Source organism: Thermodesulforhabdus norvegica (genome assembly GCF_900114975.1).
Lineage (GTDB): Bacteria > Desulfobacterota > Syntrophobacteria > Syntrophobacterales > Thermodesulforhabdaceae > Thermodesulforhabdus > Thermodesulforhabdus norvegica.
The window spans coordinates 57,672-107,161 of sequence record NZ_FOUU01000008.1 but is presented as its reverse complement, the minus strand read 5'-3'; the positions used below and the strand labels follow the sequence as shown (position 1 = coordinate 107,161).

Annotated in this window: 39 protein-coding genes and 1 rRNA gene (1 of these 40 only partly in view); 28 read left to right on the top strand and 12 right to left on the bottom strand. The window is 49.7% G+C overall.

Annotated elements, in window-relative coordinates:
* Positions 1-443: ribosomal RNA gene (locus tag BM091_RS11010) — 16S ribosomal RNA — on the bottom strand; the annotation flags it as partial.
* A gap of 374 nt (positions 444-817) precedes the next feature.
* Here BM091_RS11010 and BM091_RS11005 point away from each other — a divergent pair.
* The 8 genes from BM091_RS11005 to BM091_RS14140 are packed head-to-tail and all read left to right on the top strand — an operon-like array spanning position 818 to position 13,185.
* Entirely contained in the window at positions 818-1,555 is a 738-nt protein-coding gene (locus BM091_RS11005) for a lysophospholipid acyltransferase family protein (RefSeq protein WP_093395794.1), read from the top strand.
* Between the two features lie 13 nt (positions 1,556-1,568).
* Positions 1,569-3,236: a ribonuclease J gene (locus tag BM091_RS11000; RefSeq protein ID WP_093395792.1), complete on the top strand. Its 1,668-nt coding sequence runs from the start codon at positions 1,569-1,571 to the stop codon at positions 3,234-3,236.
* A complete protein-coding gene (locus BM091_RS10995; protein ID WP_218148883.1) occupies positions 3,233-5,572 on the top strand; it encodes a DNA translocase FtsK in 2,340 nt (779 codons plus the stop codon). The genes BM091_RS11000 and BM091_RS10995 overlap by 4 nt, the downstream gene beginning before the upstream one ends.
* A 4-nt stretch (positions 5,573-5,576) precedes the next feature.
* Entirely contained in the window at positions 5,577-6,332 is a 756-nt protein-coding gene (locus BM091_RS10990) for a LolA family protein (RefSeq protein ID WP_177193623.1), read from the top strand.
* Complete coding sequence (nadA, locus tag BM091_RS10985; RefSeq protein WP_093395788.1) at positions 6,329-7,240, top strand: quinolinate synthase NadA; 912 nt, start codon at positions 6,329-6,331, stop codon at positions 7,238-7,240. Before BM091_RS10990 ends, nadA begins: the two co-directional genes overlap by 4 nt.
* The gene (gene pdxA / locus BM091_RS10980; RefSeq protein ID WP_218148882.1) at positions 7,240-8,280 is read left to right on the top strand and encodes a 4-hydroxythreonine-4-phosphate dehydrogenase PdxA; all 1,041 of its coding nucleotides are present in this window, start codon (positions 7,240-7,242) and stop codon (positions 8,278-8,280) included. Before nadA ends, pdxA begins: the two co-directional genes overlap by 1 nt.
* Position 8,281: 1 nt before the next feature.
* On the top strand, positions 8,282-10,618 hold the full coding sequence (locus BM091_RS10975; protein ID WP_093395786.1) for an excinuclease ABC subunit UvrA: 2,337 nt from the start codon (positions 8,282-8,284) through the stop codon (positions 10,616-10,618).
* Between the two features lie 17 nt (positions 10,619-10,635).
* Complete coding sequence (locus BM091_RS14140; RefSeq protein WP_218148881.1) at positions 10,636-13,185, top strand: mechanosensitive ion channel domain-containing protein; 2,550 nt, start codon at positions 10,636-10,638, stop codon at positions 13,183-13,185.
* A gap of 21 nt (positions 13,186-13,206) precedes the next feature.
* Here BM091_RS14140 and BM091_RS10965 read toward each other — a convergent pair whose 3' ends face one another.
* The 5 genes from BM091_RS10965 to BM091_RS10950 form a co-directional block, all read right to left on the bottom strand.
* The gene (locus BM091_RS10965) at positions 13,207-14,856 is read right to left on the bottom strand and encodes a class I adenylate-forming enzyme family protein (protein ID WP_093395785.1); all 1,650 of its coding nucleotides are present in this window, start codon (positions 14,854-14,856) and stop codon (positions 13,207-13,209) included.
* Between the two features lie 3 nt (positions 14,857-14,859).
* A complete protein-coding gene (locus BM091_RS10960) occupies positions 14,860-16,107 on the bottom strand; it encodes a beta-ketoacyl-[acyl-carrier-protein] synthase family protein (protein WP_093395783.1) in 1,248 nt (415 codons plus the stop codon).
* A gap of 197 nt (positions 16,108-16,304) precedes the next feature.
* Positions 16,305-16,562, bottom strand: coding sequence for an FKBP-type peptidyl-prolyl cis-trans isomerase (locus BM091_RS14135; RefSeq protein WP_218148880.1), 258 nt, complete (start codon positions 16,560-16,562; stop codon positions 16,305-16,307).
* Between the two features lie 22 nt (positions 16,563-16,584).
* Positions 16,585-16,785 (bottom strand): FKBP-type peptidyl-prolyl cis-trans isomerase, encoded by a 201-nt coding sequence (locus tag BM091_RS14440; protein WP_218148879.1) that lies wholly within the window; start codon positions 16,783-16,785, stop codon positions 16,585-16,587.
* 116 nt (positions 16,786-16,901) lie between these two features.
* Entirely contained in the window at positions 16,902-17,513 is a 612-nt protein-coding gene (locus BM091_RS10950; protein WP_093395782.1) for a LysE family translocator, read from the bottom strand.
* Between the two features lie 114 nt (positions 17,514-17,627).
* Between BM091_RS10950 and uvrB the strand changes: the two genes are divergently transcribed.
* Both uvrB and BM091_RS10940 read left to right on the top strand, forming a co-directional pair.
* The gene (gene uvrB, locus BM091_RS10945) at positions 17,628-19,640 is read left to right on the top strand and encodes an excinuclease ABC subunit UvrB (RefSeq protein ID WP_093395780.1); all 2,013 of its coding nucleotides are present in this window, start codon (positions 17,628-17,630) and stop codon (positions 19,638-19,640) included.
* Positions 19,637-20,485: a lysophospholipid acyltransferase family protein gene (locus tag BM091_RS10940; RefSeq protein WP_093395779.1), complete on the top strand. Its 849-nt coding sequence runs from the start codon at positions 19,637-19,639 to the stop codon at positions 20,483-20,485. Before uvrB ends, BM091_RS10940 begins: the two co-directional genes overlap by 4 nt.
* Here the strand turns inward: BM091_RS10940 and BM091_RS10935 are convergent.
* The 3 genes from BM091_RS10935 to BM091_RS10925 all read right to left on the bottom strand — a co-directional run bounded on the left by BM091_RS10935 (position 20,480) and on the right by BM091_RS10925 (position 25,295).
* Entirely contained in the window at positions 20,480-21,730 is a 1,251-nt protein-coding gene (locus tag BM091_RS10935; RefSeq protein ID WP_093395777.1) for a molybdenum cofactor synthesis domain-containing protein, read from the bottom strand. The genes BM091_RS10940 and BM091_RS10935 overlap by 6 nt on opposite strands.
* A 140-nt stretch (positions 21,731-21,870) precedes the next feature.
* Entirely contained in the window at positions 21,871-24,372 is a 2,502-nt protein-coding gene (gene leuS, locus BM091_RS10930) for a leucine--tRNA ligase (protein ID WP_093395775.1), read from the bottom strand.
* A 59-nt stretch (positions 24,373-24,431) separates the two neighbouring features.
* Positions 24,432-25,295, bottom strand: a complete 864-nt coding sequence (locus BM091_RS10925) for an inositol monophosphatase family protein (protein WP_093395774.1) — start codon at positions 25,293-25,295, stop codon at positions 24,432-24,434.
* Positions 25,296-25,531: 236 nt separating this feature from the next.
* Here BM091_RS10925 and BM091_RS10920 point away from each other — a divergent pair, with 236 nt between their 5' ends.
* From BM091_RS10920 to BM091_RS10900, 5 genes are all read left to right on the top strand, one after another.
* Positions 25,532-26,083 (top strand): 4Fe-4S dicluster domain-containing protein, encoded by a 552-nt coding sequence (locus BM091_RS10920; RefSeq protein ID WP_177193622.1) that lies wholly within the window; start codon positions 25,532-25,534, stop codon positions 26,081-26,083.
* Entirely contained in the window at positions 26,076-26,930 is an 855-nt protein-coding gene (locus BM091_RS10915) for a heterodisulfide reductase-related iron-sulfur binding cluster (RefSeq protein ID WP_093395770.1), read from the top strand. Before BM091_RS10920 ends, BM091_RS10915 begins: the two co-directional genes overlap by 8 nt.
* Before the next feature lie 65 nt (positions 26,931-26,995).
* Entirely contained in the window at positions 26,996-27,871 is an 876-nt protein-coding gene (locus tag BM091_RS10910; RefSeq protein WP_093395769.1) for a metal ABC transporter solute-binding protein, Zn/Mn family, read from the top strand.
* Complete coding sequence (locus tag BM091_RS10905; RefSeq protein WP_093395767.1) at positions 27,871-28,617, top strand: metal ABC transporter ATP-binding protein; 747 nt, start codon at positions 27,871-27,873, stop codon at positions 28,615-28,617. The genes BM091_RS10910 and BM091_RS10905 overlap by 1 nt, the downstream gene beginning before the upstream one ends.
* The gene (locus BM091_RS10900; RefSeq protein WP_093395766.1) at positions 28,583-29,458 is read left to right on the top strand and encodes a metal ABC transporter permease; all 876 of its coding nucleotides are present in this window, start codon (positions 28,583-28,585) and stop codon (positions 29,456-29,458) included. The genes BM091_RS10905 and BM091_RS10900 overlap by 35 nt, the downstream gene beginning before the upstream one ends.
* Before the next feature lie 11 nt (positions 29,459-29,469).
* Here the strand turns inward: BM091_RS10900 and BM091_RS10895 are convergent, their stop codons facing one another.
* Positions 29,470-30,717, bottom strand: a complete 1,248-nt coding sequence (locus BM091_RS10895) for an LptF/LptG family permease (protein WP_245735353.1) — start codon at positions 30,715-30,717, stop codon at positions 29,470-29,472.
* Here BM091_RS10895 and BM091_RS10890 point away from each other — a divergent pair.
* Both BM091_RS10890 and BM091_RS10885 read left to right on the top strand, forming a co-directional pair.
* Positions 30,670-31,710, top strand: a complete 1,041-nt coding sequence (locus tag BM091_RS10890) for a deoxyguanosinetriphosphate triphosphohydrolase (RefSeq protein ID WP_342745463.1) — start codon at positions 30,670-30,672, stop codon at positions 31,708-31,710. The two genes, BM091_RS10895 and BM091_RS10890, sit on opposite strands and share 48 nt — an antisense overlap.
* A gap of 219 nt (positions 31,711-31,929) precedes the next feature.
* Positions 31,930-32,751: a purine-nucleoside phosphorylase gene (locus BM091_RS10885; protein ID WP_093395761.1), complete on the top strand. Its 822-nt coding sequence runs from the start codon at positions 31,930-31,932 to the stop codon at positions 32,749-32,751.
* A 49-nt stretch (positions 32,752-32,800) separates the two neighbouring features.
* On the opposite strand, the gene BM091_RS10880 is transcribed toward BM091_RS10885, so the two are convergent.
* Both BM091_RS10880 and BM091_RS13970 read right to left on the bottom strand, forming a co-directional pair.
* Positions 32,801-33,622, bottom strand: a complete 822-nt coding sequence (locus BM091_RS10880; RefSeq protein ID WP_093395759.1) for a transporter substrate-binding domain-containing protein — start codon at positions 33,620-33,622, stop codon at positions 32,801-32,803.
* 28 nt (positions 33,623-33,650) lie between these two features.
* The gene (locus BM091_RS13970; RefSeq protein WP_177193620.1) at positions 33,651-33,809 is read right to left on the bottom strand and encodes a hypothetical protein; all 159 of its coding nucleotides are present in this window, start codon (positions 33,807-33,809) and stop codon (positions 33,651-33,653) included.
* A gap of 373 nt (positions 33,810-34,182) precedes the next feature.
* Between BM091_RS13970 and BM091_RS10875 the strand changes: the two genes are divergently transcribed.
* The 11 genes from BM091_RS10875 to minC all read left to right on the top strand — a co-directional run.
* Positions 34,183-35,799 (top strand): putative sulfate exporter family transporter, encoded by a 1,617-nt coding sequence (locus BM091_RS10875; RefSeq protein WP_093395757.1) that lies wholly within the window; start codon positions 34,183-34,185, stop codon positions 35,797-35,799.
* 72 nt (positions 35,800-35,871) lie between these two features.
* On the top strand, positions 35,872-36,036 hold the full coding sequence (locus BM091_RS13965; protein WP_093395796.1) for a hypothetical protein: 165 nt from the start codon (positions 35,872-35,874) through the stop codon (positions 36,034-36,036).
* Between the two features lie 169 nt (positions 36,037-36,205).
* Positions 36,206-37,378, top strand: coding sequence for a glutamine-hydrolyzing carbamoyl-phosphate synthase small subunit (gene carA / locus BM091_RS10865; RefSeq protein WP_093395756.1), 1,173 nt, complete (start codon positions 36,206-36,208; stop codon positions 37,376-37,378).
* A 10-nt stretch (positions 37,379-37,388) separates the two neighbouring features.
* Positions 37,389-40,646 (top strand): carbamoyl-phosphate synthase large subunit, encoded by a 3,258-nt coding sequence (gene carB / locus BM091_RS10860; RefSeq protein WP_093395754.1) that lies wholly within the window; start codon positions 37,389-37,391, stop codon positions 40,644-40,646.
* A 28-nt stretch (positions 40,647-40,674) separates the two neighbouring features.
* Positions 40,675-42,096, top strand: coding sequence for an amidophosphoribosyltransferase (gene purF / locus BM091_RS10855; protein WP_093395753.1), 1,422 nt, complete (start codon positions 40,675-40,677; stop codon positions 42,094-42,096).
* Positions 42,097-42,106: 10 nt separating this feature from the next.
* Positions 42,107-43,156, top strand: a complete 1,050-nt coding sequence (locus tag BM091_RS10850) for a KpsF/GutQ family sugar-phosphate isomerase (protein WP_093395751.1) — start codon at positions 42,107-42,109, stop codon at positions 43,154-43,156.
* 32 nt (positions 43,157-43,188) lie between these two features.
* Positions 43,189-45,012: a M48 family metallopeptidase gene (locus tag BM091_RS10845; RefSeq protein ID WP_093395750.1), complete on the top strand. Its 1,824-nt coding sequence runs from the start codon at positions 43,189-43,191 to the stop codon at positions 45,010-45,012.
* A gap of 129 nt (positions 45,013-45,141) precedes the next feature.
* Positions 45,142-46,443, top strand: a complete 1,302-nt coding sequence (locus BM091_RS10840) for an adenylosuccinate synthase (protein ID WP_093395748.1) — start codon at positions 45,142-45,144, stop codon at positions 46,441-46,443.
* Between the two features lie 91 nt (positions 46,444-46,534).
* On the top strand, positions 46,535-48,430 hold the full coding sequence (locus BM091_RS10835) for a bifunctional acetyl-CoA hydrolase/transferase family protein/GNAT family N-acetyltransferase (protein ID WP_093395747.1): 1,896 nt from the start codon (positions 46,535-46,537) through the stop codon (positions 48,428-48,430).
* Complete coding sequence (locus BM091_RS10830) at positions 48,378-49,034, top strand: 5' nucleotidase, NT5C type (RefSeq protein WP_177193619.1); 657 nt, start codon at positions 48,378-48,380, stop codon at positions 49,032-49,034. The genes BM091_RS10835 and BM091_RS10830 overlap by 53 nt, the downstream gene beginning before the upstream one ends.
* A gap of 13 nt (positions 49,035-49,047) precedes the next feature.
* Positions 49,048-49,490 carry the 5' portion of a septum site-determining protein MinC gene (gene minC / locus BM091_RS10825; RefSeq protein WP_093395744.1) on the top strand. It continues 226 nt past the right edge of the window, so 443 of the gene's 669 nt are visible here — the first part of the coding sequence; it begins with the start codon at positions 49,048-49,050; its stop codon lies off the right edge, out of view.

The window sequence follows — 49,490 nt, the reverse complement described above, 5'->3', positions numbered from 1 at the left end:
AACCCGAAGGCCTTCCTCACCCACGCGGCGTCGCTGCGTCAGCCTTGCGGCCATTGCGCAATATCCCTCACTGCTGCCTCCCGTAGGAGTCTGGCCCGTGTTCCAGTGCCAGTGTGGCCGACCACCCTCTCAGGCCGGCTACCCGTCGTAGCCTTGGTAGGCCATTACCCCACCAACTAGCTGATAGGACGCGAGCCCATCCCAGTGCAGGAGCTTCTCCGAGAGGCCCCCTTTCCCTACCCAGATCACCTCCAGGTAGGCTCATCCGGTATTAGCCCCACTTTCGCAGGGTTATCCCAGACACCAGGGTAGGTCACTCACGCGTTACTCACCCGTGCGCCACTTTACTCGGCCAAGCTTTCACCCAGCCTTTCTCGTGCGACTTGCATGTGTTAGGCACGCCGCCAGCGTTCACTCTGAGCCAGGATCAAACTCTCCAGTTAAACCACTACACTACCTCAATTCCTCTCACCCGCTCAGTGCCGCTATCCAGTTTTCAAAGATCGAACCCTTCCAAAACCCATCCTATCTATAACAAACCACAAACACCATGTCAACCAACTCAAACAACTCACATCACCAAAAAAGCGAACGCCTATCTACCAGACCAATGACGGCAAAGTCAAGAGATTTTTTCACACCTTTTTTCTCTTTTCCGGATCAGTCAAAATGATGCAACCCAAATCAGGAACTTCATCGGCCGCATCGGCCTATAAACCACTGGAGAAATTGACGCCTACGGGAAATAGGGTTAGAGTTTGCCTGGAAGTTCAACAGACAGAGTTCTCATACCTTCCGCAAGAATGGAGTCAGGTTCATGAAAATCTATATAAGAACGGCGATTTTTTATTTCGTTCTTGTTGTTTCTACAATCGTCTTAGGAGTTTCTGCTCTAATAGTCCTATTTACAACAAAGAATGCCAATCTGGGGCACTGGCACGCCCGCCTGTGGGGGTTTATACAGCTCAAGGCCGCAGGAGTCAGAACCATCGTAAGAGGTCGCGAGAAGATCGACACCAGCAGGCCTTACGTTTATATGCCCAACCATCAGAGCTGGTTTGATATATTCGTACTGCTGGCCCACATCCCGGGCCAGTTCAGGTGGCTTGCAAAAGAGGAACTCTATCGAATCCCCATACTTGGTCCTGCAATGAGACGCATTGGCTACATTCCTATTGATCGATCAAATCGGGCGAAGGCAATTCGAAGCCTGGAAAAGGCAGCAGAAAAGATAAAGGAAGGCACATCTGTGGTGATTTTTCCGGAAGGCACGAGAAGCCCTAACGGAATCTTGCTGCCCTTCAAAAAGGGTGGTTTTATGCTGGCAATCCAGAGCGGGCAACCCATTGTTCCCATAAGCATAAGTGGGTCTTACCACGTGTTACCCAAAGGGAAATGGCTAATCAGACCGGGTACCGTAACCGTAACGATTCACGATCCGATAGCGACAGAGGAATTTGATAAAAGTAACCGTGACAGTCTTATGGAGAAAGTGCGCAAGGCCATTCTCAGCGGATTAACCCCTGAAGAACAGGGTCTTAAAAAAGCCGCATAGGAGGAATCGATTGGTGTCCTCGGATAAGCACCTCACAGTGGTAGCTCTAGGCGGCTTTGGCGAAATCGGCCTCAACATGATGGCCCTCGAACTGGGCGATTCCATTATCGTCGTCGATGCCGGGCTTATGTTTCCCGAAGAAGATATGTTTGGTATTGATGCGGTTATCCCTGATTTCACATATTTGAGAGAACGTTATCAGCTGATACGGGCTCTTATTGTAACTCACGGCCATGAGGACCACATCGGTGCGGTTCCTTTTTTTGCCCAGGAGTTCAGGGTTCCGATATACGGCACAACTTTTACCCTTGCGCTCATCCGTGAGAAACTGCGAGAGCATAATTTGCTGAACCGCACCGATCTACGGACCATTAAGGCAGAGGACGTTATAGAAATAGGCCCTTTCAAGGTGGAACCTTTCAGGGTATGCCATAGCATACCGGACGGGGTTGGGCTGATCATACATACCCCTTATGGTCCCATAGTGCACTCCGGCGATTTTAAACTGGATCACACACCTGTGGACGGTAAAAGGCTTGACGTTGAAAAACTGAGCAGGGCAACGGAGGGTAGAACCTTACTCCTGTTATCGGACTCGACGAATGTGGAGCGAGAGGGCTATGCCCCGTCGGAAAATCATATTGCCCGAACTCTTGCACAGATTTTTTCGGAATCTTCCGGCAGACTTATATTCGCCGTCTTCGCAAGCAATATCCATAGAATTCAGCAAATAGTCGATATCGCTTCATTGCACGGCAGAAAGGTTCTTTTTCACGGTAAATCAATACAATCAAATGTTCGCATGGCCAGCGAGCTTGGTTATTTGAACCTCACCGAGGCCGAGCTTATTTCTCTAAAGGATCTGGCAACTGTTCCTGACCATCAGGTGGTTATGATTACAACGGGAAGTCAGGGTGAGCCCATGAGTGCCCTGACCCGCATAGCCTTTGGAGACCACAAGTGGATCAAAATTAAACCGGGTGACACGGTTGTTCTGTCCTCCAAGTTCATACCGGGAAACGAGCGTACCATACATAATCTTATAAACCATCTCTATCGCAGGGGTGCCGAGGTCATCTACGAAAAAATAAGGGATATCCACGCATCGGGTCATGCTTATCGGGAGGAGCTTAAATGGCTCATAAGTATGGTTAAACCCCGGTACTTTGTACCGATACACGGTGAGTATCGACATCTCGTCATGCATCGGCGCATTGCCATCAGCATGGGGATTCCGGAGGATCGTTGTTTCATCATGGAGGACGGAGATACCCTTATAATCGGTAACGGTTGTGCCCGCCTGGGCTCTAAGGTCCCCTTTGGCCGCATCTTTCTGGACGGGAAAGGTGTGGGAGATATTGCCGGGCCTGTTTTGCGCGATCGTAAGCATCTGGCGGAGGACGGTCTTGTAATTGTGTCGCTGGTGATAGATCAGGAGTATGGGGGAATCCTGAGCGGACCTGATGTATTCAGTCGAGGGTTTATATCCGAAGAGATGAACCCTGAAATATTGCAAGCTGCCCAGTGCCTGATTCTCGAACTGTTTGACCAGTACATGGAAGAGGGTGTAAAGCCTGAGGTCGGTGAGTTGCAAAGAGAAATAAGAAAGCAACTCAAAAAGTTTTTTCATAAAATACTGGGACGGCGACCCGTAATTTATCCGGTAATAGCAGAGGTATGATGAAGCGGGGGGAATTAGAAGCAAAAAAACCTCGAGAGATCCTGGGGCTTTCGGTATGTTTTCTCGGAATATTGCTTTCGGCGAGTTTCTTATCCTATCATCCACACGACCCGACCGTGTTCAATGCTTCTTCAGGAAATGCGGGTGTTCATAACGTTCTTGGTTTATTTGGAGCGCACGTTGCCTACCTTTTTATGCACTCCTTTGGTATCGCATCCTTTCTCGTCCCCTTCTGCCTGATCTGGAGCGGCTTCAGGATTATTGTCCCACGGCGTACGGCGTCGCACATAAGCGGTAAAACGGGCCTGGCCGTAGCCCTGCTTGCGTTTTTCGTGCTACTGCTGCTTCCGCCTTTAATTCACCCAACCGTGAATATTCACGCAGCCAGTGTTCCCATCTCAGGTGTATTAGGCGCTCTGATGGTGAATTTCCTGGAACGGTTCTTTTCACGGCTGGGAGCCATAATTCTCATATCCGGTTTATCGGTTATTACTTTTTTTGCTCTTGTGCCGGCGACCTTTGAGGAATGTTTGAAAGCCTGCGGAAACTCCTGCCGTTTTCTGGGCTGCCGAATCAAAAAACTTTTTTCCGGATTCTCCGATTCTTTTAGAACCGTTATTAAAAAGGTACGGTTAACAAAAAAGCAGTCCGGAAATCGTAGCGATAAACATTCACCTCAAGTCGTGCCTCTGAACGAGGAAAACCCCGACGATCTTTTGATACTAACAGATGACGATGTGCACAACGGCAACGCCAAAAACGGTGATGAAGAAATAAGGGCGAAGGGTGAGGCAATATTTTCGTCCGCCCCTCCCATCATACCCAGAAGCAGTGAGAAAAAAAGCTCTTCCAGCTTCAAGTCCTCACCGCCACGGCAAAATATTAAATTCTCCGGCTCAACCGCTTTTTCCTATCCCCCCGTTGATCTTCTCAACGAGTACCCACAAACCGGGGGAAGAGATGACGACAGTGTACTGAAAGAAAAGGCTTCGGTTTTAAAGCAGAAGCTGGCCGATTTCGGTATTCAGGGAGAAGTTGTGGCAGTTCATCCCGGACCGGTCATTACAATGTTCGAGTATGTTCCTGCGCCCGGCATAAAGATCAGCAGAATTGTAAACCTACAAAACGACCTCACCATGGCTCTTAAGGCTCTGAGCGTGCGCATTGTGGCCCCTATTCCCGGGAAGGCTGCAGTGGGGATCGAGATACCCAACAAAAAGAGGCAACTTGTGGCCATAAGAGACATTATAGACTCCGAGGCCTTTAAGAATGCCAGAGCCCCCCTTACAATAGCACTGGGGAAAAATATTGTAGGCGAGACCGTTATAACCAATCTTGCCAAGATGCCCCACCTGCTTATAGCAGGAGCCACCGGAACCGGTAAAAGCGTATGCCTGAATGCAATTCTTACAAGCCTTCTGTACCGAAACGGTCCGGACACTCTGAGGCTGATGTTGATCGACCCGAAGCGCATTGAATTGAGCTTCTACGAGGACATACCTCATCTAATACACCCTGTGGTCAAGGACGCCAAAAAGGCAAATCAGGCTCTGAAATGGGCGGTTTCCGAGATGGAGCGCAGGTATGAACTTATGGCCGAAGTGAATGCGAGAAACATCGAGAGCTACAACCAGGCCATCAGAAAAAAGGAAGACAGTTCCGGCTATGAGCAGATGCCTTATATTGTTATCGTAATCGACGAACTCGCAGATCTCATGATGGTGGCCTCCAGAGAAGTCGAGGAGTCTGTTACCCGTCTTGCGCAGATGGCCCGTGCGGCGGGAATGCATCTTATTCTGGCAACTCAGCGTCCTTCGGTGGACGTAATAACGGGTTTGATCAAGGCAAACATCCCTTCCAGAATATCTTTTCAGGTATCTTCGAAAGTGGATTCCCGGACAATACTGGATGCGCCGGGGGCGGAAACACTGCTGGGTGCAGGAGACATGCTCTTTCTGCCTCCCGGAACGGCCAAGTTGCAGAGGATACACGGGGCTTTCGTGTCCGAGGAGGAAGTGAAGAAGGTGGTGGATTTCTGGAAGGCTCAGGCCGAAGCGGTGGGATGGTCACAGGAGTACGTATGCATAGAGGAGCCTCGGAGTACATCAGGCTTTGACGAAGACGAAATTGACGAAAAGTACGAAGAAGCCGTCAGGCTGGTATTACAGACAAGGCAGGCATCGATATCCATGCTCCAAAGAAGGCTCAGGGTGGGTTATAACAGGGCGGCGAGAATGATAGAGATGATGGAGCAACAGGGGATCGTAGGACCTTCCGATGGGATCAAGCCGCGTGAGGTTCTGCTTCCTCCGCCTGAAAATTCCGAAAACGGGTAAAAGCATGAAGAAACCTCGCTGGCTGGCAGCATTTTGCTTACTCTGCGCTTTTTTGTCCGGTTTTGCCGGACTCGGTTGTGCAGGAACTTCGCAGGATCCACAATCTCCCAGGGCCGTTATAAGCCAGATACAAAACCGTTATCGGTCTATCGGAAGTTTTGACGCCCGGTTTATCCAGGAAAGTTTTTCTCCGGGAAGGCTTTCCCCCGATGTTGTGGGCAGGGGAATTTTCGTATACCGGGGCACTTGCAGAATGGCCTGGAAGTACGATTCTCCGGAAGAGCAGGTTTTTGTTATACTTCCTCAGGTTGCATGGCTTTTTTCGGCAAAGGAGAGGCAGATACAGCTTTTCGGCTCGGAATCCCTCAAGAACTCTGTGCTGGATAAGTTACTGAGCGACAACATAGAAGAAGCCTTTTCTGTAGAACCGCACAGCATTCCCCGAAAGGATTCTGAAAACCTCTTGCCCATAGTACTTATCCCCAAAAGCGAAGCGTCGAACATAAAGCAGGTCACGGTGACCGTTAACATCACCACCGGACAAATCCATCGCGTCGATGTCCTTGACTTGGTCGGTCGGAGGAATATCATCATTTTTTTTGACGAAAAAATACCGGGGGGGACTGAGCTGGATGAACTATTCGAAATCCCGGAGGATCCGGAAATTACCGTTATAGACGAAAGGGGTGTTTTGATGTCGCCGGACCAACTCCGTCTTCGAGTTGAAAAAAATACGGGTAAGGAGCAGTGTGGACGATGAGGAATCAAGAGATCGTAGAAAAAATTCAGAAACTGAAGGAAGAAAGAAGGGCCATAATCCTTGCACATAACTATCAAAACCCTGAGATTCAGGACATCGCAGATTTTACCGGTGATTCTCTGGAATTGAGCCGAACAGCCGCGGAAACCGATGCATCCGTTATAGTCTTTTGCGGCGTTCACTTTATGGCCGAAACGGCGGCCATACTCAATCCCGAGCGCATTGTGTTGCTCCCCCGGTTGGATGCCGGGTGCCCTATGGCCGACATGATAACTGCCGATGATTTGAGAAAAATACGGGAAAAATATCCGGATGCTCCGATTGTTACCTACGTTAATTCCACGGCAGAGGTGAAGGCACTGAGTACCGTCTGCTGCACATCGGCAAACGTCATCAAGGTTGTGTCATCACTCTCCAATCATCCTCTGGTTTACATGACCCCTGATAGAAACCTTGCTTTATATGCGTCGCGGCACGTCAAGGCAAATATCGCATACTGGGACGGCTATTGTCCCATTCACGATGGGCTTAGAGCGGAGGATGTGCTCCGTGCCAGAAAAAACCATCCCAATGCCGTATTTATTGCCCACCCCGAGTGTCGACCTGAAGTCATCGAACTTGCCGATCACGTCTTTAGCACCTCCGGAATGCTTCGTTTTGTTGAAGAAAGTGACCACGATGAGTTCATTATCGGGACGGAAGTGGGAATTCTCTATCCGATGAAGAAAAGAGCACCTGATAAGAAATTCCATCCTGCCTCGGAACGAATGGTCTGTGCTAACATGAAAAAGACCACGATTCTGGACGTACTCAGGGCACTGGAAACTCTCGAGCCAAGGGTCACCGTACCGGAAGATGTTCGTAAGAACGCACTTTCGGCCATATTAAAGATGCTGGAGATGGTATAGTGCCCGAATCCGGTCGTGTACCCAGAATTGCCATAACCATGGGAGACCCCTGTGGTGTGGGCCCTGAGGTCGTTGCGGCTGCCCTTTCAGACCCGGAAGTTCGCAGGCAGTGTCTTCCCGTTGTGATAGGAGAGCCACTCGCATTCCGGAGAGCCTGTAAGGTACTGGGAGTCGAGGCAGAAGTCCGGGAAATTCGGTCACCGGAAAGTGTTGCGGAAAGCAGCATAAAAGAAGTTCCTGTATACTGCCCAATGCGGCTGGAAGAACGGGACGTAGAACCGGGAAAACCCACAAACAGGACTGCCAGAGCCACAATTTCGTACATAGAAACGGCCGTTCGTATGACCATGGAGGGGATAACGGATGCCGTCTGCACCGCGCCTATAAACAAAGCCGTGCTTGCAAGTTCCGGTTTTCCTTTTCCAGGACACACGGAGTTTCTGCAGTATCTTACGGGATCGGACAAAGCGGTCATGATGCTGGTAGGACCATCCCTCCGCGTATCTCTCGTGACGATACATGTGCCGCTGAGGGAGGTGTGTTCTCTCCTCAGTATAGAGGGAATAACCGACACCATATCGATAACGGGGAAAGCCCTTTGGGAATTTTTCGGGATAGAAAGCCCCAGGATAGCGGTCTGTGGCGTTAACCCTCATGCCGGAGAAGGAGGAAAATTCGGCAGAGAAGAGACAGAGATCATCGGCAGGGCCGTTAAGCGGGCATCCGACATGCTCCCCTTCCAAATATCAGGGCCTCACCCCGCCGACACGGTATTTTTTCACGCCTGCCGGGGCGCCTATGATGCCGTCGTTGCCATGTATCACGATCAGGGTCTCCTGCCCATTAAACTGCTTCACTTTCACGAAGCGGTTAATGTGACACTTGGGCTACCTCTGATTAGGACATCCGTTGACCACGGAACGGCCTACGATATTGCAGGTAAAGGCCTAGCTCATCCGGGTAGCATGAAGGCAGCAGTTTCTCTGGCGGCGAAAATGGTCGGACAGGGCCGGCATCGAAGGGAGGCGGGTCGGACATGAAATGAGTCGGCCGTCAGAGCTTTTTATGCACGTTTCAGGTGCAAAAACCCTGAATCTAAAAAACATAACCGTAAGAATACCGCTACACAGGGTAACGGTCATCACCGGGCCTGGTGGCTCCGGAAAAACAGCACTGGCCGTCCATACCATCTACAGGGTTTGTCAGGATGCCTACAGGGGCGTAAATCCCGATCTTGATTTTGCCGCCGGAATATCACGACATAACGATTACCCCGTAAAGACCGAGGTTGACGATATTACACCGCTGATACCCTGCGCAGTTTTGCAACAGCCTGTTACTAACCTTATCGGATCGGGCACGATCGGCGATTACACGGGCCTGAACGAACTTATCGCGTCGATTTTTCTTACTTATGGAAAACTGATGTGCCCCGATTGCGGCGTTGAAGTAGATCCCTTCCCCACTCCGGAAAAGATGGCAGGAAAAATTTTATCCCTGCCCCCAAAAACCCGTTTTTATCTGCTGGCCTATGTGGGCAGGGTTGCTCACAGGAACCTGAAAAAAATCTGCGAAAATCTTCTCCGAAAGGGCTTTTTACGTGCAAGAATTGACGACAAAATTTTCGATCTTGAAGAAGTTTCCACAATTTCATACAGACCTTTTCACACCGTCCATGTGGTGGTTGACCGACTTGTTGCTACTCCCGAGCTTGTCGGTCGCATCGAAGAATCGTTGCGCACGGCCCTTCAGGTTGCACGAAAGAGCCGGGTTAAGGTACTGACAACGGATGGAACGGAGCTCTTCTTTTCGGATGAGCCCATCTGCGAAAGCTGCGGCAAAACCCTTGAAAAGCCCACCAGAGAGGAGGTTCTGAAAGGCCGGGCTTTGAAATGTTACGGAGTGGAATACAGAGAGTTAATGGAAAATCCGGTGGAAGAAACACACTCATGGTGCTGCTCGTTGCCTCATGAAGTAGCGCAAACTCCCGCCGTAATACGCGTAGGCCAGATTGTCGGTGGTATGAAATCCCTCGGAATTGATTACCTATCCCCGGCTACAAAACTGAGTAACCTGTCGTCCGGCGAACTGGGGAAACTCCGGCTTCTGCGATTCGCCGTAAACGAATTCACGGGATTACTTTATATAATGGATTCTCCTTCGGCGGGTCTTGACTCCAGAGGTAAGCACTTCCTTGTTGATTTCGTGAAAAGGGTGAGTGGGCGAGGAGCCACGGTAATTCTGGCGGACAACGACCCCGAAATACGAGAGGCTGCCGATTACGTAATAGAATTGGGTCCGGGAAGGGGACCGGAAGGCGGTTATCTCCTTTTTGAAGGACCTGCGGAACAGGAGAAGCATACAACCTCCTGTCATTCGGTAACGGCGAAGGCAGGTGATGGAAATCCTGCAAAAGCGGGGGCATCGGGATGGATCAAACTGTCGGGTCTGTCTCAAGGTAACGTGAAAGAAGCAGACCTTTCCATTCCCGTCAGCGAAATCACCCTTATCACCGGTCCCATCGGTTCGGGTAAAACTTCCATTGCCCGGGCGGTCGTGAAATCTTTCTCTACCAGAACACCGCGATGGGCCTTAAATGCTCTGGAAAAGCCGTCCTTTCCTGTGAAGGCCTTATTTTTTGACTGCATGGCCTTCCCGCCGGGAAAGCGGGTGACGCTGGCGAATTTTCTAAACATCTTCGGCAACATCAGGCGGTTTTTCGCAACCCTTCCCGCTTCAAGAAGATACGGTTTTTCGCCCCGTCATTTTTCCTACATTCTCGATGGCAGATGTCCCCGGTGCCGTGGATCCGGTACGGTTTCCTATTCGGGGCAGTATTCCGGTGTCCAATCCTTCACGTGTCCACTTTGCCGTGGCACAAGGTATAGTGGTGAGGTGCTGAAAATAAAATACAAAGGCTTCTCCATATCGGACATACTTGGTCTTGATGCAGAAGTGGTCTCCAATCTTTTATCTTTTCTTCCTGCCGTGGCGCGACCTTTATCAATTCTGACCCTTCTGGGCATGGGTCACTTGAAGCTGGGACAAAGCCTTGCTGAAATTTCAGGAAGTGAAAAGCTGCTTTTGAACGTTGCGCGACATGTGGCCATTTTTACGGCTCCAGGTCGCAAAGTTCAGTCGTATCTCTGTGTTTTCGACATGAGTACGTCCTTTCTGCACCGGGAGGATATCACAAAAGCCGCTATGCTTTTTAATATGCTTCGGGATTCGGGTCATACGGTGGTACTCTGTGACTCCTCGGAGGCTCTGGCGGGAATATGCAGTTGGTTTGTAATTATGGGTCCGGGAAGCGGGCCTTCAGGAGGGCGGATATGCTATGAAGGACCGCCTACCGGTGGCACCAGGGTCAATCCATAAGGCGTACAGGAGTGGGCATGTCACAACTCAGGACATTATTCTTTGCAGTATTTTGCATAACCTGCGCTCTCGTACCTGAAGGAATCTGTGGGCCCACCGCTTCGGATGCGCCCGGTCTGACAAGGCTGGATGAGTTACTCGCGTCAGTCTCGAAAACGATTGAGATCGAAAAGGCCGACCTTGAGGAGTTAAAACGCCGACAGAGGGACATCCTAAATGATTTGAAAACCCAGGAAAAGGAGCTTCGCGTTCACAAGCTGGAGCTTTCTGCGGCGGAAAACCTGGCTCTTATAGAAACCGTTCCCTTAAAAGATCTTGAGAAAACACGCGCTATGGTATCGCAAACCCTTAATTACTCGTCGGAGCGTACCGGAGAGCTCAAGAAGCTACTCGAGGAGCTTTCCGCCAGAATATCAGAGCTCGAAGAGCGACTGAACACGAACAAAAATCGCATAAGCCAACTTCGCAAGCAGGAAGACGGAAGTTTACCGTCCGGCCTTTTGAACAGCCTGAGGGATCTTGATAAGATATTCGAAAGCAAGCATGCCATTTTGCTGGAGACTAAAAAAGCGATCTCTGAAAGCCTTTCCGAATGGCAGGAAGTCTATGTAAGATCGTCGCGACTCATTTCACAGTTGAATCAATTAATAGCTAAGAAAAAAGAAAAACAACTTTTTGAACGACAGGACAAGTTGATAACCCACCTAAAGCCCGGCCTGTTTATCGAAGACATCAGGGTTTTTGTGAACACTCTGAGAAAGGGACTATCGAAGGATTTCTGGCGCAACCAGGTTCTCCCTCTACTCACCACAGGTGGATCCCTTGTCATAGCATTTCTTATAGCATATGTTCTGGTGATTATCGTTCTTATGCACTGTCGTGATGCTCTTCTGAACTATGCGAATAATGAATATAGACAGCGGAACTATCCCTGGCTTTGCAGAAGCATTTTAATATTTTTCGATTCCTTACCATTGCTGGGGACGCTGCTCTTTTCTTACTTCTACATTTCTTCAAGAAAACTGCTGGAAACCTATGCCGTTTCGAGGTTTGCAATCTCCTGTCTGGTCACATGGCTGTTAACATCATGGGTCATAAAATTCCTGAGGCTACTCAAGGGGCAACTAAAGGGCGAGACGGCGGAATTTCTCAGAAAACATGCCCGCCTGTCCGCATCGGGAGTAAGATGGTTCACCCTGGTGTATCTGTTTATCCAGTACCTTTTGCCGCCCGAAAACACATTACTTTTTGCCTATCGTCTTTTGCTGGAAATCTTTGCTCTGGCCTGGTTTGTTTACCTGCTAAATCGCATGGGAAGAATCGTAAGCCGTGACGCAAATTCGGTGTTTCAAAGAAAGCCCTGGCTATACAGGATTATTGTTTTTTGGGGATATGTGGTGACCCTAACGGGGCTTGTTTCCGAGCTTTTGGGCTATCAATACCTTGCGGTGTTCTGGTACGCCGGATGGGGGCGCACGCTGGTCGTCTCCATGTGGGTTTTTCTTGGGTTTGCGGTGCTGATGCAGTGGGAGAAAGTCGCCGAAACATCGGCCGCCTTTGCACCCACGGATCAGACCGAAGCAAGGAAATCCATCAAGTGGTTGACCATAAAGATTCTGTGGGTCGGATGGTTACTCATGGCTCTTGTTTCGTACCTTGTCGCCTGGAAGGCCGAAAAAGCGGTTATCTGGAATTTTTTCGGCATTCTAAATAGGCCGATAAGGATTCTGGGCTTCACATTTCGCTTAAGCAGTATAGTATACGCGATATTGATCATTACGGTGACACAGGTCGCAAATCGGTGGATACGGCGGGCCATAAGGGACCACGCTCTCGGCCGAAGCGGTCTGGATGAAGGTCTTCAGGAATCCATAGTAACAATTACCGGCTATCTGGTCTGGTTTTTTGCAATTATCATGATACTGAACACACTGGGAGTCAGCGGAACCTCTTTAACCGTGGCCTTTGGTGCCCTGGGAGTAGGACTTGGATTTGGCCTTCAAAACATTTTCAACAACTTCGTAAGCGGGCTTATTTTGCTTTTCGAGAGACCCATACAGGTGGGGGATATAGTAGAAGTTGAGGGAACCTGGGGAGAAGTGAAGAAGATTAACGTCCGCTCGACGGTCGTGCAAACCTGGGATAACGCATCGGTTATAATACCCAACTCGGCACTGGTTAGCGAACGTGTTACGAACTGGAGTTTTCGCGATGCCCGGGTAAGGCGAAACATAGATGTCGGGGTGGCTTATGGCTCTGATGTCATTCTCGTGCGCGATACCCTGATGGAAATCGCAAACAATCACCCGGCTGTGTTCAGGGAACCTGAGCCGAGCGTTCTTTTTGTGGACTTCGGCGACAACGCATTGATATTCCGCCTTAGAGTCTGGACGACGGTGAGAAAAAGCCTGGAGGTCGAAACGGAGATACGCTACGAGATTACACGGCTATTTTCAGAGAGAGGAATTGAGATAGCCTTTCCTCAGAGAGACATTCACATACGCTCCATAGGTCCACTGGAAAAATTGTTTAAAGTTTTTGCATCAAAAGCCCAATTTGAGAAGTGAAGTGTTTTTTCCTTTGAGTTTTCAGAATCTGACAAGTCTGCCTTCCTCAAGGTCTTTCAGCGCCTGTTCCCTGAGCTTGTAATGCTGCTTCTTTCCCGTTGCCGTCATTGGCAGTTGCTCGACGAAGCAATAGTAGCGCGGCCTTTTGTAAGGCGGAATCATAGGATGACCTTTTATGAATTCTCTTAACTCTTCAATCGTGAGGCTCTCGTCTTTTTTAACAACATAAGCCGCAAGGGCCTGACCGCGTTGGCGGTCGGGAATGCCAATAACGGCACAACTCATGACCTTGGGGTGCTCCTGAATGGCTTCCTCGATCTGAATCGGGTATATGTTTTCACCACCCACGATAATCATGTCGTCTTTCCGTGACACGATGGTGATGTATTGATTTCTGTCCCAGACGGCCAGGTCGCCAGTGTAAAACCAGTCTTTAAACACTTTCATCTTAAGTTCTTCCGGCTTCTTGTAATAATCGTAAAGACTTTTGAAGGTTTTTACGATAACTTCGCCGACCTCCTCTTCATCCTGTGCAACCGTATCATCGGGATCGGCAAGTTTATCTTCATAAACCCTTACAACTCGAATCTCATCATCCACACAGGCCCTTCCCGCCTTACCGGCCCTGTCGGGAAGGTCTCCGGGCAGGAGCAGAGTATTCCAGAAAGTCTCCGAGGTTCCGTAACCGTTGAAGATGTTCGGTGTGAAAACCTCCTGCATTTCGATACAGAGGCTCCTGTCAAGGGGTGCTCCCATACTTACCACACCCCGGAGTTTCGACAAATCAAGCCCCCGCTTCTTCTGCTCTTCCAGCATTAATTTATACATAGTGGGCACACCCACCACATAGGTAACCCCGTATTTACTGATGGCTTCAAGGGTGGTTCTTGGGTGGAAAAACTTCAGGGCAACGATGGATGCCCCCAGATAGAAAGCCGGTCCCGGGCCACCGATGTGGATCCCTCCCCGGTGGAACCACGGTGATATGTTCAGAAGAACATCATCCACAGTGAGGTGCAAATGCATTATTACGTCGTGAGCGGTAAGAATTTCGTTAATATTGTTCAGAGGAACGCCTTTCGGTTTCCCGGTAGTTCCCGAAGTGTACAGACGGGTGGTCTCCGAAAAGGCACCCCTGCCAAACCGAAAAGGATCCTCCGGGTTCTCATCTGACGCCCCGGATATGAATTCCCTGTAAGGGATTACACCCGAGCCCGCTTCTCCTTCTCCCACCACAACCACCACATCTGGTTTATGCTTCGATAGCTTCAGAGCCTCCTCTGCGGTCTCACGGATTGAAACATCAAAAATGTAAACTCTGCTCAAAGAATCTTCCAGTATGTATGCGGTTTCACCTGAGGACAGCCGGTAGTTTATGGGGTTGTTGATAACCCCTATTTTCTGACAGCCCAGGTAGATAAAGGCGAACTCGGGACAATTCATAAGCTGATATGTGACGACATCTCCGGGTTTAAGATTACTGGCAAGTAACGTTCGGGCAAACCTGTTGGCCTCTGCGTTAAGCTCCCGGTAATTCCAGCTCCTGTCCGATTCTACATCAACAAGGGCGGGTCGGTCCCCATAGCGTCTGACATTTCTCATGAACCCCTCAATGTACAGAAAATTCCTCTCAAAAAACTCCCTGAAATATCTTTCGTTGTAAGTACTCATGACCTACTCCTCCACTTTTTTAATCACCAGCGAGGCATTAATGCCCCCAAAGCCGAAGGAATTGGTCAGAGCGATACGAATGTCCGCGGGTCTGGAAAGATTTGGTACATAGTCGAGGTCGCATTCAGGGTCCGGAAAGTCCAGATTAATCGTGGGCGGAATAATTCCATCAAGTATACTTTTCACCGTAAAGATGGATTCCACGATACCGGCCGCTCCCCACAGGTGACCGATCATGGATTTGTTGGAAGATATGGGTATCTGATAGGCCTTTGGGCCGAAAACCTTTTTTATGGCTCTCGTTTCCACCAGGTCGTTAAGAGGAGTGGATGTTCCGTGAGCGTTTATATAATTGACTTCTTCCGGCCTTATCCCGGCATCCTTTATAGCCTGTTTCATGCATTGAATAATACTCTCTCCGGAAGGCTCCGCAGCCGTGGGGTGGTGGGCGTCACAGGTGGCCCCGATACCTGCAACTTCGGCCAGAGGTTCCGCTCCCCTTTTCTCAGCATGTTCAAGGGCTTCCAGGATTACACAGCCCGCACCTTCAGAAGGCACAAATCCTTTCCTTTCCCTGTCGAAAGGTCTGGAAGCCTTCGATGGAGTCTCATTCCATTGACCTGTCGTTATGGCACCGAGATTCTCCAGGCTTGCCATTATGGTGGGCGTTATACCCGCGTCGGCCCCGACAACCACAGCCGCATCAATAACATTCTGCCTGATCAAGGCAGTGGCAGTAGCCATCGCCTTAGTACCGGCGGCGCAGGCCTCCTGAAGAAAATATTGAGGCCCCTTTGCCCCAATCCGTCTTGCAACTTCACAGGCCGCCGTGTTAGCGGCAATGGCTACAACACAAAAGGGCGAAACCTTACGAGGACCTCTGCGAAGTAACTCGGCATGATTCTGTTCAAAGGTGGAAGGACAGCCAATAGCACTTGCCCCGATTACGGAAAACCTGAAGGGATCGCCTCTGTATTGAAAACGCCAGTTTTCAATGGTGAGCAAAGCGGCCGCAACGAAGAGATGGACCATTCGGTCAAAACGAGTTATCGTCTTCCTGTCCAGAAAGTCTTCGGGATTAAAGTCCCTGCACTCTCCGGCAATCTGACATTTGTGCCCCGAGGGATCGAAAAGAGAAATGCGATCTATGCCGGATTCCCCGCGAACCAACCTTTTCCAGGATCTGTCAAGCCCAACCCCCAGAGGCGTTATGAGCTCCATGGCCGTAACGACAGCGCTCCGAGCTCTCATGGCTACGCCTCTTACAAAAAGGTGACGACATCCCGCTCTGTCGCCCTTTAAAAAATCAAAGGGCTACACAAATACCAGCCTAACGGATCAATAACTTCTGAAAAGAGAATACCGGCAACAAAATTTCCCTTCAAGATCAAGCATCATAAAAAGGAAGGCGGGCATAAGCCCGCCCCACCTCACGCCTTTAAAAGCCATCATCCACAGGATGAACAGCCACCTCCACAAAAGCCCGAGAAGGAAGGACCGTCGTTAATTTCAAGGACTTCCACATCAAAGGTTATATGATGTCCCGCAAGGGGATGATTAAGATCAATGGTAATGGACTCAGAGGTTACATCCACAACGGTGGCGTGAACCCGGGATCCATCGGGGGTCTGCAGGGCGAGAACCTGCCCAACTGACGGTTCAAATCCGGGAGGGAGCTCAGACCTGGCAAAAGTCTGCTCAAGCATTTCATCTCTTTCCCCGTAGGCCTCATCCGGCGTAAGGGTAAAGGTTTTTTTTCTCGTTTACTTCCATACCGATGAGGTGGTTTTCAAATCCCGGAATTACCTGACCTGCACCTACCTGGAACTCAAAGGGGCCACGTCCCTCACTGGAGTCAAAAATTTCTCCATTCTCCAGCCTTCCAGTGTAGTGCACCTTGACATAGTGGCCCTTTTCTACCTTCTTCATCTCTCTGCTCCTTAAATGTTTCGTTATGGTTCTTAAAAAACAAACACCGGGTACTGAACCCGGTGTTGTCACTATAACCACTCTTTCGCCTATGTTCCACCTTTTTTCGTAAAAAATTACACCCTCTGAAACAGATTGATCCCCTCCCAGAAGAGAAGTCCGGCAAAAACACAGAGGCTCAGCCCCAGGAGCCTAACGAAGGCTTCGTAAAACCGTCCCTTCAAAAAGAGACCTTTCGTGCCATGAACGCACAGGGCAAGAAGAACTTTTGAGCCCACAAGGCACACGTAAAAAGCGAGAACAAATCCGACGGCGGCTCCTCTTGATGATCTCAAAGCCGTCATGAGAAGAGGGCCGCCTACGGTAAACCAGAAAAGATATGGATGGGGGTTGAGAAAATTGACCACCGCACCTTTTAAGAGTGATAAGTCGGAATTGTTGTTTTTACCTTCAGCAGGAAGTGGTTTTAAAAAGGTTTGAATGCCCATTGACATGACAACCACTGCTCCCAACATGGACAAAATGCCCAAAACCTTTCCTGATGAGGCAACCCTGGTAAGTATCAGGAAGCTGAGGGCGACAATAGGCAGGTCGGTGATCAGAGGAGCCAGGGCCGTTTTCATGCCTGAGCGTGGCCCGTAACGAAGGGTTTCGGAAACCACAAGCGCCAGCAGAGGCCCCGGGGAAAGCCCCGCTCCGAGGCCCAGCAAAATACCCGTTGCAATCATAAGACCCTACTCCGGTTCTTTAAAGCAAAAAGAAACATTGCTCACAAGCTAACAGGTGTGCATACTTATACGATGCTCTGGTAACAATGTCCATCGGGAGGATGAAAACAGAAGATGCAGAAATTCCGGCTTGAATGCTCATGGAAACCCACAGGAGACCAGCCCAAGGCAATAAGGCAACTCGTAGAAGGGTTGAAAAAAGGCTTCAGGTATCAAACCCTTCTGGGTGTTACGGGTTCCGGAAAGACCTTTACGATGGCTCATGTGATTGCTTCCGTCCAGCGCCCTACCCTGGTCATCGCACCGAACAAAACGCTTGCCGCTCAACTTTACGGCGAATTTAAAAGCTTTTTTCCCCATAACGCCGTCGAATATTTCGTCTCTTATTACGACTACTACCAGCCCGAAGCCTACGTGCCGCAGACGGACACTTACATAGCAAAGGATGCTTCCATCAACGAGACCATCGATAAGATGAGGCACAGCGCTACCAGAGCTCTTCTGGAAAGGCGTGATGTCATCGTCGTCAGCAGTGTATCCTGCATTTACGGCCTCGGGTCTCCCGAAGAGTACCGTGATATGATGCTCTGGCTGAAAGAGGGCGACGCCGTATCCAGAGATGAAATCCTTAAGAAGCTCGTACAGATACAGTACAGCAGGAACGATATTGATTTTCGAAGGGGAACCTTTCGAGTTCGTGGAGACGTGGTGGATGTCTTTCCGGCTCACGAAGAGGACCTGGCAATTCGAATCGAGCTTTTCGGCGATTGGGTCGAGAGCATTCGACAGTTCGACCCCTTGACCGGCAGAACCGTCGGTCGGCTTCCGGAAGTTGCCATTTATCCTGCAAACCATTACGTCACGAGAAGAGACAGGCTTGAAAGGGCGGTGCAGGCCATTGCGGAAGAACTCAGAGAACGCGTGGAATTTTTAATAGGCCAGGGCAAGCTGGTGGAAGCCCAGAGACTTGAAGAAAGAACCCGTCTGGACATGGAGATGTTACTGGAATTGGGTTATTGCCCCGGAATTGAAAACTATTCGCGTCATCTGTCAGGTCGTAATCCGGGGGAGCCGCCCGCGACCCTTCTGGACTACTTCCCGGAAGACTGGCTTCTTATTATCGACGAAAGCCACATCACCATACCTCAGCTTCAGGGAATGTATCGTGGAGATCGTTCCCGAAAGCTAACGCTCGTTGAATACGGCTTTCGCCTTCCCTCAGCCCTGGACAACCGACCGCTTTCCTTTGAGGAATTCGAACAAAGAATTAACCAGGTGATCTTTGTGTCGGCAACACCGGGTCCCTACGAGCTTGAAAAGTCCGGTCCGCATGTCGTGGAGCAGTTGATCCGGCCCACGGGCCTCGTCGATCCGCACATAGAAATCCGCCCTGCCGATCATCAGGTGGACGACCTCATTGGTGAAATCCGTAAGAGGGTCTCCAGAGGGCAGAGGGTTCTGGTGACAACCCTTACAAAGCGAATGGCCGAAGACCTTACGGAGTATCTCGAAAACATGAACATAAGGGTTCGCTACATGCATTCCGACGTAGATACCATTGAACGAATAGAATTAATAAGAGAGCTCAGGCTGGGAAGTTACGACGTGCTCGTTGGAATTAATTTGCTGAGAGAAGGCCTTGACATACCGGAAGTTTCTCTTGTAGCCGTCCTTGATGCCGACAACGAAGGTTTCCTGAGGTCCGAACGAGCCCTGATACAGATGGCCGGCAGGGCCGCACGAAATGTTGACGGCACGGTGATTCTCTATGCAAACAACATAACAAAATCCATAGAAAATGCGGTAAAAGAAACGGAAAGGCGCCGCAGGATTCAGATGGAGTACAACAGGGCTCACGGAATAACTCCTCAAACGATCCAGAAGGAAATTGCCGATGTGCTGGCTCCCTACCGGCTCGTTGAAGTTGCAAAGGCTTCAGTGGACCGTGAAGAGCTGGAACTCCGGGAAGAACTCCCGTACCTTGAAGGCGGTGGAACTCTGGAGAACACCATTCAGAGACTGGAAAAGGAAATGAAGGAGGCGGCAGAAAAGCTCGAGTTTGAAAAGGCGGCGGTTCTTAGAGATCGAATAAAAAAGCTTAAAGAACTCCAGCTAATGACGGCATGAAAGATCGAAATCTTTTTTTCTTATGGCATCGGATTATACCCGGGTGGGCCGATCTGCTGGGAAAGACATGGTTCAGGCTGCATACATCCCGTCGCACCGTTGCGGTGGATAACATAGTGACCGCACTGAAGTGTTCCGAAGCAGAGGCGGCCGGGATCGCCTTACGAAACTTTGTACATCTCGCCCGGGTCTTCCTTGAGTTCCCACTGCTCCCCTTACTGAACGAAGGTAACGTAAGATACTTTGTCAGCTACACCGGAGAGGAAAACTTCCACAGGGCGAAAAACCTTGGCCCCGGTATTCTGATTCTCACAGGTCACTTTGGAAACTGGGAACTCATGGCCTACGCCACCCCTCTTGTGATGAAAGTGAGTCTGGACATCATAGCAAGACCGCTGGATAACGCCTTACTCAACCGCCTTACAACCCGAATTCGTACCCGAACGGGCAACAGGCTCATTGATAAAAATTTTTCCTTCTGGAAGATGACGGAATCCTTAAAAAACGGTCGGCCTGTCGGAATCCTTCTTGATCAGAAAGCAAGTCAACGTGAGGGAATCTACGCTCCCTTCTTCGGGCGTCTGGTCCTGACCCACAGGGCCCTGGCAATTCTTGCCTGCAAGACCTCCTGCCCTGTGCTTCCGGTGTACAACTACCGGAAAAGCGACGGCACCTATACCGTCAGGGCGCTTCCACCTCTCATGTTTGAAAAACCCACCGGAAAAGCAATCTACGAAGCAACCGCCAGATTCAACGAAATATTTGAAAAGATTATTCAAGAGCATCCCGATCAGTGGTACTGGATCCACAGACGCTTTCGATACAGTAAACCAATAAACTCATAGAAGATAGACCTTTACTTCTTCATCCTCATACAGCCCTTCGACATGTTCCGGTATAACGATGTAGCCGTCTGCCTCCGAAAGAGTGCTAATCATTCCGGATCTGCCAAAAAGAGGCTCAACTCTTACAAAACCTTCATCGGTCTTTTCGGGCAGTATAACGACAGGAATATAGTCTTCCCTACCATGCACGGAAGGCACATTTTTCGTCAAAAAACCCTTGAGAACACTCCGACAAAAGGGAAACTCCGGTGACCTTCCCTGTATCTGCAGGAGAAAGGGACAAACCAGCGCTACCATAACCATTGCCGCCGATGCGGGTTGCCCGGGCAGCCCCCAAAGATACTTTCCCCGACCTGATCCAAAAATGGTGGGTTTACCCGGTCTGATGGCAACGCCGTGCACGAGTACTTGCCCATCGGTAATCGCTTCGAAAACCTCAAGGGTGTAATCTCTAACCCCTACCGAGCTTCCCCCTGAAACCAACACAACATCGTGGTCTTCAATAAAGGACCTGCAGGTGTCAATGAGTTCACGGGGATCGTCCACAACGTGAGCCATCACCCCGGGAACGGCACCGGCCATTTCGGCAAATCCCGAAAGGACGTATGCGTTAATGTCCCGGATTACCGCGGGAGGGAGAGGAGAGGGCGTGTCAGGTGGCACGATTTCGTCACCGGTGGAAACCACCGCAACCCTGGGGCGCCTGTATACCTTGATTTCGGTAACACCTACTGCCGCAAGCATACCGATGTCCTGAGGTCGTAGCCTGGCACCCGGCCCCATGACGGTTTTCCCGGCCGGTATATCTTCTCCAACACCAAGAACGTTCTGACCCGGGGCCACAGGCCTGTAAACCTCAATCACATCCTCATCAACCCTTTCGGTATGCTCAACCATGACAACGGCGTCAGCCCCATCCGGAAGCATTCCTCCAGTGGCAATCTCTGCCGCCTCGTAAGGCCCGATGGAAAAATCGGGAGCCCGGCCCATCTCCACAGACCCGATAATCCTTAACAGAGCCGGAAGGGATTCCGAAGCGCCGAAGACATCACGAGCTCTTACAGCGTAGCCGTCCATAGTTGCCCTGGCAAAATGGGGAACGGCCTCTACAGCGCAGATCTCTTCGGCAACAATTCTACCTATCGCCTCGACAACCTTAACCGTTTCGGTTCCAAGCGCAGGAAGCGAGCGAATCAGTTTTTCAACCTCTTCTCTCGACTTAACCGTAAGAAACTCCTTACCCATTCCCAGGAACTCTCCTCTGCCCTTTCCCGAACGCCCAACCTGAGGATCCGGGATTATAAAATTTTCGCTCTCAATCCGCGCCGCACCCCTGTATCCCTTCCTGAAGAGATACAGGGGAAAGGAGTTTTAAATCTGCTCTTTCAGGCCACAACCACATTCACGAGTTTTCCCGGAACGACCACAATTTTCCTGATTTCCTTCCCATCGACATATTGCCTGATTTTCTCCCTTTCCAGGGCCATTTTTTTGAGCTCTTCTTCGGAAGTTCCCGCAGAGACGGTCATCCTATCGCGAACTTTACCGTTTACCTGTATAACTATTAACAGTTCGTCCTCCTGCACGGCTTTTTCATCGTAAGAGGGCCACGGCTGGTTCAGAAGGAAAGAATCGTACCCAAGCTCATGCCATATCTCTTCAGTAATGTGAGGAACCATGGGTGACAACAATATGACCGTTGTTTCCACAGCATGACGCAAAACCGGCCAGAAAGCAGGATCCTTCTCATCACCCCTATCCCTGACCTGATACATCAGGTTAACCAGTTCCATGATAGCGGCAATAGCGGTATTGAAATGGTAACGATCTCGTATGTCTTCCGTTACTTTCTTTATGGTCTGATGAGACTTTCTATAAAGGCCTGCAAGGGGCCCCTGCAAACCTGAAATGTCACCTGAAAAGGGCTTTACTTCTCTGAGCTTTTCAATGTTCTCGGCAACAAACCTCCAGACTCTTCCCAGAAACCTGTAAGCCCCGTCAATTCCCTGATCGCTCCATTCAAGGTCTTTTTCGGGAGGCGATGCAAAAAGGCAAAAAAGTCTTACGGTATCGGCTCCGTAGGCGGCAATCATGTCATCGGGATCCACAACATTTCCTTTGGACTTGCTCATCTTGGCGCCGTCTTTTATGACCATTCCCTGAGTAAGGAGCCGCTTAAAAGGCTCATCAAAATCAACGTAGCCCATATCCCTGAGAGCTTTGACAAAGAAGCGGGAATAGAGCAGATGCAAAACGGCGTGCTCAATACCCCCTATGTACTGATCCACGGGCAACCAGTGGCGGACTCTTTCGGGATCGAAGGGTTGTGAGTTCTCGTCTGCACAGGCAAACCGTATGAAATACCAGCTAGACTCAACAAAGGTATCCATCGTATCGGTCTCTCTTCGAGCCGGTCCACCACACTTTGGACATGAGGTCCTGTAAAAACTTTCCGAGACTGGAAGCGGCGAGCCACCGTTTGGTAGGAGCTCCAGGTCCAGAGGAAGCACGACAGGGAGCTGGTCTTCCGGAACAGGAACAATACCACAGCTGTCACAGTAAACCACAGGTATAGGCGCACCCCAGTATCTCTGACGCGAAATCCCCCAGTCCCTAAGGCGATACTGTACCTGAAAGCGGGCCATACCCTGCGCTGCAAGATGTTCGGTTATGGCTCGTCGTGCATCTTCTGAAGAAAGACCGGAAAACTGACCCGAATTTACAAGAACCCCATCATCTTCAAAGGCATGATCAAGCTCTTCAGCCGATGGTATCAAATCGGAATCTTCAGGTCTTATTACTACCTTTATAGGGAGGTTATACTTCTTTGCAAACTCAAAATCCCTCTGGTCGTGAGCCGGAACGGCCATCACCGCCCCGGTACCGTATTCCATAACCACGAAGTTAGCTACGAATATCGGCATGCGCTCGCCGGTAACCGGGTTTATGCAATAAGATCCCGTAAAAACGCCTTCCTTCTCAAGCAGATCTTCAGTGCGATCGCTACGCTTGGCCTTCTTGGCTTCCTCAACAAAAGCCAGCACTCTTTGCTCCTGTTCTTTTCCCTTGCAAAGCTCCGGCACAAGGGGATGCTCCGGGGCAAGGCTCATAAAGGTCGCACCGAAGAGTGTGTCCGCCCGTGTCGTAAAAACGGTGATTTTCAGATCATCACGCCCTTCTACGGGGAAATCGATTTCGCTACCGTGGCTTTTGCCGATCCAGTTCCTCTGCATAACCAGCACACGTTCGGGCCAGCCTTCAAGCCTATAGGTGTAATCCAGGAGTTCATCTACATAGTCTGTGATTTTGAGAAACCATTGCTCCATTTCTTTTTGGATTACGGGATTTTCACAACGCCAGCATGCTCCCTGCTCGACCTGTTCGTTGGCCAGCACAGTCTGACAGTGTTCGCACCAGTTCACGTAAGCCTTCTTGCGATAGGCAAGCCCCCGTTCGTACATCTTCAGGAAAAACAACTGCTCCCATTTATAATAAGAAGGATCGCAGGTGGCGAACTCTCGAGACCAGTCGTAGGAAAATCCAAGCCGTTTGAGCTGTCGTCTCATGTAATCAATATTGTCATAGGTCCACTTCGCGGGATGTATTCCGGCCTTTATGGCAGCGTTTTCCGCAGGCATTCCGAAGGCGTCCCAGCCCATCGGATGTAACACATTATAACCGTTCATCCTGAGAAACCGGGCAACGACATCTCCGATGCTGTAGTTTCTGACATGGCCCATGTGAATGCGACCCGAAGGATAGGGAAACATTTCAAGAACGTAAAACTTTTCTTTAGACGGATCTTCTTTCACCTCAAAGAGTTTTTCACTTTCCCACAGGCGCTGCCACTTCTCTTCGATAGCGTGGGGATGATACTTCATATCCATAGACGCACCCTCTCCTCTCTGTTTTTTTCGTTAAGAAACAAGAGCTTTCTAGCACATAATTACCTGCGCAGGCAATGTGTTGTCTTGAGAGTGGTTTCCTCGCCAAGAGCAGGTGCCAGGCTTTTCTTAACGGCTCTGAGGATCAAAGAATGAAGCTCGGGGGTTCTGGCGGCAACCACATGACCGCTCTGCAAGACCTCGGGAGTACCCCAGAAATCGGTTACAATCCCGCCCATTTCTCTAATCATCAACACGCCTGCTGCAATGTCCCACGGTTTGAGCCCCACTTCCCAAAAACCGTCCAGGCGGCCTACGGCCACATAGGCAAGGTCTAAAGCGGCAGATCCGGCCCTACGGATATCGCTTACATGATGGAAAATTTCCTGAAACGAGGCCAGATATTGTCTGGCTATGTCTTTTCTCTTAAAGGGAAAACCCGTGGCAACCAGGCTATGAAGCACATCATTTTTCGGAGGCAAGACCACCGGAGAACCGTTTAGATACACACCGTTGCCTTTTACGGCCGTGAACAACTCATTCCTCAGCACATCGTAAATACAGCCTGCCACGAGATCCTTACCATCCCATCTGGCAATAGTAACGGAAATATGGGGGAATCTGTGTATAAAGTTTGTGGTGCCGTCAAGGGGATCAACAATCCAGCAGGGTTCAGGTGGAAGCCCTTGTCCTGAGAAGGTTTCTTCCCCGATTACCATGTCATCGGGATAACGGCTGTTGAGCATTTTTCTGATCAGGGATTCGCTGTTTCTATCAGTCTCGGTGACATAATCAAATTTATCCTTGTGATGGAAGGAACTGGTCTGAGATAGATAGGCTTTTTTGATGAGTTCACCTGCTTTAATAAGAGTTTCTTCCATCAAGGTCCTTAATTCATCGTATTCCGATCTTTCTCCCGATGCCATAGTAACCCTCCTTCAGGACAGAGATAGCTTTAACCAGAAACTCAGAACAACAACGGTCTCATATAAAAATATTTAGTATTCTCCCGGTGGCTTACAAGAAATTTTCATGGAGCTTCAGGCAGGTCGGTACTGTGGCCCACGGGGTTGACTATTTTATCATCAATTTTTATACTTTCTTTCACAAATTAAGATTACATGTTTAGTTGTCATCAAACTTGTTTTATAAGGAGTTAAATGTGCCGGCTTTACCTTCCACACAGGACGGTCAAAACGATCTTGTCCTCAAGAGTATATCAAGGCAGTTACGCCGCTGTTATCAGTGCGGTGCCTGCTCCAACGGTTGTCCCCTTTACTCTTTTATGGATCTGGGCCCCACTAAAATTGTGCGACTTTTAAATCTCGGCTTCTTTGAAGAAGCTCTAAAGAGTACAACTCTATGGCTTTGTGTGGAATGCCAGAACTGTAGCATGGTTTGTCCAAATGCAATTCCTATCCCGTCAGTACTCAGAAAGCTCAAAGAATGGGCAGTTCTTAACAACGTCCCCGTAGCACTACCTGAAGTGGCGGGATTTCAAAAGCAGATGCGGGAATCCATTGCCCGATACGGAAGGATTCACGAACTCAACGTTGTCCTGAAACATCGACTATCGTCCGGACAGATTGTTTCGGATGCAATACTGGGAATAAAAATGCTCATAAAGCACAAGCTGGATTTTCTGCCTTCAAAGGTGAGGAATTACAGAGAAATCCGTCAAATCTTTGAGCTGCCTGCGGTGAGACATGCCTGATCCGAGCAAAGATCTCGTCTTCTTTCCGGGGTGTTCACTGGCCAGTTCGGCAAGGGAAAACTATGCATCACTCCAGCAGGCTTTCTGGAAGCTGGGATTCCGTTTCAGAGAACTGGACGATTGGAATTGCTGTGGAAGCGCTGCCACGGGTGTAGCCGGTGAGGAAATCGATTTTCTCCTTTCCGCAAGAAACCTCACAAAGGTTCCCCCGGGAAAAACTCTTCTGGTTGCCTGCCCTAAATGCTGGACGAAACTACATATAGTTCAGAGGAGATTGAAAGAGGATCCTGAGTTCGCTTCGAGGGTAAGCAGACTTTTCGGAACTATTCCTGAAGAGGGCGTGAGGATCGTGCATTATCTGGAAGTTCTGACCGAGATCGGGGTTGACAATCTTGCCCGGATTGTCTCGGCTGACAGGGAAAACCTGCGTTGCGCTCTCTACTTCGGATGCACCCGGGCTCAGCAAAGCAAGGTAAACGGCGCCATAATGTTTGACGAGCAATCCATACAGAGCATCCTGGAAAACCTCGGTGTTACCGGAGTAAAATGGCCTCATGTGCACAGGTGCTGTGGTACCTATCTCACAGGAGCAATACCGGAAATTGTTGAGGAGCTCGCATGCCGGATCGTAAACGGCGCAGCGGAAGCCGGTGCAGAGGCCATAATCACGGTATGTGCTATGTGTCACTTTAATCTGGAAACTCGAGGACAGAAATTCACCGTCCTGCCGATATTGCATTTCACGGAAATCCTATCTATTGCTCTGGGAATCAGACCTCCGGGCTGGTGGTTTCGGAGACATCTCGTATCCCCTGTAAACCTGCTCAAAAAGAAAGGCTGGCTGTAACGAGTTGTCGTCTGCTACCTCCGGTGCTAGAGTATATCGGATATTCAAAAACCGGAGGTTATTTTATGCAGGTTCTGGTCTCTCTGGCCTGTGCCGTGGCAATAGTGCTGGTAACAGCTCAAGGGGTCTCTGCAGAACCTATTTTAAAGATCGCCGTATCCATTCCCCCTCAAAAATACATGGTGGAACGCATAGGTGGTTCCCTTGTGGAGGTGGTCAGTCTTGTCCCACCGGGTATGGATCCTCACACATACGAGCCAAAGCCATCAGATCTTTCAAGGATAGGGTCTTCTTCGCTCTTCTTTGCAATCGGCCTTCTTGAGTTCGAAAAGATCTGGCTTCCCAGAATTTCCAGGATGTTTCCTCAACTTCCGATCATAAATCTGGCAGATGATGTGGGGCTTATGGGAATTCGTCAGAAAGACGGTTCCGATCCTCACCTGTGGCTTGATCCCCTGATAATGCTCCAGATGTCCAGAACCGTTTACAGAGAATTGAGATCGTCGATCCTTTCAAGAACAGACGAAACTCTGTCCAATCCGGTTGATGTTCTCGATGAACAGTATCGAAGGTGGGTCACCGAAGTCATTTTTCTGGACGGAAAAATTTCGGCAATCCTAGCGCCTTTTCGTGGAAAGGCCTTTGTTGTTTATCATCCTGCCTGGGGCTATTTCGCCAGAGCTTACGGGATCAGGCAGATTGCCGTAGAACAGGAAGGGAAAGGCCCCGGACCGTCAACCCTAAAAGAAGTGGCCGAAGCGGTAAAGGCAAATAATTTGAAGGTAATTTTTGTGTTTGGAAGTCCACCGCCGGCCGAAGCTGAAAGGCTTTCTCGACTATGGAACATGAGGATAGAGGTCCTTAACCCTCTCGCCTATAACTGGTGCGAAAATCTTCGCAGGGCGGCACAGCTCATAGCCCGTAGCTTAGGGGGTGGCTAATGGCCGACAACGGAGCCGTCGTATTCAAGGATGTTTCCTTTGCCTACGGAAATAACCTGGTTCTGGACAACGTGGAGTTTTCGATACCCGAGGGCGACTTTGTAGCTCTCATGGGGCCTAACGGAGGAGGCAAAACGACCCTCCTCAAGCTCTGCGTCGGTCTTCTGAGACCCCAGCGTGGCACGGTGCAGGTCTTCGGCAAAGACCCCGCAGAGGTAAGGTCGATGATCGGCTATGTGCCTCAGGAAACCAATCCCAACGCTCACTTTCCGGTTCGGGTTATCGACGTTGTCATGATGGGGTTATTGCCGGATCGGATACGGCACGGGAAAGCACAAAAGAAAAAGGTTCAAAAAATTCTCGACCGCATGGGCCTGCTGGATCTGGAGAACCGAAAAATTTCGGAGCTTTCCGGCGGTCAGCGTCAGAAAGTGATGATTGCCAGGGCTCTCGTCTCCGATCCGAAGATTCTATTTCTTGATGAGCCCACGGCCAGCGTTGACAGAGCCTTTCATACGGAGCTTTATGAAATGTTACGGGAGCTTAACTCTCGCATCACGATAGTCGTGGTAAGCCACGACATGAGTGTGCTTTCTTCCTATGTTAAGTCAGTGGCCTGTGTTAACAGAAGGGTTGTGTACCATTCCAGGGCGGAAATTACACCGGGAATGATTGACGCCCTCTATCACTGCCCCGTGGAACTTGTCGCTCATGGCATACCTCATCGAGTATTGCGTGAACATTGACGGTGAAAGGACAGAAGAAATGCCCGACTGGATGGCCTGGGAAGTTATGAAATACGCCTTTCTGGCGACTTTCCTTGCAGCTCTCGCCGCCGGAATAGTCGGAAGTCTTGTCGTTGTGAATCGCATGGTCTTTCTTGCAGGCGGAATTGCTCATGCCGCTTATGGAGGGGTTGGAATCGGCATTTTCTTCGGCATTCCTCTGCTACCGTCAACAATAGGCTTTTCCGTGTTATGCTCTATTATACTGGGATATCTGAGCGATCGAAACCGTCACAGATCGGATGCCCTTATAGGCACCATATGGGCCGCGGGAATGTCCATAGGGGCATTGCTGATTAATCTTTCTCCGGGTTATAGACCGGACATAATGGGCTATTTATTCGGGAGTATTCTGACGGTAACCCCCACAGAACTTCGTAGCCTTATGCTTCTCGACGTTGTTCTTATTGCCTGTTGCTATTTCTGGTATCACGAACTGCTGGCAGTTTCTTACGATCATGAGTTTGCAACGGCAAGAGGTCTGTCGGTTAGATTTTTTTATAATCTGCTCCTGATATTTTCTGCCGTGACCGTCGTTTTTCTCATGAGGCTTGTCGGGCTTATTCTGGTAATTGCTTTGCTGTCGATACCAGCTTATATGGTAGAGCCCAGGGTGCCTTCTCTTGCTCACATGTTCGTAGGGTGTACTCTGGTAAGCCTGTTATTTCTTATTGTGGGGCTTCTGGTAGCCCTCTGTTTCAACCTTCAACCGGGGCCGGCAATAATCCTGACGGCTTCAACCATCTTTGCCGTCACCGAGGCATTTTCTCTCCTTCGTTTTAAAATAAGACGGCTGGTTTAAAAGGCCATGCCTTAATGAACCTTCCGCCACAACCACATAGCCAGAGCCGAAGTGATAAGCCAGGGCGTCCATAGAGCAATCCCGGGTGACATTATCCCGTTTTCGGCAAGACCCTTATTAAAGGAGACGGCAAAGTAATAAAGGAGATAGGTGGCCATGGTGATGAGAACCGACCAGATTATGCTACTTTCTCTCAGGCGAAGTACTTTATCCGGAACATACAGACACAGGGCAACCGTAAGAAAAGCAAGTGAAAGGCAACTCAGGGGAAGCACAATTCTCAGGTGGAATTCCAGTCCGTATCGCCTCGCTTCATGCCGATCCTTCGACTCTCTCGCGGCTTTTCTCAGTTCCTGCATGGTCATTTCATTCTTGCCTCCGCCCCTGAGACCTCTCCCAATTCCCAGCTCACCGGGATCAATAGCAATCCGATAAGATTCAAAGCGTACGATCTGACTCCTTGGAGCTTCTCCTCCACGATTCTCTGAATCCCGCATGATGAAGCCGTCCTCCATGGCGAAAAAAATCCGCTCCGTTGACCTGTCATAAAAAATCGTTGCACTTCTCGCTATTATCGTTATGAGATGTTTCGGATCCCGGTGGTCTTCTATATAAACCCCGTATGCCGTAAATTCACCGGGATTAACGTCCTGAAAATAAAACACCAGGCCGGGTATTATATCTACAAATATACCCTCCTGAAGGATGGCCGTAATACCGGCTCTTCCCATATTGTTCAGCTTCTTTCTGAAGGCGGCATTGGAGTGAGGAAGAAGCACAACAGACAAAAAGGTTACGAGGAGGGTGTTGATCATGGCAAAGACAAGGATGGGACGCCAGAGGCGCCTGATGCTCACCCCAACTGCCCTTATTGCAGTGAGCTCTTTGTCTCCGTTCATGCGATGAAAAGCCAGGGCTACGGCGACCATCGTCACAAAAGGCATTGCGTAAAGGCTCAATTTAGGAGTGGCGAGAACCATCAAAATGATGATATCGTAGATCGAAACGGATGAGCGAAGAAGGTAGCTGGTGAGTTGAACCATGCGGCCGGTAAGCAGCAAAAAGAAGGTGCCGATTAGAGCGAAAGCATAAGGCAGAGCAATTTCTTTTAAAATGTACTTTTCCAGTATTTTCATGGTCGGACGGTATAGTAGCAACGAGCAGGCATGAGAAGCAACGGGAAAGTTCTGAAAGACGGGGTCGGAGCGGAGATTTTTTTGAGAGATTTTCTGGAAGAACGGGAAGAGCTCTTCCTGCATCCCAGGGCACAGAAAGCTCGTTACACTCTTGGTCGCCTCCATGCCGAGGAAGAATGCCCTCTTCGCACCTGCTATCAGCGAGATCGAGACAGGATTGTCCACAGCAAAGCCTTCAGGCGTCTCAAGCACAAAACCCAGGTTTTCATATCGCCCACCGGAGATCATTACCGCACCCGACTTACCCACACACTGGAAGTTTCTCAAATAGCAAGAACAATAGGTCGAGCCCTTAGGCTTAACGAGGATCTCATAGAGGCAATATCTCTGGGGCATGACCTGGGCCATACCCCTTTCGGTCACGGAGGCGAACGGGTGCTTAACGAGCTTATGCCGGGTGGGTTCAAACACTGGGAGCAGAGCTTAAGGGTGGTCGATGTCCTTGAAAAAGGCGGAAGGGGGTTGAATCTGACCCATGAGGTCAGAGACGGAATCCTTCATCATTCCAAGGGAAGATGGGGTACGATTGTCTCAGGACGCTCCAGAAGTCCTAAGACTCTTGAAGGGCAGGTCGTCCGGGTTGCCGATATAATCGCTTATCTGAGTCACGATCTGGACGACGCGATGAGAGCCGGAATGATCAACGAAAATGACGTTCCAGAGCAGATAAGAAAAAAACTGGGTAACAGACACAGCGAACGCATTCACAGCCTCGTAGCCGACGTAATCAGGGCAAGTATGGAATGCGGACTGGAATCAATAATGCTTGGTGATGAAATGCTCCACTGCGTTAACGAGCTCAGGGAATTTCTTTTTGAGCGGGTCTATGAGTCCCCCTTTCTACGTTCAGAAATCGACAAGGCGAGAAAGGTCATTGAAGACCTTCTTAACCTGTTGATGAAAGACGACGATCTTTTCGTCATGGAAATAGGCCCCATCAAACCTGAGGTACCCCGGGAGCGACAGGTCTGTGACTATATCGCGGGCATGACGGATCGCTATGCCCTGGAACTTTATAAAAAACTCTTCCTTCCCAAGCCCTGGATGAAATTGTGAGAGAAAAACCCGCTGTTAAACGGGGCGCTCCGGAGATAGGCACCGGTGTATGATTAGCTCCTCCAATTTGAAACATTTTTTCTGTAAGGGCAGGCATCAAGTTGAGTTGTTTTTGCGGCTTATAGGAGCGGTTGACTGAAATGGGGAACGACAATAGAAGACTGGCGAAGTAAGCGGTCTTACTGTGGAAAAAATTCAGCAGACGGGGAGTGGTCACCAATGCAGGATGTCGAAAAAAAAGTCGGTGAAGCCGTTGAATTCGTAAAATCAAAAGCCCCTTTTCTCCCGGATCGGGCAATAATACTGGGAACGGGGCTGGGATCCGTGGCATCGGATCTGAAAAACGCTTTTTCCATACCCTATGAAGAAATTTCTCACTTTCCCAGATCCACCGTTGAAAGTCATGAGGGAAAGCTGATCTTCGGTCTCTGGAACGATGTACCCGTGGTTGCCATGAAAGGGCGGTTTCACCTCTATGAGGGGTATTCTCCCCATGAAATAGCCTTTCCCGTAAGGGTTCTGAGGCTTATTGGAGTGAATATACTGCTGATCTCCAATGCCGCAGGCGGGCTGAATCCCCTCTTCGAGCCCGCCGATCTCATGCTTATCGTCGATCACATCAACTTCACGGGAAGAAATCCTCTGATGGGACCAAACGTGGATCGGTGGGGACCCAGATTTCCCGACATGACGGAGCCTTACAGTCGAAGGCTCCAAAAGATCGCCCTGGACATCGCAAGGGAGCGCAGGATAACTCTTCACAGAGGTGTCTATGCTGGGGTTTTGGGGCCCAGCATGGAAACGGCTGCAGAAACCAGGATGTTGCGTGCTTTTGGCGCCGATGCGGTGGGAATGTCAACCGTTATGGAAGTCATAACGGCGGTTCACATGGGTATGGAAGTGCTTGCCCTTTCGGTGATAACCAATGTTAACAGGCCCGACTGCTACGAACCGGCACCACTTGAACAGGTCATAGCCACTGCGGAAAAAGCGGCTCCCAGGTTAATGGAGCTTTTTTCAGAGCTGGTCAAAAAAGCCTGACGAAAAAGAAGGACCGGAAGAGTTTTTTCACTCTTCCGAGTCCTTATTTCTATTGAACATCTTTGAGCCAGTCGGTGCTCTTAAACCATTTATTGTAATAATATTCATACCGGCCGTCGTTCTTGATCTGGCGCAGGAAGTTGTTAAGCCAGTTCAGAAAGTCCGGATCACCCTTATTGATTGCCCAGGCTATGGGTTCGTAAGTAAAGGGTTGATCGAGGAAAACCAGCTTGTCCTTTCCGTGCTGGGCGTAGAAAACGGCACAGTAAGGAAGATCGTAAACAAAAGCATCCGCTTTTCCGTTCAAAACTTCCATAGCCGCTTCCGTTTCGGTCTCGAAAGACTTGTATGTAGCTTTCGGTATCAGCCTTTTAACAGCCTGTTCCCCTGTGGTTCCAAGTTTGGATGTTACGATAAAGGATGGATCGTTGAGATCCTTATAGGACTTTACCTTTCCTTCATGTTTTTTGTGCAGTAGTATCGTCTGTCCGACGATGATGTACGGATCGGCAAAGTTAACCTTGAGATTTCTTTCCTGGGTTATGGTCATACCGCTCATGATTATGTCAAACTTTCCGGTTATAAGGCTTGGAATAATTCCGTCCCATGCGGTGTTTACCGGGACGAACTTAACCCCCATGGCCTTTGCCATTTCCTTGGCAATATCTATGTCAAATCCTATGAAATTGCCCTGCTTGTCGGTCATCTCAAAGGGCATATACCCGGCTTCAAAGCCGACCCTCAGCTCACCTCTTTTCAGTATCTCTTCAAGAGTTGATTTTTTGGCGAGCTCAAAATCGGCGGCCTTAGCCGGTAGAGTTAAAAATAAGGCGAAGGCAAAACAAAGTAATCCCACAAAACATTTCTTCATGCTTAAACCTCCCCATGGACCTTTGTTGTTAATAGGACTTACCTTCGTCCAGTAATTCCTTTATAACCATTGTCACGTTACAGGATTCACACTTAGGGATTGCTTCCTTGGGAATATAAATAATCTTAGTGTTCTTGCACTTAGGACACTGAACCTCTACGGCCTCAAGCCGGTCTCTCACTTTCATTCTCCGTCCTCTAGCCGATGAAAAACAGAAAGCTCATGTTCCCCTATGCTATGAGTGTCTGAGTTTGTCAATTTTAAATCTCACAGCGGGCTGACTTTTTTCACAGGCTATCAGAGTTAAAATCATTTCTGCGGATGTTTTCATCGGCATCCTCTTCCTGGTCAGGACGTTACTATTTTCAGGAGCTTAAATGTTGAAGGTTTCACAATTTCTTCTTGAAGGTTACGGAATCCGGAGTTAATTTTTTTGAGGCTGTCTTTCACAAACTCACGGGGAGGGGGTGATAGGAAAAGGGTTGAAGGAGGTTTCCGCGGTGATGACGGCATTTACGTAACTTTCCGCAATTATAACTCCAAACGGGAGGATTGGAGTCATGGAAGCGGAAAAAAAGGGTATCCTTAACGAGGACTGGCTGGCTTTCTGGATCGGTATGTTTTTATTTGCTCTGGGTATGTTAAACTTCCTGGGGGTTGATGCATTAGGATGGGTTGTCAAAACCAGTGTATGGACCAGCCTTTCCAAAGCTCTTTCTCCTGTTTCAAAAGAGGTCAACATCTCAGGATTCTGGTCGCTTGTCTTCACATATCTCTTTATGCTCGGAATAACCACCATCGGAGTTAGCCTGCTCGGTGGAAATACCGGGCGTTTCATGGTGGGATTTACTCTGGTTTTCTGGATAAGCTTCGCATGCTGGTTGCTCGGGCACTGGGCTTACATTGCCGCAACAGATGCCAAGAAGGCCGGAATTCCCTGGTCGTTAAAGCTCACGGGTGAAGCCGGATACATAGTAGCCCTGATTGTGGGTCTCATTTTCGGCAACTTCTTCCCCCAGTTTGGGGAAAAATTTAAAGACGCAATCCGTCCGGAGTTCTACATTAAAACGGCAATCGTTATGCTCGGTGTATCTCTGGGGCTTAAAGCCGCAACTTCATTCGGGCTGGCAACGGCAATAATGTTCCGGGGTCTTTGTGCAATTGTTGAGGCTTATCTCATCTATTGGGCGCTTGTTTACTGGATTTCCCGTAAGTACTTCAAATTCAGTCCAGAGTGGGCTGCACCTCTTGCCTCCGGAATTTCCATATGCGGTGTGTCGGCCGCAATTGCTACCGGTGGTGCTATAAGGGCTCGCCCCGTGGTCCCCATAATGGTGTCTTCGCTGGTTGTTATCTTCGCCGTTGTTGAGCTCCTGATACTTCCTTTCTTTTCTCAGGCCTTTCTGTGGAAGGAACCCCTCGTTGCCGGTGCATGGATGGGTCTAGCCGTAAAAACCGACGGTGCTGCCGTAGCCTCCGGTGCGGTGGTGGATGCCCTGATAAGGGCAAAGGCCGAGACGGCAATGGGAATCAAGTATGCCGAGGGGTGGATGCTCCTCACGGCGACGACCATTAAGGTTTTCATTGATATTTTCATTCCCATCTGGGCTTTTATTCTGGCTTACATCTGGTGCGCCAAGATAGAGTGCAAACCGGGCGAAAGAGTCCAGGCACGAGAAATATGGGATCGATTCCCCAAATTCGTTATGGGCTATGCCCTGACCTTCCTGATTCTCTTGTTCCTGACTTATCCGTCAGCACGAGCCCTTGGACCGGTTAACGAAAAGGTTCAAATCCTGAAATCGGAGATTTCTCATCTTGAGGCGACCCTTGCCAGGACAACCGATACCGCAAAGCAGGCAGAGATCAGCGCTCAAATCACCGCAAAGAAAGAAGAGATCGAACGCCTCAAAGAGTCGGTGAAAAAGGAGCAGTCGATAGTCAACAAAGCCAAAAAGGCCGGGGCTGTTACAACTGGCTCGCTTCGTAAGTATTTCTTCCTCCTGACCTTCTTCTCCATAGGCGTCGTTTCCAATTTCCGCAAGCTCTGGGAGGAAGGAATAGGCAGATTGGCAGCCGTTTATCTGATCTGCCTCTTCGGTTTTATCCTGTGGATTGGTCTATTTATCTCCTGGGTGTTCTTCCACGGCGTTAAGCCGCCCGTAATTGCGGGCTGATGTGGCCCGGTTATGAAATAGTCCGGGGAAGCCCTCATGCTTCCCCTTACGGCAAATAAGGAGGGAGTGGACATGGCGGAAGAACCAAAACTGGCCGAAGAACTTAAGAAAATGGAATATGTCGAATTGATGCCCGTTGAGAAAAAGCTTATCGGTTACAGTCTGGGGCTGGGTATAATATTGTTGGGTATTTTAATCTGGGTCAGCTACACCTTCTTCCCGGCAAGCCACGGATAGAAGGTATATCCGGAAAAGCAACTTAAAGCCGGAGCCCGAATGCACCGTGCATTCGGGCTTTTTTGTGCCCTTCCCTTTTGAACTTGCCAACTCTGAGGTGATGATTAGAATTAGTCGGCTTTTAATGATGGAGCTAATCTCAACACCTGCCCGATCGAGGAGCTAAATCATGGCATTTAGGTGGGAGCGTACACCGGCGGTTCTTATCCTGGAGGACGGAACCGTTTTTTCCGGCAGAGCCTTTACACAAACGGAAAACAACAAGGCTCTTGGTGAGGTCGTTTTCAATACCGGAATGACCGGCTACCAGGAGGTCCTCACAGATCCTTCTTACAAGGGTCAGATAGTAACAATGACTTACCCGCACATGGGAAATTACGGGATCAATTACGCCGATATGGAATCCAGAAACGTACAGGTGGAAGCCTTTATAGTCCGTGAATATCACGAAGTTCCCAGCAATTGGCGAAGTGAGAAGAGCCTTGCTGAATTCCTGGAGGAGTCCGGGAAAATAGGCATAGAAGGTGTTGATACCCGAGCCCTCACAAGGCATATTCGACTTGCCGGAGCAATGAAGGGGATCATAGCCGTGGGGGTTGACGCCTCAGATAAAAGGACCATGGCGGAATTGCTTGAAGAAGTGAGAAATTTTCCCGGGCTTGTTGGAATAGACATGGTGCGTCATGTAACCTGCAGAGAACCGTATCTCTGGCTGCACGGGAAACCTCAACCCAAAAAGGAGTGGGACCCTCAATTTTCCGGGTATCGCATAGCTGCGCTTGACTTTGGGGTCAAATATAACATTCTCAGAAACCTTGAGCGCAGAGGGTGCCAGATTCTTGTATTTCCGGCCAATACTCCGGCTGAAGTTATACTTTCTTATAATCCCGATGGAATCTTTCTTTCCAACGGTCCAGGGGACCCTGCGGCAGTAACCTATGCCGTTGAAACTGTGAAGAAACTCCTCGGCACCAGGCCCATGTTTGGAATATGTCTGGGGCATCAGTTGATAGGGCTTGCCCTAGGAGGTCGGACCTTCAAGCTGAAATTCGGTCACCGTGGGATTAATCAGCCTGTCAAAGACCTTTCCACGGGTAAGATCGAAATAACCAGCCAGAACCATGGCTTCTGTGTTGATCTCGACTCACTGGATACTTCCTCCGTACGATTGACTCACATTAACCTGAACGATGAGACCCTTGAAGGTCTCGAACACAGGGATATTCCGCTTTTCTGTGTCCAGTATCATCCCGAGGCAGCCCCGGGTCCTCACGATGCAACGTACCTTTTCGACCGGTTTATTGAAATGATAAGAAAACACAAAAACTTGTCGGGAATGTGAGGGGCGTAGCATGCCGAAGCGTACGGACATAAAGAAAATCCTTATTATCGGGTCAGGCCCGATTATAATCGGTCAGGCCTGCGAGTTCGACTACTCAGGTACCCAGGCCTGCAAGGCACTGAAAGAGGAAGGTTACGAAATAGTTCTCGTGAACAGCAACCCCGCCACAATAATGACGGACCCGGGCATGGCCGACAGAACTTACATTGAGCCCATAACCGTGGAGGCCGTTGCCAAGATAATAGAGCGTGAGCGCCCTGACGCTCTGCTGCCGACCCTGGGGGGGCAGACGGGCCTGAACACGGCCATTGCTCTGGCCCGAGAGGGTGTTCTCGACAGGTTCGGCGTAGAAATGATCGGAGCCAGGCCGGAAGTCATAGAGAAAGCCGAAGACCGTGATAAGTTCCGTGAAGCAATGAAGAGGATAGGTCTTCGGGTTCCCAAAAGTGGTATAGCCAGGTCCAAGGAAGAAGCAGAAAAGATAGCCGAAGAAATAGGTTTTCCCATTATAATCCGCCCTTCCTTTACGCTAGGAGGAACCGGAGGTGGGGTGGCCTACAACCGGGAAGAACTCGCTGAAATAGTCCAGCGGGGGCTGGATGCCAGCATGATCCATACCGTCATGCTGGAGGAATCGGTGCTGGGCTGGAAGGAATTTGAGCTGGAAGTAATGCGGGATAACAAAGACAACGTCGTTATTATATGCTCCATCGAAAATTTTGATCCCATGGGAGTCCACACCGGCGATTCCATAACGGTAGCCCCTGCTCAGACCCTGACCAATTGCGAATATCAGAAAATGAGAGATGCGGCTATTGCCATAATGAGGGAAATCGGCGTGGAAACGGGCGGATCAAACGTTCAGTTTGCCGTTAACCCTGAAAACGGCGAGATGGTGGTTATTGAGATGAACCCGAGGGTTTCCAGGTCGTCCGCCCTGGCGTCAAAGGCGACGGGCTTCCCCATCGCAAAAATGGCCGCTAAGCTGGCCGTAGGGTATTCTCTGGACGAGCTTCCTAACGACATTACCCGGGAAACCAAGGCGTCTTTCGAGCCCACGATCGATTATGTGGTTGTTAAGATCCCGAGATTTACTTTCGAAAAGTTTCCCAGAACCCCCGACCTTCTTACCACTTCGATGAAATCCGTGGGCGAGACGATGGCTATAGGGAGAACCTTCAAAGAAGCTCTCCAGAAAGCAATACGTTCCCTTGAAATAGGACGTTACGGATTTACCGATCCACCCGCCGATAGCGGCCCCGAATATCTCGAAACACTTCTCGACAGGATAAGCTACCCCAACTCCAAACGGCTCTTTCAGATTGCCGAGGCTCTTAAACTCGGCGCCTCGATTGATGAGATTTACGAGCGGACCAAGATAGACCCCTGGTTTTTACAGCAGATCAAGGAGATTGTGGAATGTGAAGAGTTTATAAAGGCCAGATGCAGGGGCATTTCAGGATTTCTCGATTCAAAAGAGGGCATGAAGTCCGTTAAAGCCATGGGCTTTTCCGACGTTCGACTCGGTGAACTGACGGGAACCGATGAGCTGAAGGTTTTTGAAAAGCGGATGAAACTCGGCGTAAGACCCGTTTACAAGCTGGTCGATACGTGTGCAGCCGAGTTTGAGGCCTATACACCTTATTATTACTCGACCTACGAGGACGAAGACGAGTCCAGGCCGTCATCAAGAAAGAAGGTGGTCATACTGGGAGGAGGGCCAAATCGAATTGGTCAGGGAATTGAATTCGACTACTGTTGCGTCCATGCGTCCTTTGCACTGAGAGAACTGGGCATAGAGTCTATAATGGTTAATTCAAATCCCGAAACGGTGTCCACGGACTACGACACATCGGACAAGCTATACTTTGAACCTCTTACGAGGGAAGATGTTCTGGAAATCATCGAAACGGAAAAGCCCATCGGGGTAATCGTCCAGTTCGGCGGTCAAACACCGCTTAATCTGGCCGTACCGCTTGAAAAAGCCGGAGTCCGAATACTCGGAACGTCACCTGATGCGATCGACAGAGCCGAGGATCGTAAAAGGTTTCAGGCACTCCTGAAAAAACTGGGGTTAAGGCAACCGGAAAACGCTACTGCCACAAGCGTTGACGAAGCCATTTTCCATGCACGCCGTATAGGTTACCCTGTCGTCGTTCGGCCCTCATACGTTCTGGGTGGCCGTGCCATGGAGATCGTTTACGACGAAGAAACTCTCCGTGAGTTCATGAAGACCGCCGTGGAGGTCAGCCCCGGGCATCCAATCCTGATAGACCGATTTCTGGAGGACGCCATAGAGGTTGACGTTGACGCGATAAGCGATGGAAAGCTTTGCGTTGTTGGTGGAATAATGGAACATATCGAAGCCGCCGGTGTCCATTCGGGAGACAGTGCTTGTGTGCTTCCGCCTATAAGCATTCCGCAGGAGCTTCAGAATGAATTGATAAGACAGACGAAGTTGATAGCCCGTGAACTGGGAGTTGTCGGCCTCATGAATATTCAATTTGCCATTCAGAGGGGAACGGTTTACATTCTGGAGGTCAATCCCAGGGCTTCTCGAACTGTTCCCTTTGTGAGCAAGGCTACCGGAGTACCTCTTGCAAAGCTGGCAACGAAGGTAATGATGGGTAAAACCCTCGAAGAGCTTGGGTTCACAAAGGAAGTCGTACCGGCCCACATTTCGGTGAAGGAATCGGTCTTCCCCTTTAACCGCTTTCCGGGTGTTGACATTCTTCTGGGACCCGAGATGAAATCTACAGGGGAAGTTATGGGAATTGACATGGAGTTCGGTATTGCCTTTGCCAAGGCTCAGGCCGCAACGGGTTATCGACTGCCCACATCGGGCACGGTCTTCGTGAGCGTTCATGATCGAGACAAACCGAAGGTCGTCCCGGTGGCAAAACGCTTCGAAGAAATGGGATTCCGGATCATAGCAACCACGGGGACCTGTCGTTATCTGAAAGATCACGGCGTAAAGGCCGAGAGGGTTTTTAAGATCAGCGAGGGTCGCCCTCACGTTATCGACTACATCAAAAACGGTGAAGTCCATCTTGTTATAAACACAAGCCTCGGGCGCAAAACTCAATCAGACGCCTTCCACATCCGAAGAGCTACGCTGCTTTACAACATCGCTTATACCACGACCATAGCAGGGGCTGCAGCACTGGCCGAGGCGGTTTCAGCCCTGAGGAAAGGAGACTGGACGGTAAGGTCGCTTCAGGAATATCATAGTGAGGTTCTGTCCATGAAGATGGCGGCCGAAGCCTGAGTCAAAAATAAGAGGTGAGCAGTTGCCCATGAGGTGTCCGCCCCTTGAGGTTTTTACTCCATCAAGACGGGAAGAATGTGGAATATTCGGAATATACGGCCATGAAGATGCATCGAAATTGATCTACTTCGGATTGTATGCCTTGCAACATCGAGGCCAGGAAAGTGCAGGTATTGCCGTATCTGACGGAAATCGCCTGAGAGACTACAAGAACATGGGCCTCGTCTCAGAAGTCTTCCGTGAAGAGATCCTTCAATCTCTTCGGGGCTATCTGGGCATCGGTCATGTTAGATATTCGACCACAGGCTCTTCACTTCTTTCAAACGCCCAGCCTTTTGTGGTGTTTCATGGTCGTGAATATTATGCCATAGCCCACAATGGAAATCTGGTGAACGCTGTTGAACTCAGGCGAGACCTTGAATCTCAGGGGGCAATCTTCCGGACCACCATGGACACAGAAGTGATAATGCATCTCGTGGCCAGGAACTTGAAGTATGGACTCGAAGAGGCCCTGATCAGGGCGTTGCAGGAGGTCAGGGGGGCCTATTCGCTGGTCATCTGTACCAGGGACAAATTGATTGCCGTAAGAGATCCCATGGGATTTCGGCCTTTGTGTCTTGGAAAACTCCATGACGCTTATGTGGTGGCTTCGGAAACCTGTGCCTTCGACCTGATAGAAGCTCACTACCTGAGGGACATCGAACCGGGCGAGATTTTAATAATCGACCACAACGGAATGAAGTCTGTTTTCCCTTTTCCGACAACCGATTCGCGCTACTGCATATTTGAATTCATCTATTTTGCCCGTCCCGACAGTCGTATATTCGGCCAAAATGTGTATCTGGTTCGAAAGCGTCTCGGCCAGCTCCTTGCAAAAGAATACGACATCGACGCAGACATGGTTATGCCCTTTCCCGACTCGGGCAACTATGCCGCCCTCGGTTATGCGGAAGCTTCAAATCTACCTTTCGAAATGGGTATCATAAGAAACCACTATGTAGGCAGAACCTTCATTCAACCCAGTCAGAATATGAGAACCTTCGCCGTAAGGGTTAAGCTCAATCCCGTAAAGGAGCTAATCCGCGGTAAACGTATAGTTCTCATAGAGGATTCAATAATTAGGGGAACAACCACGAGAACGAGGATCCACACCCTGCGGCAGGCCGGTGCCAAGGAACTCCACATGCTTGTGAGCTGTCCTCCTCACAGACATCCCTGTCCTTACGGGATTGATTTTTCCACGAGAGGAGAACTTATAGCGGCGTCCCACTCGGTTGAGGAAATAAGAGACTTCATAGGGCTGGATTCTCTGGGTTATCTGAGTCTGGAAGGGCTTCTGGAAGCAACGGGAGCGCGTTGCCGTAATCATCCTTACTGCGTCGCCTGTTTTACCGGGGACTACCCTATTCCGTGTGAGGCAGAACTCCAAAAAGACTGCTTCGAAAAATAAGAGGTTTTTTATGGGTAATTGCCTGCTATGGACAAAGCCGGTGACGACGAAAGAATCCGGCGAAGATCTTAAAAGCTCGGATTTGCTGGAACTTGCCAGAGAAGTGTTGAGCATTGAAGCCGAAGGGATTCTGACCGTCAGGAAGCGTCTCGGCAAGAGCTTCGAAGAAGCAATTGCTCTTCTTCTTAATTGCAAAGGTCGGGTAATAACCTGTGGTATAGGTAAGTCGGGAATTATAGCTCGGAAGATCGCCGCCACACTAAGCAGTATGGGAACCCCTTCATTTTTCCTGCATCCGGCGGAAGCCCTGCACGGAGATCTGGGAATGGTAAGACCTGAAGATGTCATTATCGCCCTTTCCAACAGCGGTGAGACCGGTGAGTTAAACCAGATGATTCGTGCAGTTAAACCGCTGGATGTAAAGATCATTGCCATAACAGGTGACCCCTTATCGACTCTTGCGAAGTTGAGTGACATCGTAATCGATGTAGCGGTTCCGAGAGAAGCCTGTTCTTTCGGACTCGCCCCAACAACGAGCACCACGGCGGCACTGGCCATGGGGGATGCCCTTGCCGTTGTTCTGGCCCGGGAGAAAAATTTCGGGCCTGAAGAATTTCGAACCATTCATCCCGGAGGGCATCTGGGCCAGAGGCTTAAAATTCCCGTTCGTGACCTAATGAAAACAGGAGGTGATATACCCCTTGTCCTGCCCGGCACTTCTATGGATAAAGCCATAGAGGAAATGAACGTGAAGGGTCTGGGAGCAACGCTGGTGGTGAACTGTGAGAATAAACTTCTGGGGATTTTTACCGACGGTGATTTGAGACGGGCAATCACCAAGTGGGGTTACAAGCTCTACGAACTGGTAATCGACGAAGTCATGACGAAAGAGCCGAAAACCATCTCTCCGGATTCTGCCGTAGCCGATGCGCTACAGATTATGGAGCGCCATTTGATAACGGTTCTTCCCGTTGTTATTCCGGGAGATCAGGTGGTGGGAATACTGCATCTTCACGATCTGCTGGGAAAAGGTAAGGTACAGTTTCGCCTGACCGACTGAGCGGTATCCCCGTTTTCCGATAAAAGGACACCATGTACACTCAGATTATTTACTTCCTCATCGTAATTTTCATTTTCACCACAACACCCACCGATCTTCCCACCTTTTTCGGGAAGTACAGGCTTTTTGCCGCCCTTTTGCTTCAGTATTTGATATTTCACATTATATGTCGCTTCGGTTACAAAAGAGCACTGCGTAAACTCGGCACGAACAAATTACCTCCCGCCGTAATTATCCATCTGACGGAAGGATTTTTGAACATAGTGGCCCTCGTTTTTCTGGTGGTGTTGACTTACGGTCTTCACATCCAGTGTCTGTTTCCTGAAAACACACCCTTTTATTCTTCCGTTACACTTAGAGCGCTGACGGGACTAGCGCTCTACTTTGTTTATCTCATCATCATCTGGCTGGACGGTCATGCCTTGAGGGTAAAGTGCGGCAACGCCGATCTCGCGTCCTGGGGCTATGTTCGTGAGCAGATAATCCTGTACGCCGGTCTTCTAACACCCTGGCTGATTCTGTCTTTAGCCTCCGAGCTGTTAGAAGAAACGCTGTTTTCCGGTTTTTCCGATTACTCCTGGTATGAAATCATCCCCATAGCTCTTACTCTATCCGTCTTTGCCTTATTCGGGCCTCCTCTTGTGGTGAGAGTATGGAGGTGCAAGGCCATTCCATTCGACGAAAAACGGTTGATTCTGGAGCGCTTCTGCCGGGACAAAGGTTTTGTAGTAAAGGATTTCCTGTTCTGGCCGTTAATGGGCGGCAGGGCTCTTACGGCTGCCGTTGTGGGTTTTTTGCCACGATGGCGCTATATTCTGATTACCCCTGCTCTCTATCGGTTGCTTGGAAATGAAGAATTAAAAGCGGTAATAGCTCACGAGATGGGCCACATAAAGCTCCGACATATGCCTTTCTTTCTTCTCTTCTTCCTCAGCTTCGGGGTAATAATGTACGGGCTTGGTGACCTGGTATTTACATTTTTGAGCCGTTCGGTTTTCTTCGTAAAGCTCGCCTTTTCCCAACGCCCGATAAAACAGCTTCTTTTCGTCCTGCTTTGCTCTATGCCCGCGTTGATGATCCTCATAGCGTACTTCCGATATATTTTCGGATATTTTCTCAGAAATAGCGAGCGTCAGGCGGATGCTTATGCACTTGTGGCGACTGGTGATCCATGGCCACTGATAAGGTCCTTTCAAAAGATCGCCGTTGCGAGCGGTAACACAGAAGACCTCCCGAGCTGGCATCACTACAGTATAAGGGAACGGATTGAATTTCTTACTGCGGCCGCATCTAATCCCGAGGTTATTGAAGGTCACGACAGAAGGATGAACCGATCGATAAAGACTTTTTTCGTCATCCTGGGTTTATTCATGCTCACAACCTGGGTTTTGCAACATACCGACTGGTATCGAAGTCGCGACATAGACATGATAATAACGGTTCTGGAGGGTGAAGTGGAAAGCCCCGTAGAGCGGGCGGACATATATGCCGCCTACGGAGCATACCTTCTGGAGAAGAAGAGATACAGCGAGGCCGAACGAACACTCAAAAGAGGCGTTGAGATCTATCCCAACCATCCCGACCTCTGTAATAACCTTGCATGGCTGTATGCCACTGCACCTCCTCCGTATCGAGACACCGGAAAGGCCGTGGAATATGCAATAAGGGCGATTGAACTGGATTCTTCAAAGCCCCATATCTGGGACACACTTGCCGAAGCCTACTTTGCTTCCGGCGATTATAGAAAGGCTTTAGAAGCTATTGAACAGGCCATAAAGCTTGACCCTTCCAGCCGTTACTACCAATCCCAGCGCCTCAAGATTTTAAACAGACTGAAACATCAGGAAAGTCAATAAAACTCAAAGGCCAAATTGTGACTATTTTCCCTTGCGAAATTCCTGGTATTGTAGATAAGCTATGTCGTCTCCGGCACAGCAGATTGCGATCATCCATTTCAATACGTGAAAGGAGAGGAAAGAAGAACAATGCCTGCTCTTGTAATCGTGGGAACCCAGTGGGGTGATGAAGGAAAAGGAAAGATAGTGGACGTAATAGCCGATAGGGTAGATGCCGTCGTGCGATTCCAGGGCGGAAACAATGCAGGGCACACTCTTGTTGTAAACGGCAAAAAAAGGATTTTTCACCTGATCCCTTCGGGTATTTTACATTCTCACATACTCTGTATGATCGGAAACGGGGTGGTGGTTGATCCCGGAGTGCTTCTGGAAGAAATCGAACGCCTGGAAGGTGAGGGAATTCCCGTAACACCCGATCGGCTCAAAATAAGCGCACATGCTCATGTCATAATGCCTTACCATAAAGCGCTGGACAATGCCCGTGAAATGCGTAAGGGGAAGTCCAGAATCGGCACAACCGGCAGGGGCATTGGGCCGTGTTACGAAGACAAAGCCGCCCGGGCGGGTATCAGAATACACGATTTGATAAACGAAAAGGTTTTTCTGGAAAAATTGAAGAATAACCTGGAGGAGAAAAACTTCCTGCTGCGCAATTTCTACGGAGTAGAACCGGTATCGGAAGAAGATACCGCAAGCAGATACCTTGAGTACGGATCTCGGCTGAAACCTTACATAGACGACGTTTCTCTGTATGTAAACCGATACCTCGCTCAGGGGAAAAACGTACTATTCGAAGGTGCCCAGGGAACCTTTCTCGATGTCGATCACGGCACTTACCCCTTCGTGACCTCCTCTAACACCCTTGCGGGTAATGTATGCTGTGGTGTCGGCCTGGGACCTTCAAGCCTTGACTATATCGTCGGTGTCGTTAAGGCTTACACAACCAGAGTTGGTTCCGGTCCCTTTCCAACAGAGCTCTCCGGTGACCTGGGGGACCAGATCAGAGAGCGTGGAGGCGAATACGGTTCAACTACCGGCCGTCCCCGTCGATGTGGATGGCTTGATCTTGTGATGCTCAGGAAGGCGGCCAGACTTAACGGCTTTCAAGCAGTGGTGCTGACCAAACTTGACGTACTGACCGGGTTGCCCGAAGTAAAGATTGCAACAAAGTACAGAGTCGACGGCGAAATTCTGGACGAGGCACCCTGTGACCTTGAGACCTTTTCCAGGTGTGAGCCCCTTTATGAGGTCCTTCCGGGCTGGAACGAAGACATTTCCAGGGTCAGTTCTTACCAGGACCTGCCGGGCAACACCAGGCGGTACGTTGAACGACTGGAAGAGCTTATAGGGGTACCGGTCTGGATGATTTCGGTTGGCTCATCCAGGCATGAAACGATAGTCAAGAGACCTTTCTTTGAGCAGGCGCCATGAGAGCCCCTGAAGCCTCACATAGTGCTAAGGACAGGTTATCTTCCGTCGGGTTTGGCGCTTCTACGAGATCGACAGGTAAGGGGGTGTGGGAGTGGCCTTGAACCCGGGCTGGCAGAAATACTATTCGGAAAAGAGGGTAACTGCAGAGGAAGCTATTCTCCGCAGTCTGGGTGATGGGTACAGAGTCTACATAAGTCCCGGTTGTGCAGAACCTCAACATCTTGTCAGGGCTCTCTTCTCACTCATAGGACGCTACCGGGATGTGGAAATCATTCAGAACCTTTCTCTGGGTTCCGTCCCGGAAGACTGGTTTCCCTACCTGGGGCACTGCCGCCTCAAAACATTCTTTGTGGGGCCGCGTACACGCCGGGCCGTCAACGTGGGACAGGCCGACTACATTCCGGCTCATTTCTCGACAATACCCAACTTTTTTAAACCCGGGGGTCCCTTTCCTCTCGATTTATGCCTTATTCAGGTAAGCCCTCCGGATTCCCACGGATTTTGCTCCCTCGGAATATCGGTCGAAATAACCAAAACGGCCGTACAGCACTCCAGAATTGTTATAGCTCAGGTAAATGAAAAGATGCCGAGAACCCTGGGGGATACCTTTATCCACGTTACGGAAATTGATTGGTTTGTAGAGCACACGGAGGACCTTATCGAAGTAAAGGAGTTCCCCGTGGGCCCCATACTTGAACGGATAGGTAAGTACACTGCCAGGCTCGTCGAAGACGGGGCAACGATTCAGACGGGAATAGGTCGGATAACCAATTCCATTCTAAGATACCTGGTCGATAAAAAGGACTTAGGGCTTCATGCGGAAATGATGACCGATGCTCATAGAGCCCTTATCATGCAAGATGTGATTACCGGGCGAAGAAAGACCATCCATAAAGGAAAGGCCGTCGTAAGTTTCTGTATAGGAACGAAAGAACTTTATGAATTCGTTCACAACAACCCGATAGTTGAGTTTCACAGCACCGAATATGTGAATAACATCAGGGTAATAGACCAGCACGAACAGATGGTGGCCATTAACGCCGCACTGGAAGTGGACATAACCGGTCAGGTTTGTGCCGATTCAATCGGGCACAAGATCTACAGCGGTATAGGCGGGTACGTGGATTTCATGGTAGGGGCTTCTCGGGCAAAAAACGGCAAAACCATCATTCTGGTGCCCTCTACAAGCCCGGATGGGAAAAAATCCCGAATTGTTACGCATCTTACGGAAGGCGCCGGAGTGGTAACTCCGAGAAGTACGGTACAGTTTGTGGTGAGTGAATTTGGTGTGGCCAGCCTTTTCGGGAGGGCAATAAGAGAACGGGCTATTGCACTCATAAACATCGCTCATCCCAAGTTCAGAGAACGTCTGCTCGACGAAGCTAAAAGGGTAAGATATGTGTACCAGGATCAGATACTGCCCCCGGTATATGAACCGCTTTATCCGGGCCAGTGGGAGACCTATCAGATTTTCCCCGGAAACCTTACGGTCTTTTTCAGGCCGATAAAACCCACCGACGAAAGGGCTTTGCAGGAATTTTTCTATTCTCTGCCAGACCAGGACATTTACTACCGTTTTCTGTCGGCCATGAAGGTATTCCCTCACAGAAACATTCAGGCCATGTGCAACATAGATTATGAGCACGAAATGGCAATAGTGGGGGTGTTGGGCGATGTGGGAAATGAGACTATAATAGCCCTCGGAAGATACATCCTGGATCAGAAGACCAACATGGCCGAAGTGGACTTTGCCGTACGAGCAGAATACCAGCGAAGAGGCATAGGAACATTTCTCTTGCATTATTTGTGCGAAATTGCAAAAAGTAAAAAAATTGACGGTTTTTGCGCTTACGTGCTGGCATCCAATAGGCGGATGTTAAATGTTTTTCACAAGGTAGGTTATGTTATCCACAGCCATCTTGAAGAAGGAATCTATGAAATCTGGTTTAGATTTGACGAACCGGCTCAAGTATGCGTCATGGATTGAAGGAGATCGCTCCGATTTGATAGACCCCAGAATGCTGGCTTTTGACATCGACGGGGTCGTAGCGGACACCATGGCTATTTTTGTCGAATTGGTAAGAGAGCGTTTGGGACTACGGGGGTTTTCCAAGGAACACCTCTCGCAGTACAATCTCCATGAATGCGTGCCTGCTCCTGCAGAGGCAATTGACGAAATCCTTTGTCTGACCTTGAGCGATGAGTACACGGCCAGAATTCCTCCCTGTCCGGGGGCTCAAGAGGTCCTGGGAAAACTTGGGCGTTTCGTCCCATTAAGATTTGTAACGGCCAGGATATGGCCGGATTCAATTATGGAGTGGCTTAGAAGACTTCTCTCCGATGTGGACCCTGAAAACATACAGGTCACTGCAACGGGAGACCCGGCCGTAAAGGCCGAGGTCCTGAGGAAAATGGGAATTAAGGCCTTTGTGGAGGATAGACCCGATACATGCTGTTCCCTCAAAGAACAGGGCTTCCATGTGATCATTTTCGATCAGCCCTGGAACCGGCATACCAGGGGTTTCCCTAGAATCAGGGACCTTCGTCAGCTGGAATGCCGTATTGACTGGAGTGTTCTGGAAAAAGCTTAAAAGGAGCCAGCAGGTGAACACGGATCGAGGTTCCACACCGGTTCAAATAAGAGCACAGAGGGACGGCCGTTTTGTTTTCATACTCGACCCTTCCATGCCTTTTCAGATGATTCTCCGGCACCTGGAAAAGAAACACAGGAGTTCCAATAACTTTTTCAAGTCGGCCAGTGTGGTCCTGGATCTGGGGCTCAGGCCCTTCAGGGTGGATGAAGTCAAGGCCATCAGAGACATGCTGCGCAAAGATTGGAATGCCCAGATAGTTGAGTTGCGGCTGGGACACAACCTGGAATCCTTCTTTGACTGGGTGTCTCAGCAACTGGATATTCCCATCAAGCAGATTCCCGTTGAAGAGCAAGGGCTTGAACCGGTTATAATAAGGCATACCTGCAGATCGGGAATGAGAATTGAGGCACCCGTTGACTGTATCATACTGGGCGATGTCAATCCCGGAGCCGA

Coding starts and splice junctions, on each gene's coding strand:
- BM091_RS11005 (WP_093395794.1), top strand. CDS start 818: ATGAAAATCTATATAAGAACGGCGATTTTTTATTTCGTTCTTGTTGTT.
- nadA (WP_093395788.1), top strand. CDS start 6,329: ATGAGGAATCAAGAGATCGTAGAAAAAATTCAGAAACTGAAGGAAGAA.
- BM091_RS10875 (WP_093395757.1), top strand. CDS start 34,183: ATGGAAGCGGAAAAAAAGGGTATCCTTAACGAGGACTGGCTGGCTTTC.
- leuS (WP_093395775.1), bottom strand. CDS start 24,372: ATGGATATGAAGTATCATCCCCACGCTATCGAAGAGAAGTGGCAGCGC.
- BM091_RS14440 (WP_218148879.1), bottom strand. CDS start 16,785: ATGAAGAAGGTAGAAAAGGGCCACTATGTCAAGGTGCACTACACTGGA.
- BM091_RS13965 (WP_093395796.1), top strand. CDS start 35,872: ATGGCGGAAGAACCAAAACTGGCCGAAGAACTTAAGAAAATGGAATAT.
- BM091_RS13970 (WP_177193620.1), bottom strand. CDS start 33,809: ATGAAAGTGAGAGACCGGCTTGAGGCCGTAGAGGTTCAGTGTCCTAAG.
- BM091_RS10915 (WP_093395770.1), top strand. CDS start 26,076: ATGCCTGATCCGAGCAAAGATCTCGTCTTCTTTCCGGGGTGTTCACTG.
- BM091_RS10960 (WP_093395783.1), bottom strand. CDS start 16,107: ATGAGAGCTCGGAGCGCTGTCGTTACGGCCATGGAGCTCATAACGCCT.
- BM091_RS10880 (WP_093395759.1), bottom strand. CDS start 33,622: ATGAAGAAATGTTTTGTGGGATTACTTTGTTTTGCCTTCGCCTTATTT.
- carB (WP_093395754.1), top strand. CDS start 37,389: ATGCCGAAGCGTACGGACATAAAGAAAATCCTTATTATCGGGTCAGGC.
- BM091_RS10995 (WP_218148883.1), top strand. CDS start 3,233: ATGATGAAGCGGGGGGAATTAGAAGCAAAAAAACCTCGAGAGATCCTG.
- BM091_RS10840 (WP_093395748.1), top strand. CDS start 45,142: ATGCCTGCTCTTGTAATCGTGGGAACCCAGTGGGGTGATGAAGGAAAA.
- BM091_RS10885 (WP_093395761.1), top strand. CDS start 31,930: ATGCAGGATGTCGAAAAAAAAGTCGGTGAAGCCGTTGAATTCGTAAAA.
- uvrB (WP_093395780.1), top strand. CDS start 17,628: ATGCAGAAATTCCGGCTTGAATGCTCATGGAAACCCACAGGAGACCAG.
- BM091_RS10975 (WP_093395786.1), top strand. CDS start 8,282: ATGAGTCGGCCGTCAGAGCTTTTTATGCACGTTTCAGGTGCAAAAACC.
- purF (WP_093395753.1), top strand. CDS start 40,675: ATGAGGTGTCCGCCCCTTGAGGTTTTTACTCCATCAAGACGGGAAGAA.
- carA (WP_093395756.1), top strand. CDS start 36,206: ATGGCATTTAGGTGGGAGCGTACACCGGCGGTTCTTATCCTGGAGGAC.
- BM091_RS10905 (WP_093395767.1), top strand. CDS start 27,871: ATGGCCGACAACGGAGCCGTCGTATTCAAGGATGTTTCCTTTGCCTAC.
- BM091_RS10935 (WP_093395777.1), bottom strand. CDS start 21,730: ATGGGTAAGGAGTTTCTTACGGTTAAGTCGAGAGAAGAGGTTGAAAAA.
- BM091_RS10900 (WP_093395766.1), top strand. CDS start 28,583: ATGGCATACCTCATCGAGTATTGCGTGAACATTGACGGTGAAAGGACA.
- BM091_RS10850 (WP_093395751.1), top strand. CDS start 42,107: ATGGGTAATTGCCTGCTATGGACAAAGCCGGTGACGACGAAAGAATCC.
- BM091_RS10895 (WP_245735353.1), bottom strand. CDS start 30,717: ATGCAGGAAGAGCTCTTCCCGTTCTTCCAGAAAATCTCTCAAAAAAAT.
- BM091_RS14135 (WP_218148880.1), bottom strand. CDS start 16,562: ATGCTTGAGCAGACTTTTGCCAGGTCTGAGCTCCCTCCCGGATTTGAA.
- BM091_RS10925 (WP_093395774.1), bottom strand. CDS start 25,295: ATGGCATCGGGAGAAAGATCGGAATACGATGAATTAAGGACCTTGATG.
- BM091_RS10830 (WP_177193619.1), top strand. CDS start 48,378: ATGAAATCTGGTTTAGATTTGACGAACCGGCTCAAGTATGCGTCATGG.
- BM091_RS10910 (WP_093395769.1), top strand. CDS start 26,996: ATGCAGGTTCTGGTCTCTCTGGCCTGTGCCGTGGCAATAGTGCTGGTA.
- BM091_RS14140 (WP_218148881.1), top strand. CDS start 10,636: ATGTCACAACTCAGGACATTATTCTTTGCAGTATTTTGCATAACCTGC.
- BM091_RS10940 (WP_093395779.1), top strand. CDS start 19,637: ATGAAAGATCGAAATCTTTTTTTCTTATGGCATCGGATTATACCCGGG.
- BM091_RS10950 (WP_093395782.1), bottom strand. CDS start 17,513: ATGATTGCAACGGGTATTTTGCTGGGCCTCGGAGCGGGGCTTTCCCCG.
- BM091_RS10965 (WP_093395785.1), bottom strand. CDS start 14,856: ATGAGTACTTACAACGAAAGATATTTCAGGGAGTTTTTTGAGAGGAAT.
- BM091_RS10990 (WP_177193623.1), top strand. CDS start 5,577: ATGAAGAAACCTCGCTGGCTGGCAGCATTTTGCTTACTCTGCGCTTTT.
- BM091_RS10845 (WP_093395750.1), top strand. CDS start 43,189: ATGTACACTCAGATTATTTACTTCCTCATCGTAATTTTCATTTTCACC.